This is a genomic window from Hoeflea sp. BAL378 (assembly GCF_000759435.1).
GTDB lineage: Bacteria > Pseudomonadota > Alphaproteobacteria > Rhizobiales > Rhizobiaceae > Hoeflea.
In genome coordinates, this window is record NZ_JRJG01000030.1 from 1 (window position 1) to 57,671 (window position 57,671).

General features: G+C 61.8%; 48 protein-coding genes and 2 pseudogenes (1 of these 50 running past the window's edge). 35 read left to right on the top strand and 15 right to left on the bottom strand.

What is annotated here, in order from left to right:
• Positions 1-1,208 precede the first annotated feature (1,208 nt).
• Together LL06_RS08465 and LL06_RS08470 are read right to left on the bottom strand one after the other, a co-directional pair.
• A pseudogene (locus tag LL06_RS08465) lies at positions 1,209-1,400 on the bottom strand (hypothetical protein); the annotation flags it as partial.
• Between the two features lie 8 nt (positions 1,401-1,408).
• Positions 1,409-2,632, bottom strand: coding sequence for a hypothetical protein (locus LL06_RS08470; protein ID WP_035524950.1), 1,224 nt, complete (start codon positions 2,630-2,632; stop codon positions 1,409-1,411).
• A 110-nt stretch (positions 2,633-2,742) separates the two neighbouring features.
• Here LL06_RS08470 and LL06_RS08475 point away from each other — a divergent pair, with 110 nt between their 5' ends.
• From LL06_RS08475 to LL06_RS27255, 6 genes are all read left to right on the top strand, one after another.
• A complete protein-coding gene (locus LL06_RS08475) occupies positions 2,743-2,967 on the top strand; it encodes a hypothetical protein (RefSeq protein WP_035524952.1) in 225 nt (74 codons plus the stop codon).
• A gap of 363 nt (positions 2,968-3,330) precedes the next feature.
• Positions 3,331-7,125, top strand: coding sequence for a DNA/RNA non-specific endonuclease (locus tag LL06_RS26335; protein ID WP_152599541.1), 3,795 nt, complete (start codon positions 3,331-3,333; stop codon positions 7,123-7,125).
• Positions 7,126-7,134: 9 nt separating this feature from the next.
• Entirely contained in the window at positions 7,135-8,295 is a 1,161-nt protein-coding gene (locus LL06_RS08490; protein WP_035524955.1) for a serine protease, read from the top strand.
• A 12-nt stretch (positions 8,296-8,307) separates the two neighbouring features.
• On the top strand, positions 8,308-10,455 hold the full coding sequence (locus LL06_RS08495; protein WP_035524957.1) for a serine protease: 2,148 nt from the start codon (positions 8,308-8,310) through the stop codon (positions 10,453-10,455).
• Positions 10,452-13,742 (top strand): hypothetical protein, encoded by a 3,291-nt coding sequence (locus LL06_RS08500; RefSeq protein ID WP_035524960.1) that lies wholly within the window; start codon positions 10,452-10,454, stop codon positions 13,740-13,742. Before LL06_RS08495 ends, LL06_RS08500 begins: the two co-directional genes overlap by 4 nt.
• A gap of 171 nt (positions 13,743-13,913) precedes the next feature.
• The gene (locus tag LL06_RS27255; protein WP_152599542.1) at positions 13,914-14,612 is read left to right on the top strand and encodes a hypothetical protein; all 699 of its coding nucleotides are present in this window, start codon (positions 13,914-13,916) and stop codon (positions 14,610-14,612) included.
• Here the strand turns inward: LL06_RS27255 and LL06_RS26835 are convergent.
• The 3 genes from LL06_RS26835 to LL06_RS08515 all read right to left on the bottom strand — a co-directional run bounded on the left by LL06_RS26835 (position 14,598) and on the right by LL06_RS08515 (position 18,055).
• On the bottom strand, positions 14,598-15,773 hold the full coding sequence (locus LL06_RS26835; RefSeq protein ID WP_081963802.1) for a glycosyltransferase family 4 protein: 1,176 nt from the start codon (positions 15,771-15,773) through the stop codon (positions 14,598-14,600). The genes LL06_RS27255 and LL06_RS26835 overlap by 15 nt on opposite strands.
• Before the next feature lie 9 nt (positions 15,774-15,782).
• Positions 15,783-16,745 carry a tyrosine-type recombinase/integrase gene (locus LL06_RS26340; protein WP_052161322.1) on the bottom strand — a complete coding sequence of 321 codons (963 nt, stop codon included), beginning with the start codon at positions 16,743-16,745 and terminating at the stop codon, positions 15,783-15,785.
• A gap of 120 nt (positions 16,746-16,865) precedes the next feature.
• Positions 16,866-18,055 (bottom strand): IS3 family transposase gene (locus LL06_RS08515; protein WP_152599543.1). Its coding sequence is split into 2 segments (ribosomal slippage): positions 16,866-17,806 and positions 17,806-18,055, totalling 1,191 coding nucleotides; the frame shifts between segments, so codons are not numbered across the junction.
• Between the two features lie 850 nt (positions 18,056-18,905).
• On the opposite strand from LL06_RS08515, the gene LL06_RS26345 reads away from it, so the two are divergent.
• The 8 genes from LL06_RS26345 to LL06_RS08565 all read left to right on the top strand — a co-directional run bounded on the left by LL06_RS26345 (position 18,906) and on the right by LL06_RS08565 (position 25,649).
• Positions 18,906-19,577, top strand: a complete 672-nt coding sequence (locus LL06_RS26345) for an EthD family reductase (protein WP_052161323.1) — start codon at positions 18,906-18,908, stop codon at positions 19,575-19,577.
• 25 nt (positions 19,578-19,602) lie between these two features.
• Complete coding sequence (locus LL06_RS08535; RefSeq protein ID WP_035525082.1) at positions 19,603-20,661, top strand: SDR family oxidoreductase; 1,059 nt, start codon at positions 19,603-19,605, stop codon at positions 20,659-20,661.
• 17 nt (positions 20,662-20,678) lie between these two features.
• Positions 20,679-21,059, top strand: a complete 381-nt coding sequence (locus tag LL06_RS08540; RefSeq protein WP_035524974.1) for a hypothetical protein — start codon at positions 20,679-20,681, stop codon at positions 21,057-21,059.
• Positions 21,060-21,110: 51 nt separating this feature from the next.
• A complete protein-coding gene (locus LL06_RS08545; RefSeq protein ID WP_081963807.1) occupies positions 21,111-22,112 on the top strand; it encodes a TRAP transporter substrate-binding protein in 1,002 nt (333 codons plus the stop codon).
• 69 nt (positions 22,113-22,181) lie between these two features.
• Positions 22,182-22,940, top strand: a complete 759-nt coding sequence (locus tag LL06_RS08550; protein ID WP_052161324.1) for an SDR family NAD(P)-dependent oxidoreductase — start codon at positions 22,182-22,184, stop codon at positions 22,938-22,940.
• A 4-nt stretch (positions 22,941-22,944) separates the two neighbouring features.
• Positions 22,945-23,424 (top strand): TRAP transporter small permease, encoded by a 480-nt coding sequence (locus LL06_RS26350; RefSeq protein ID WP_052161325.1) that lies wholly within the window; start codon positions 22,945-22,947, stop codon positions 23,422-23,424.
• Complete coding sequence (locus LL06_RS08560; RefSeq protein ID WP_161784952.1) at positions 23,424-24,707, top strand: TRAP transporter large permease; 1,284 nt, start codon at positions 23,424-23,426, stop codon at positions 24,705-24,707. Before LL06_RS26350 ends, LL06_RS08560 begins: the two co-directional genes overlap by 1 nt.
• A 3-nt stretch (positions 24,708-24,710) precedes the next feature.
• Entirely contained in the window at positions 24,711-25,649 is a 939-nt protein-coding gene (locus tag LL06_RS08565) for a LysR family transcriptional regulator (RefSeq protein ID WP_081963813.1), read from the top strand.
• Positions 25,650-25,872: 223 nt separating this feature from the next.
• Here LL06_RS08565 and LL06_RS08570 read toward each other — a convergent pair whose 3' ends face one another.
• From LL06_RS08570 to LL06_RS08600, 7 genes are all read right to left on the bottom strand, one after another.
• A complete protein-coding gene (locus tag LL06_RS08570; RefSeq protein ID WP_035524984.1) occupies positions 25,873-26,646 on the bottom strand; it encodes an aspartate/glutamate racemase family protein in 774 nt (257 codons plus the stop codon).
• A 4-nt stretch (positions 26,647-26,650) separates the two neighbouring features.
• Complete coding sequence (locus LL06_RS08575) at positions 26,651-27,967, bottom strand: TRAP transporter large permease (RefSeq protein ID WP_035525091.1); 1,317 nt, start codon at positions 27,965-27,967, stop codon at positions 26,651-26,653.
• Between the two features lie 34 nt (positions 27,968-28,001).
• On the bottom strand, positions 28,002-28,496 hold the full coding sequence (locus tag LL06_RS08580; RefSeq protein WP_035524987.1) for a TRAP transporter small permease: 495 nt from the start codon (positions 28,494-28,496) through the stop codon (positions 28,002-28,004).
• A gap of 62 nt (positions 28,497-28,558) precedes the next feature.
• A complete protein-coding gene (gene dctP, locus LL06_RS08585) occupies positions 28,559-29,569 on the bottom strand; it encodes a TRAP transporter substrate-binding protein DctP (RefSeq protein WP_052161326.1) in 1,011 nt (336 codons plus the stop codon).
• 50 nt (positions 29,570-29,619) lie between these two features.
• Positions 29,620-30,612 carry a 3-hydroxybutyryl-CoA dehydrogenase gene (locus LL06_RS08590; RefSeq protein ID WP_035524989.1) on the bottom strand — a complete coding sequence of 331 codons (993 nt, stop codon included), beginning with the start codon at positions 30,610-30,612 and terminating at the stop codon, positions 29,620-29,622.
• Complete coding sequence (locus tag LL06_RS08595) at positions 30,612-31,688, bottom strand: NAD/NADP-dependent octopine/nopaline dehydrogenase family protein (RefSeq protein WP_035524992.1); 1,077 nt, start codon at positions 31,686-31,688, stop codon at positions 30,612-30,614. The genes LL06_RS08590 and LL06_RS08595 overlap by 1 nt, the downstream gene beginning before the upstream one ends.
• Position 31,689: 1 nt before the next feature.
• A complete protein-coding gene (locus tag LL06_RS08600) occupies positions 31,690-32,157 on the bottom strand; it encodes a RidA family protein (RefSeq protein WP_035524995.1) in 468 nt (155 codons plus the stop codon).
• 491 nt (positions 32,158-32,648) lie between these two features.
• Between LL06_RS08600 and LL06_RS08605 the strand changes: the two genes are divergently transcribed.
• The 8 genes from LL06_RS08605 to LL06_RS08640 all read left to right on the top strand — a co-directional run bounded on the left by LL06_RS08605 (position 32,649) and on the right by LL06_RS08640 (position 42,377).
• Complete coding sequence (locus LL06_RS08605; RefSeq protein WP_035524998.1) at positions 32,649-33,572, top strand: NADP-dependent oxidoreductase; 924 nt, start codon at positions 32,649-32,651, stop codon at positions 33,570-33,572.
• Positions 33,573-34,256: 684 nt separating this feature from the next.
• Positions 34,257-35,849 (top strand): ABC transporter substrate-binding protein, encoded by a 1,593-nt coding sequence (locus LL06_RS08610; RefSeq protein WP_035525003.1) that lies wholly within the window; start codon positions 34,257-34,259, stop codon positions 35,847-35,849.
• Positions 35,850-35,891: 42 nt separating this feature from the next.
• Positions 35,892-36,887 (top strand): ABC transporter permease, encoded by a 996-nt coding sequence (locus LL06_RS08615; RefSeq protein WP_035525006.1) that lies wholly within the window; start codon positions 35,892-35,894, stop codon positions 36,885-36,887.
• Positions 36,884-37,801, top strand: a complete 918-nt coding sequence (locus LL06_RS08620; RefSeq protein WP_052161327.1) for an ABC transporter permease — start codon at positions 36,884-36,886, stop codon at positions 37,799-37,801. The genes LL06_RS08615 and LL06_RS08620 overlap by 4 nt, the downstream gene beginning before the upstream one ends.
• An 80-nt stretch (positions 37,802-37,881) precedes the next feature.
• Positions 37,882-39,660, top strand: coding sequence for an ABC transporter ATP-binding protein (locus tag LL06_RS08625; RefSeq protein WP_161784953.1), 1,779 nt, complete (start codon positions 37,882-37,884; stop codon positions 39,658-39,660).
• A 101-nt stretch (positions 39,661-39,761) separates the two neighbouring features.
• Positions 39,762-40,088: an antibiotic biosynthesis monooxygenase family protein gene (locus tag LL06_RS08630; RefSeq protein WP_035525009.1), complete on the top strand. Its 327-nt coding sequence runs from the start codon at positions 39,762-39,764 to the stop codon at positions 40,086-40,088.
• 91 nt (positions 40,089-40,179) lie between these two features.
• Positions 40,180-41,190 (top strand): NAD(P)-dependent oxidoreductase, encoded by a 1,011-nt coding sequence (locus LL06_RS08635; RefSeq protein WP_081963814.1) that lies wholly within the window; start codon positions 40,180-40,182, stop codon positions 41,188-41,190.
• The gene (locus LL06_RS08640; protein WP_035525012.1) at positions 41,169-42,377 is read left to right on the top strand and encodes a M24 family metallopeptidase; all 1,209 of its coding nucleotides are present in this window, start codon (positions 41,169-41,171) and stop codon (positions 42,375-42,377) included. Before LL06_RS08635 ends, LL06_RS08640 begins: the two co-directional genes overlap by 22 nt.
• 69 nt (positions 42,378-42,446) lie before the next feature.
• Here the strand turns inward: LL06_RS08640 and LL06_RS08645 are convergent, their stop codons facing one another.
• Both LL06_RS08645 and LL06_RS08650 read right to left on the bottom strand, forming a co-directional pair.
• On the bottom strand, positions 42,447-42,920 hold the full coding sequence (locus LL06_RS08645) for a MarR family transcriptional regulator (RefSeq protein ID WP_210165716.1): 474 nt from the start codon (positions 42,918-42,920) through the stop codon (positions 42,447-42,449).
• Between the two features lie 279 nt (positions 42,921-43,199).
• Positions 43,200-44,093, bottom strand: a complete 894-nt coding sequence (locus tag LL06_RS08650; RefSeq protein WP_052161335.1) for a LysR substrate-binding domain-containing protein — start codon at positions 44,091-44,093, stop codon at positions 43,200-43,202.
• A 132-nt stretch (positions 44,094-44,225) separates the two neighbouring features.
• Between LL06_RS08650 and LL06_RS08655 the strand changes: the two genes are divergently transcribed.
• From LL06_RS08655 to LL06_RS08685, 7 genes are read left to right on the top strand one after another with little or no spacing between them, the layout of a single operon-like run.
• Entirely contained in the window at positions 44,226-45,776 is a 1,551-nt protein-coding gene (locus tag LL06_RS08655; RefSeq protein ID WP_035525016.1) for an ABC transporter substrate-binding protein, read from the top strand.
• 21 nt (positions 45,777-45,797) lie between these two features.
• Positions 45,798-46,679 (top strand): dihydrodipicolinate synthase family protein, encoded by an 882-nt coding sequence (locus LL06_RS08660; RefSeq protein WP_035525018.1) that lies wholly within the window; start codon positions 45,798-45,800, stop codon positions 46,677-46,679.
• 33 nt (positions 46,680-46,712) lie between these two features.
• Complete coding sequence (locus LL06_RS08665; protein WP_035525020.1) at positions 46,713-47,672, top strand: nucleoside hydrolase; 960 nt, start codon at positions 46,713-46,715, stop codon at positions 47,670-47,672.
• On the top strand, positions 47,669-48,637 hold the full coding sequence (locus LL06_RS08670) for a nucleoside hydrolase (protein ID WP_035525023.1): 969 nt from the start codon (positions 47,669-47,671) through the stop codon (positions 48,635-48,637). Before LL06_RS08665 ends, LL06_RS08670 begins: the two co-directional genes overlap by 4 nt.
• A gap of 4 nt (positions 48,638-48,641) precedes the next feature.
• Positions 48,642-49,619 carry an ABC transporter permease gene (locus LL06_RS08675; protein WP_035525026.1) on the top strand — a complete coding sequence of 326 codons (978 nt, stop codon included), beginning with the start codon at positions 48,642-48,644 and terminating at the stop codon, positions 49,617-49,619.
• Positions 49,616-50,554 (top strand): ABC transporter permease, encoded by a 939-nt coding sequence (locus LL06_RS08680; RefSeq protein ID WP_035525030.1) that lies wholly within the window; start codon positions 49,616-49,618, stop codon positions 50,552-50,554. The genes LL06_RS08675 and LL06_RS08680 overlap by 4 nt, the downstream gene beginning before the upstream one ends.
• A gap of 3 nt (positions 50,555-50,557) precedes the next feature.
• A complete protein-coding gene (locus LL06_RS08685; protein ID WP_035525033.1) occupies positions 50,558-52,363 on the top strand; it encodes an ABC transporter ATP-binding protein in 1,806 nt (601 codons plus the stop codon).
• 14 nt (positions 52,364-52,377) lie between these two features.
• Here the strand turns inward: LL06_RS08685 and LL06_RS28200 are convergent.
• Positions 52,378-52,485, bottom strand: a pseudogene (locus LL06_RS28200) (IS6 family transposase); the annotation flags it as partial.
• On the opposite strand from LL06_RS28200, the gene LL06_RS08690 reads away from it, so the two are divergent.
• The 6 genes from LL06_RS08690 to LL06_RS08715 all read left to right on the top strand — a co-directional run.
• Positions 52,465-52,749 (top strand): hypothetical protein, encoded by a 285-nt coding sequence (locus LL06_RS08690; protein ID WP_035525036.1) that lies wholly within the window; start codon positions 52,465-52,467, stop codon positions 52,747-52,749. The pseudogene LL06_RS28200 and the gene LL06_RS08690 overlap by 21 nt on opposite strands.
• A 59-nt stretch (positions 52,750-52,808) precedes the next feature.
• Positions 52,809-54,725, top strand: a complete 1,917-nt coding sequence (locus tag LL06_RS08695; protein WP_035525039.1) for an AMP-binding protein — start codon at positions 52,809-52,811, stop codon at positions 54,723-54,725.
• A gap of 163 nt (positions 54,726-54,888) precedes the next feature.
• A complete protein-coding gene (locus tag LL06_RS08700; protein ID WP_035525042.1) occupies positions 54,889-56,100 on the top strand; it encodes a mandelate racemase/muconate lactonizing enzyme family protein in 1,212 nt (403 codons plus the stop codon).
• Between the two features lie 42 nt (positions 56,101-56,142).
• Positions 56,143-56,481, top strand: a complete 339-nt coding sequence (locus tag LL06_RS08705; RefSeq protein WP_035525045.1) for a carboxymuconolactone decarboxylase family protein — start codon at positions 56,143-56,145, stop codon at positions 56,479-56,481.
• Between the two features lie 114 nt (positions 56,482-56,595).
• Entirely contained in the window at positions 56,596-57,540 is a 945-nt protein-coding gene (locus LL06_RS08710) for a tripartite tricarboxylate transporter substrate binding protein (protein ID WP_081963818.1), read from the top strand.
• A 60-nt stretch (positions 57,541-57,600) separates the two neighbouring features.
• Positions 57,601-57,671: the start of a tripartite tricarboxylate transporter TctB family protein gene (locus LL06_RS08715; protein WP_161784954.1), read on the top strand. The gene runs 415 nt beyond the window's last position; only the first 71 of its 486 coding nucleotides appear in the window; it begins with the start codon at positions 57,601-57,603; its stop codon lies off the right edge, out of view.

Genomic DNA, 57,671 nt, shown 5'->3' on the forward strand with positions numbered 1-57,671 from the left:
ATAACCTGAAGGTCGCAGGTTCAAATCCTGCCCCCGCAACCAAAATACGCCGTTAATCCAATGGGTTGTCGGCTTCTCACTTCCTCGATTTCCTCTCATAAAACTCTTTCCGGAATCATATCCGAATCATCTTCGACGAAGTCATAGCGTTCTATGGCGAAGGATTTTTGGCTACGCAGGGGCGCGTTCCCTGAAATCCACTACTTCGACATCGAGATGGATGACATAACGCTCAGCGCGCGCGGCGAGAAGGCTTAGCGCTAGGCGTGCGGTACATGCGGGGGCTCGACGTCACGACGGCTATTGCTTTGCACTAAGCGTGTCTCCTGCGTGCAATTCGAACAAGTAACCATACGCCGCTCAGCACGAAGGGCGCTGCGATCGAAAGCGACATGGTCTTCTCCCATTGCAGTTTATTGAATGGGCCCGCCAAAGCGTAACTGAGTATGCCGAGCAGGTAGTACGTGAGCGCGATCGTTGATAGCCCTTCCACCGTCCGTTGGAGTAAGAATTGACTGCGTGCAGTCCGAGCAGTGCTGTCCAATAAGGCGGCATTCTGCAATTGCACATCAACTCCAATTCTGACGTGCAATAGCTCGATTGCTCGTTCGAGCTTGGTCGCAAGGACGGCCAGACGCTTCTCCATTGCTGAGCACGTGGCGAGCGCAGGATCTACGCGACTGCCAATACAATGGGTAAGATTTGAGCCGCGCGTTGTCGCGCTTTCGCGCAATCAGCCGAGCCGCATCCGCAGGATTTCGCCATAGGCATAACCTGCTGCAAACCGGTAGCTTATGCGCTCGGCGAGTTGACCAGATCGTACCGAAAGTCCATGCAGGGCAGCTAGTGCCTGTTGCGCCCCAGCGTGCGTTTCGGTTGCGGAGAGGCCTTCGACGAGACGACCTAGCTCCACCTCAAGCGGCCCGCGGCACTCGTGGACCCGAAAGTCCAGCCTTACCTGGCGAAGGCCGCGGCGCATTTCGCCATTCTGGAATTGGCGTATAAGAGTGACCTCGAAAATGACTGAGCGGTTCGCCCAATATGTCTACCCAGAGAAACTAGACGGCGTGATCGAGTTGGAGGTTCAGCGGCTCACAGATCGTATTGATCATCTCTTAACTCATAGCGACCATCGCAACGGAAGACTGGCGCCACTGAAGATACCCACCGAACTCGCCATTTAGGATGTTGTCGCGGCATCACTCCTCGTCGGCATCCGCCGCCTTGTTGGCTGCATCGGTATCGAGAAGCGCGGACGCCTCATTGGTCATCACCTCCTCGAGGATGGCGGCGATCGACTTGCGTTTGGCGAACCATTGCCGGCGGATGCGGGTCAGCAGGCGAGTGGCATCGACCTTGTCGAGCAGGATCGCACGGGTTGACCAACGATAGGGGTATGCGCCGCGGATCAACCCCAAATGGGCGACCGCACCGATGCGGCAAGATCGCGCGTGGCCACGCGACGCCAGGCGTCGACGTGGGCGGGCAATTTGTAGAGATCGAAGCGCACATTCTGCAGTTCACGCTGGGCGACCCAGTCGGGGTCGATGTCACCCAGCTCGAAGGCCCGGAGCGTCGGATTATAGAGCTTCAGGTCGAAGTACGCGACCGGCCGGCGGGCATCCTCGCCCCCGCCCTGGGGCATCGCGTAGACAAGCACCTTGCCGTCGAAATAGGTGTAGCGGTCGAGTGCGGCGAGAAGTTTCAGCATCATTGCCCGCTGATGCTTGCGCGGGCGACCCGCCCGCCAGAAGCTCTCATTGGCGTCCGGAACCACGCCCAGCTTGCGCAGGCGGCCTTCACGGCGCGAGATCAGGCCAATCTGCAACAACTCGACCAACACCGCGATGCCGATCGCCAGCAGCGCCGGCCTGCTGGGCGGCGCTTCGCCGCGCAGCAGGGACTTGAGCGACTCGACCAGCAGCGCGCTCGAATCGGCAGTAGAGGGCGCGGCGGCGCGGGGCAGATCGGTCGCCAGGGGGGTGATCGCGAGCGCGGACAGCGCCACGTCGACCACCACCTGGAATTGGGGCGTCGGGCAGGTATATGGATTGCCGTTGTCGACCCACCCGTCGCTCAGCTCGATGCCGACCTGCGTCAGCGTGGTACGCAGGGCGCTGATGCGGGGATCCATCGACAGACGGACGGCGCGACCGAAGACCTCGGGCAACTCTTCTTTAGTTGCGCGCTGCAGCGCGAAATCGACGTCCAGCGCCTCGGCCGCCAGGGCGTCGGCAATGGTCGACGCACCGGCCATGGCTTGAGCGTGGCGGTCGCGCATGCGCTGGCGCGGCCCCTCGCCCGCCTCGGTGTTACCCGGACAGGTGCCGCCCACCGTGTCCTCGCGCAGTTTCAACGCAGCCGCGTCACGCGCCGCCGTCTGCATGGCCGACGAGGCGGTCCTCAGGCTGGCCGAGAAATTGCCGAGCGCGGTGCGGGCCGGGGCAATCGCCGCCGAACGCGAATTTTGCTGCAGCGTGGCATCCTCGATCGCCAGCACCACGAACACGGCCGATATCCAGGCCGAGCTGAGCGACAGCGCGACTGCCATGATCATGACGATCAGGCCCCCCTCGCGCCACCACAGAGACCAGAGGAGGGTGATGGCCATCTGCAGGATGCCTGCGATCATGAAGGCGATGGCCAGGTGCCACTGTCACTCTGATCTCGGGCGTTACGGTTTACTTCTTCGAACGTAAGAAGGAGCAACGGTCGGACCTGAAGCTGGCCGTTCTTGCGCCAATGCTCAGCGCCCTCGTGCTTGGCGCGGCCTTCGGCGCGCATCAGGCGTCGTACCTTCGGGTGCTGTCCCTGATGCGGGAACAGGCGACCGAGCGGCAGGCGGAAATCGACAAGGCCGACCACTCTGAAATCAAGGTGGTGTTGGATCGAGCGCGGCTCTGCCGACAGGTCTTTGCCGAGGATGCTGAAATGAAATTGGCCTGTGTCGGGCTTCTCAAGAAATAGATTCAAAGCGATACGATCGCCATCTGTTGATTCCCATGGAGAGCAGGCTCTGACTCAAATCTGCTGCTGTTTCAGTGCGCTTTGCTGAAATTGCCTGAAGCGGTTCTCATCCGGGAGAAGCTTTCCAGTTCGACTGGACGATCATTGGCAACGAGCTCCGGCTCCCGCTGGACATGCTGGTAGCAAGACCATCACGGGGCGTCCGTTCGACTATGTTTGTCTCAAAAAACAATTTACCAAATTTTGAGCGGAGAATGAACAGTTACAAGCGTGACATTCGAGCGTAGGTTGCAAGCGGAAAAATTGCGTGCATAATGGAGTATCAGTTGTGCGCAGTTTAGAACGCAGACTGGAGGTCGCAACGTGAATACAAACTTGGTTGACCTAACGTTGAAGACGTATCTATGCGGCACGACCAACTCGGGCGAGTTGGATGAAATTCTTGAGGAATCTTCTGGACCTGAGGCAGCTGGCGGTCCGGATATCCTTGGCCAGAAGACGCTTGAAAAGCTTGTTATGGGAGAAACGCTTTCCCCCGGAGAGCGTTTCCATCTTGAAGCGATTATCATTCCGGAGCGCCGGCCGGCAATCGACATTGTCGATGGAGACTATCAAACCCGCCATCAAGACTGGCTTCATCTGAACAGCGATCCGATCCGGAAACGGCTTCACACTGCCCTTCCCAAGATTGGCCGGGTCGAACTCCCTGACCACCCAACACTGCCCTATGGCGGCACCGCTTTCATTGTTGGTGACGGTTTGCTTATGACAAACCGTCACGTTGCCGAATTGTTTTCGACGGGCCTTGGATTGAGAAACCTCAGTTTCATACTTGGCATGTCAGGCGGCGTTGATTTCCTCAGGGAGCGGCGCTCGATCAGAACATTCTATCTTGAATTCTCCAAGGTCGTGATGATCCATCCCTATTGGGACATGGCTTTGGTCAAGGTCGAGGGGCTGCCGGGAAATCTTTCTTCGCTCGTCCTCTCGACAGAACCAGCCGGTTCTCTCATCGGCCGTGATGTCGCAGTCATAGGATATCCCGGCTTCGATCCGCGCAATCCGGCCGATGTCCAGAACTTTGTGTTCGATGGGATCTACGGCGTCAAACGGCTCCAACCGGGACGTATGAAAGCGATCGCCACGGTCAGGAGTTACAACCACGCAGTTGAGGCTCAGACCCACGATGCATCCACACTCGGAGGAGACTCAGGCGCATGTGTCCTCGACGTGACGACTGGCGAGGTGATCGGACTGCATTTCGGCGGCCGCTATGCTGTGGCAAATTTCTGCGTTCCGACGGGCGCGCTCGCCACAGATGGCCGGGTCATAGATGCCGGCGTCCGGTTCGCGGGCACGGCGTCGCGGGCGCGGTCGGACTGGGAGCCATTCTGGCGGAGCGCAGAGGCCTCAGCCGCCGAACCGTCAGCAATTACTCTCAACACTGATTCCGCGGGGAGGAGCAGCATGACCAAGGAAACTGGAGAAGTGACAGTCACGGTTCCACTCGAGATAACGGTCCGGCTTGGCGCGGTGCAGACCCACAGCGTCGCATCCGTTGCCCCGCCCGCCATCGACGACATCGAACGTGCAGAGGAGCCCGTTCGCGACCCCGACTATTCCACACGGAGGGGCTACGATCCTGACTTTCTCGGTATGCGCGTTTCGTTGCCGACGCCGCGCAATCCGCAAAACCTGGCAAGGGTGGAGGATGGAAGCCATCTGCTACATTACCATCATTTTTCCCTCGCCATGCATCGACAGCGACGGCTTGCATTCTTCACCGCAGCCAATGTCGATGCCAGCAAAGCCGTCAAGCGTCCGGAAAACCGTCCTCAATCAGACTACTCGCGCAAAGGCCTCGCCAACCTGGGCCCAAATGACCAGGAAAAATGGTTTTCCGATCCGCGCATCCTGGCGACCGAACAGCTGCCCGACAAGTTTTTCACCAAGGATCGAGGGTCCTTCGACAAGGGGCACATTGTTCGGCGGGACGATGTTGCCTGGGGGATGACCTATGATGAAATGCGCAATGCAAATGGCGATACTTTTCATGTGACCAATTGTTCGCCGCAAGTGGCAGGTTTCAACAGATCAAATCTCGGCGAGGATAATTGGGGCGATCTTGAAAACCTGATCCTGTCGCAAGCTGATACGGAGAAGCTGGTGGTCTTCAGCGGCCCGGTGCTCGAGCCAAATGATCCGGTTTTCCTTGGAGTTGACCTTGAGGGATCGGTCGCGGTTCGTATTCCACAACGCTACTGGAAAGTGATCGTTGCAGAAAAAAATGGTGCGCTGGAAAGTTTTGCATTCCTGCTGGAGCAAGACCTTTCCTCCGTCGAGCTTGAATTCCTGGTCCCCACCACATGGAAACGGTACATGGTTGCCGTGTCCAGGATTGAAGATCTGGCAGATCTCGACTTTGATCCGGCAACCCGGGCCGCCGATCAGGTGGAAACGACAGAAGGGGTTAGCCTGGCTGCAGCTTCCGGATTTGAAGCGTCTGGCACGGCGTTCCCGCCAGCAGCATTCAGCGCCATATCCCCAAGTGTCCAAGACATAGTATCCCTATGGCGTGAGCAACAAACGTCCGGCAAGAAACCCGACGATATGGACGAGGTTCGCTTCGTTGTTTTGTTGGGTACACCGCTATCCGACGCAACGATCAAGTCAGAGATCGAGACTGCATTCAACCTGGAGGTCAACGTTTCGCCGCTCTTTGCCAGCGACAGGGACCTTGATCGTTATCGTGCCATCGACATCCCTGGCGCCACATCGGATGACCGGGCGGACCTGTTTGACGTTGCCCGAGCGATCAACACGCTTCTGGCAGCCGAGACGGTCGAACCGGATCTTGCGACGCACTATTATGATTCCGATACGCTTCGCCCAAGCGAGGGTAGCGCGGAGAGCGCCAATTGGGCCTTTTGGTGCTGGGTCAACGAGGACGATCCTGCAAATCAACCGACTGACAAGGACTGGGCCATCAACAAGACCCGTGTTCCGAATGCCTGGGCCTTTTCAGAGAGCCAAGGCAAACCGTCCAAGGGAAAAGGCATCAAGATATTTCAACCGGATACGGGCGTCGTCCCTACGCACAAGGAAATGCCGCCTAAAGTTGCCAAAAATCCGCTTTCGGCTAACTTCGTCGAAGGTGGCAAGTCACCTGTCGATCCGATGACTGGCAGCGGCAATCTCGGCCATGGAACATCAACCGGCAGCGTCGCCGCCAGTCCGGTAGCGGGTCTGGTTCGGGGCTCCGCGCCCGAAGCCATGTTGGTGCCTATCCGCTGCATCCGATCCGTGGCGGTCTTCAATCAAAGCCGTGTCGCGCAAGCGATCGATCACGCCAGGATCAAGGGGGCCCATGTGATTACCATGAGCCTCGGCGGGGTCGTGAGTTCGGCGCTGCACGACGCCGTGCGCAAGGCAGTCAAAGCCAATATCATCGTGCTTGCGGCCGCAGGAAATTGCGTGGGTACCGTGGTCTGGCCAGCGCGCTATGACGAGGTGATCGCGGTTGGCGGCGTCAACGAGAAAGACAAACCCTGGAAGGGGTCCAGTTCGGGCCGAAGCGTCGATGTGTCCGGTCCGGCCGAGATGGTGCTGAAGGCTGACGCGCGCGATGCGTCCAACCCGGCGAAAGCCAGTGCCGGGCAGGGCACGTCTTATGCGACCGCGCATCTTGCAGGAGTGGCGGCCTGCTGGCTGGCCCACCACGGGCGCGACGCGCTGATTGCACGGCTTTCTCCGGGCATGACGCTGCAGGGCCTTTTCCGTGGTGTGTTGGCAAAGTCTTCGCGGGTGCCTGCGGGCTTTGACACAGAAAGATATGGTGTCGGGATCGTCAACGCCGAGGCTCTGATCAAAGCCGATCCGGCGGTGGTCGCTGGCCTCGAATCTGCTCCCGGCCACGTCCGCGACATTGAGGCCCAGGTGAGGGAACTGCTTGCTGAGGTTGCCGGGGTCGGCCAGGCTGAGGCCGCCGCTCCAGTGCTTCGCGATCGTCAAAGCCTGCTTGAGCTGGCTTGCTCCGGCCTCGACATGGCGCGCTTTAGCCAGTCGGCTGCAGGCCAGCTTGAAGCCCGGCCGCCGATGCGACTGTCGAGCGGTTTGAAGAAATTGTTGGGCGACGATGCCCTTAAAATCATTCGGTAGGGGGCCGCAATGAGCACCATTGATGATTTTCATCTCGACCAGACCGCCAAACGCATCCGCCGTCTTTTCCCCACGCTCGGGCATATGAGCGCACCAGAGCTTGGACGCGCCGGCAGTTCAGAAGCCAGTTTTGAGAGCAGCCAGGGCGGTGTGGGCGCGCTTCCCGGCATGCGCGATGTTCAGGCGATTTCTGAGCGGCTGCTTGCTGCGAACAGAGGTCACAGACAATTGGGCGCGACGGAAGCCGAAGCCATGGCAACGAACATTGTGCGCAAGGCGCAAAATGGCTTGATGAAGCTCGATGGTGCTCCGGACTGGGTTCTCGACACAGAGGAAACGATGGCTCTGGAAGCCGTTGTTCAAGGGCGCGGACAACTCGTTGCAGTGCGGGTGATGGGAGATACGCTGGATGATATCCGTCAATATCCGGGCGCAGATATGTGGGCGATGTTGGCCGACGCCCATATCACCAGGATTCTGGCGAGCGTGTCGGCCGCAGCGGCGGTTCGCGTCACGGACAATCTTCTCCCGAGCCTGAGCTGGGTCCAGGGAACGGCGTTTCTCATTTCCCGAAATCTGGCCTTGACCAATCGCCATGTCCTCTTCCCACCGGCCTATGGAACACGGCTGGCGCGGCGGGTGCCCGGGACAACGACAGCGCGGCTGAAGGGCGAGTATGAAATTTGTCTCGACTTTGCTTTCGACAGCGGAGAGCCGCGAGACTCAACCTATCGGATTGTCGACATTCCCTTTGTGTCCGAGGATGCCGATCCGGTGGATGCCGCTCTTCTCAAGGTCGAGCATCGCGCCGGAGCCGAGCCCGACGCGTTGACAATCTCCCGCGACAGCGTCTTCGATATCGATCGGCTTTATGTGGTCGGGCATCCGGGCCGGTTGGCCAGCGTACCGGACGATATCCAGATGGTGTTCGATAATCCGGACGAACGAAAACGGGTCAGTTTCGGCAAGCTGATGGACCCGGTTATGTCTGGCCAGGCACATATTGTTCACGATGCACCCACCATTGGCGGCTATTCCGGCGCAGCGGTTCATGGTTTTGCTGACACATCAGTGCATGCGCTTCATTATTGGGGGGATGCAAGAGAAGGCAATCGGGCGATAGCGGCAACAGCGCTTCGAAATCATCCAACGCTTGGTTCAATGTTGTAGGCAGGCCATGCGATGAAACTCACTGCAAACGAACTGGACACATTCGCTGCCAGTTGCGCCAGGCATCTCAACCCCGGAAGGCTGGAGTCCTTCGCACGCCAGCACAAGCTCATCGACGATATCGAGGAATTCATCAAGTTGCATTCAGTCGGTCAGAGCAATTCCGCCTATTCCGTCGCAAGGGCAATTCTCGACAAGGCCAATCAGCGCGAGCTTGCGTGCGATATAGCCGAAATATTCTTCAGCGAGATGCTGTGGTCTGATGAATTCAAATCAGCTGTGGGTCCGCTGACCCGCTCCGCCAAATCCGACGTTCAGGCACATCAGGCCCTTATGGCCCGCCGCGATCATTTCCTGAGCGATAGTAACCTTAAGTCGCTTGCCAACACGATCGGCGCACGTGTCTGCTGCATTGTCGGCGAACTTTTGATCGGCGTCGAAACCAGGGTGACGACGGGTACAGGTTTCCTGGTCGGACCGGACCTGGTCCTGACATCGATGCATGTCCTGGATACTTTGGTGCAGGCAGGCCGGGCAGGGGAAGTTCCCGATTGTTTCAAGGTCATCTTCAACTACGAGGCCGGCTCGGGAATAACCGGCCTCGCAAATATCGATCAGCTGGCAGGCATTCGGGTGGTCGGCCTTTCCCCGGACTGGCTCGTTTACTCGCGCGACAAGGTCGACTGGGACGGAAACCGCGCCCACCCGACACCGGCCGATATCACGGAGTTGAAATCAAAACTGGATTTTGCACTCATCCGGCTTGCCGAACCGGTGGGCCTGCAACCGATCAGGCCCGGCAATTTGAAGCCGCGGGGCTGGTTGCCGATCGCACGGCTGACATCTGCAAACTTCCAGAACCAGACCCGAATTATCATTCCCCAGCATCCCGAGGGCTGGCCGCGCCAGTTCGATTTTGGCCGGCTCGATAAGCTGCTTCCCTGCGGCACACGCATGGTGTCCATCATCGAGACCGCCGCCGGCACATCGGGCGCGCCCTGTCTTGACAAGGAAATGCGCATCGTCGGAATACACAATGCTGCCTATCGACCGAACGGTCCTGTCGAAGGAAACCAGGCGATCCGGTTCGATGTTGTCGAGCCTTTGATCGCGGCCCATTTGGCAAATGTTTCAGTGGATCCGCCCAAAGCGATGGGAGCCTGGCGGGTGGAACGCACCGACAGCACTCTGTCGCCGATTCTCGGACGCACGAGGCTGCTGAACTGGATCAATGCCACCCTCTCGCCGGCGGACGGGGCGATGAGCCGCGCCGACCGCGTCTATGCGGCTGATGCATCGAAGGCTGGTTCGGGAAAAACCTTCAGTACGCACATTCTGAGATCGGCGCTGTCGGCCGACCGGTCGCATATCGTCATTGTGCTGGGCGGGTCGACGGAGTTGTTGCCGGAAAAGCTCGAGGACTTCGTCACCATCCTTGCCGAAGCCTTCGGTGTTTCCAAAGACATCCTTGCGACGATGCCGGAACGGCCGAGCGCCGACCTGCCTCCGCATGCGCAGGATGGCGACAAGGTTGACCGCTGGGCTTCCAACAAGATGGTGAACTGGTTCACCGATATTCTCGAAAAGCACCGCAAGATTGAGGTCAACAAGTCCGAGCGGGCACGAATCGTCCTTGCAGAACTCGGCGCTGATACGCCCCAACATATGGTGGATATTGCCAATGAGGCGCCCGACATCATTGTCGAGGAAAAGCGGTGGTCGGTTGGCTGGATCGCAATCGACGATCTCAACGTCGTTTCAATGTCGGCACATGTGAAAAGCTTCGTCTCGGCTCTTCTGGGCGCGGATGTCGCGGAGAGCTCCGTGACCGGCGTTCGGCAGGACCTGCGCTGGCTCTTTCTCGGCTATGTCCCGGATTTCCTGTTGAGCGAAGAAGTAACCATCGAGCATCTTGATACTGGCGTTCCGGAGCTCCAGCTTATCGAAGCGGTGATAAGATCTGCGGTCGAGGAAGCCAACATTGACGCGGAAGACGATGAGATTGTGACTCAGGCGATGGTGATCCGCGGCTTGGTTCCCCCGCTTCTCACCAAATTCCTGGCTGCCGGCATCGATCAGGAGACGGGCCTCTCGCTGGGGCAGCAATTGGTTGCCGACCACATCCAGGCGATTTACAAAGAGAACGGACGCCAGCTATGAAGGAGAACTCGCGAAACCTGTTGTCCAGGCTGATGCAGGATGAGAGCATCCGGAGCGAAGCTCTCAGGATCGGCGGAGAAATGGCGCTCCATGCGGTCACCAGACTTGCCGGAGCGACGGCAGGCACGCGCCCGGTACGACTGGATTCCGAGGTGCCCGCGATCTCGCCGCCCCAGGTTGAGGCCGCGCTCAGCTACAATATGGACCCTTCGTCCCTGAATCTCAGTCCGGAGGAGTACGACTGGGTGGTGGCGCGATCCGCCCTGGTGTCGATCGGTAGCACAAAGCTGCTGCGTCTGTCATCCGAGGAGCGGCGGCGGGTACTTAATCACCCCGACGCCGCAACGCTTGTCGAAAAACTGCTTTCTGACCAGGAAGCGGAAGACGAAAGAACCATAGGCCCGGGTGGCGGTGACTCTGTTGCACTAACTGGTGCGTATATGCGCGAGCTGTTGCGCGGAAACAGGATCATGGACTTTGCGACACTCTCCTTACGCCGTCTGCGTGCGATTACCGCAGCTCGCGGGGCGCTCGACGGAGTAACCCTCCTGTCCCCATCGCTGCCGGACGCAGCGGAATACCAGCGGCGGACGGATCTCGCCGAACTGCTTGATCCGCTCGGCATCATCATCGGGCTCGATCTTGATAAATCTGACGATTACAATGACCGGTTTGTCGGTCGCACCGCGGAGCTTCGTGCCCTGCGCAGTTTTGTCGATGTGCTCGGCTCACAATCTTTGAGCGAGACATTGAGCCGAGGATTTGCGCGCAGCAAAAGCGCATTGACCCACCAGATCTTTGACCGGCCTCCCCGGCTACTGACAATTGCAGCGCCTGGCGGCCTCGGCAAGTCGACACTGATCGCCAAGTTCGTTTATGATCACGCACTCTCGTCGCAGACCCGCTTTCCGTTCGCCTTTCTGGATTTTGACCGGGCAGCGCTGCAACCACGCAGTCCGGGTCAGATGCTGGTGGAGATTGCCCGGCAGGTTTCGCTGCAGTTTCCGGATTCTTCCAAGCCGCTCAATGTGCTCAGGCGCGACATTCGTTCTTCATTGTCCGGCAATGAAGGCGTCCCTCTGAGGGCCTACTTTGAAACATTCCAGGACCTAATTCGCAGTGTCCTTGAGAGCTGCCGCGCAAGCACTTTTTTGCTGACACTTGATACAATGGAGATTGTCCAAGCCGATCCGCTGGCGATGAATGGTGTCGCTGCAATGGTTAAGGCGCTGACTGAAAGACCGTTCCCCGAACTCTGCATTGTGGCCGCTGGGCGCTCCGGACTTAACGAGTTGCTTGATGTCAACGAAAACAACTTTCGGGTGGAAAGGCTTCAGTTGCAGGCGTTGTCGGTCGGCGAGGCCCAGACAATGGTCGACCGACTTGGCAAAAACCTGATGGGTGCCGAATGGAACTCGGCTTGGGCGAGCAAAATTGCTGGCAGCAGGTCGCATTCGGAGATCCGGCGCGAGCCGCTGACATTAAGGCTTGCCGTGGAAATCGTCCGCGAGACAGTTCCTTCGAAGCGCAAGGCGCTCATCGACGACATTCATCGGCTGGGAGAGAATGCTGATGACGGTTTCGTCGGGGCGCTCTATGAGAGGCGCATTCTCGACCATATCCGCAACCCGCATGCGCGCAAGCTCGCCTGGCCGGGCCTGGTAGCTCGGACCGTCGACATGAAGCTGGTGAGGAATGTCCTTGCCGGGATCTGCGGCCTTTCGGATGAGGAAGCCGGCGAAGCTTTCGAAACACTTTCCCTCGAAGGCTGGATCGTTGAGGCAAGCAATGGAGCGTTGCGTCATCGGCGCGATCTCCGCGCCCGCACTCTGCCGATGATGCGGCGCCATGACCCGAAACGCTTTCACCAGGTGCTGGATGCGCTCATCGACTACCATTCGAATCCGAAGGTTTCCGATCCATTGGAGGAAGTCTACTATCGGCTGCTGCGTGGCTCGCCAGAGGATGTAAGATCTGTCACTGGCGCAAGCTCCTTGATTGATAGTCTTGCGGCAGCCCGCGGGGATATGGAGGAAGGATCGCCGGGCTGGTGCGTCCTCGAAGCGCACTTTGCCGACAGGCCGATGGCGCTCGAACACATGAGAAAACTGCCTGCCGATCTGCTTTGGGAACATGTAGCACGCACTGGCAGCAGCCTTCGGGGTATGGACGACCGGCAAATCGAACCTCGCGTCCAGTTGCTGATGGGCATTGATCCGTTTGAAACGGCGGGCTTGCCGCCCAGTAAAGCGGCGATGACTGCCTGGCAGCACCTACAGATCAAATGTGGACGCTGGGACAGGCTTGAAGAGCAAGATCTGTTGATGCCTATCGAGCAATGCGACGTCACCTCGTTTGCATTTTATGCTTCCCGGTTGTCGCTGGCCAATGTCGAGTCCGCGAAGTTCTGGGGGGAGCGCTATCCATCCCTGCTGGCGCGTATATTTGAGACCCGTGGACGGAAAAACTGGCAGGCGCTTGCCCAGGCGCTTGTGGTTGCCCGGCTCTATGACCGCGAGCTCGCTGAAGATATCGACCGCCAGATAGTCGAAAACTATGCGTCGAGGGCAACCTTCAGCCGATCGTCCGAATTCGCCATGCGCACGATCCTGATTCACGGACTGACGAGCAGCCGTTCGGTGATCCAGAATTGGTGCGCCCTCGAAGCCTCCCGAATCCTGGAGGGGATTTCGGTTGCCGAGTTCTGTGTTGTCGCCCCAATCTTTGCAGAGCGTGGATGGCTTCAGAAAGAAGGCAACATTATCGAGTTGCTGGTACTGGCTCGGGAACTGGCATTTTCGATTGAGCAAGGCAATATCCCTCCAATTGCGCGGCGCATAATCTCCGACAAACTCGCGCTTTCACTGCTGGTCCGCGCGTTCGAGCGATGTGCATCAGAGATGGACGAGGATCCCGAAATCAAGCAAGCTTTCGGACTCTACTGCACACTGCGACAGCCAGAATGGATCGTGCCATTCGGTTATCTGTTTGCTGACGGTATCCATTCAGAGTGGTGTGATGTTGCGTCCCAGCAAGTCAAAGAGGGCCACTATAGCCACGAGCCGAGCAGCTGGTGGCCTTTGTCCTCATCCAGACGGAAGCCATCGCTTCAGAACGATGTAATCAAATATCTCACATGGGCAGACCGGGCCTGTGATTTGGATGGTGCGTTGAGCATGCTGCTGCGCTTTTCCCCGGCTGGAGAATCCAAGAATTTCGAGGGGCTGGAAATGGTGCGCAGGCAGGTCAGAGAAAACCATTTTCACAACGCCGTGACGTCAACATGAAAAGAATGACCGGACGATTGACGAGACAGGACACCGTCACTTTCGGATGATCGGTAAGGCCGACTTCGAGCTGCGCTTCTTGGTCCTACGCAAAGTCTTTTTAGTTGCAAGTTTCTCCGAAGCTCGTAATTATTGCGAAAGTTGAAATTCACATAACTCGGAATTATCCGTATGATTTTCCCGTTCGACGAGGTGACGAAAACCTTAATCAGCTTAATGATCGGAGGTCTCTTAGGACGGGAAATCTATCGGATTGTCGACAAACCGCGCGTAACGATTCAGTATAGGAAGCCGATAACTTTCACTCAGGAGGATGGCCAATTTCTTTCTATTCGAGTGGGCAACGTTGGTCGAAATGCGGCCACTAAATGCTTCTGCACGTTAACCATTCTTGACCTGGATCATTCGCTTATTCTTGATCCGTCTGAGGCAGAAGCCTTTGAGAACTTACATGAATACAAGGAAGAAAAGCCCTCTTTCGACGTCCCTCGCTATCAGATTATTCACCCAAAATCACAACGCGGTGTTGCAAATGATCTCTTATGCTGGTCGGCGCTCGGCAATCCGGCACACGTTGAGATAAATCCCGGAACGACAAGCAGTATTGACGTTTGCAAACTTCTGCGGTCAGCGGAAAAAGAGTATTTCATTTTTCCATCCGAATTCGGATGGCGCCGGGTCCGAGTTCGTATCAAGGCGACAACGCCGCTGAGATGCAGGGTGCTGGTTTGTCCTGCAAATGACTATCCGACACCGCTAGACTTTGAGATTTTTGCGGAAGAAGGCGAAATTAAACTTCGTATCGTTCGGCTTAGTTTTTTTGTAAAGATGAGGCGCCTGATCTCTCGAAATTCTTTATATACGAAGTAGCTGCAGATATGCATTCGCATATCTTTTTGCACAATCTCTGAAATCGTTTTTAAGCCGAAATCTAATCATATCGAGTTGATGATTTTCTCTGGTAGCTGAACAACGAAGGATCGCGTTCGCGAGGCCTTCCGCGTCGTCTACGGCAACAAAGGTAGCGTGTTGAAAGGTAGATGCTATCTCCAAATAGGTCGGAATTTCGGAGAGAACTAAAGCCTTTCCTGACGCGAGCGCTTCCGAGACGGACAGCCCGTATGAGCAGTATCTTTCTGGTGAAATGACGATATCTGCCTCCTCGAATGCGTCCTGCATCCTGGAGAAATTTTTAATTCGGATCGCGTCAGCGATGCCAAGTTCGCGGGCTTCTTGTCGAAACGACTCGACCATATCTCCGTAATAATCTCGGACGCCCGTGAAAAGGAACGAAAAATTGCTGTGGCCTTTATCGCGTAAAATCCTGCAAGCCCGCAGAGCGACATCTTGCCCTTTCTGAGCCGGGAAAAAGCGTGACGGAAGAAGGACTGTGTATTGGCGTTCCGATTTTGGGCGCACTTTGACTGGAGCGAAATTTTCTAAGTTTACCCCAAGATGATTTGCCCGAACTTGTCGGGAAAACGCGTTTGAATACTCTTCCGAATAGAAGCGGCTGGGTGTGAACAAAAGGGGAGACGATGGAAACGCGTCAGGGTCACTACGAACAAGCTGCCCCATTGTTTCGAAGGCGCCATGATGCCAGAACCCTTCGAGTTCGCGGGCATTTTCGTGGTTGGTAACAACCTGCGGCACTTCTGTCTTAACGTAAAGGGCCGCGGAAAACGCGTTGAAGTGAAAAAGATCGGCCTCGACGTCTTCTATCTGTTTCTGGACGTAAGTTGAAATATGCCGAAAAGCTCCTTTCGAGGCCTCTTGATTATAGACGGCGTCTTTCATGAACGCTGCTATATTTGGGTCAGTTTTGCGATAGTGCGTTTGAAATTCAGCGGGTATCCGGCCGCGCACCTCGACGCCTTCAATATCCAATTCACGCTGCAAATTGGAACAAACGACGAAGGGGTCGAAGCCCAGAACTTTTAACTCTTTAGCAAGCTCTATTAGAAAACGTTCTGTCCCTCCAATAAAATTGGCCGGAACGCTCCATGCGGTATGTAAGCAAATGCGTATCATAATTCCGAGTTATGTGAACTCGGCGAGTATTTTTCCCAGCGTATCGGCTGTATTCATGGCCTGCATGAGGGCCGTATCCGAGACGCGGGTATAGATTTCAGTGGTCGCAATACTTGAATGCCCGAGAAGTCGCTGGACGAAGCGGATATCGACCCCTTCTTCGATCAAGAATGTAGCGGCGGAATGACGAAAGCGGTGAGGGGTCACGCGCGTGTCCAGATTGCAGGCTTGCGCAAGAAGGCGGAGCCTTCGCCTAAGCGCTTGTTCGGTGAGACGCCGGCGGGCGCTGTTGAGAAGCAGGTAATCGCCGTGATGCGCGGCTTGGCTGGCTTGCCATTTTATATACTGCAGCTCGACACGCAGCTTGGAATTGCCGATATAGACATTGCGTTCTTTGCTGCCCTTGCCATGAATGCGTATTCGAAAGCCGTCATTGGATATGTTGGATAGTTTGATCTGCGTCAGCTCGCCGACGCGTACCCCCGTGGCCACCATCAGCTTGATCGCTAGCGCAGTCGTTTTCGATATCGTATGAAGTTCACTCGAAAGCGCAGGAATGCTGGATGACGCCTTGGAGCGCTCTCCGTCAGTTTCTTTTAACATTGTTCGCACATCGACCCATTCGACAGGACGCGGCAAGCGTTTGGGTGGTCGGAGGTCAATTTCCAGTCCGGCAAAGGGATCTTCTTCAATATGACCGGCTTTGCGCAGCCAAGTCGAAAAAGCTCGCAGTGTCACTAGCCGCCGACGGATGGTCGCGTGCCTGTAGTTACGTTCTCTTTTCAAATGGTTGAGATAGTCGAGCACCACTCGACCATTTAGTTCATCCCCATAATCATTCAGTTGGGCGAACTTTAGGTAGCCGGCGATGTCCTGCTCATAGGCGTCGACGCTGTGTTGGCTCAGTCCCTTGGTGTGTTGGCAGTGAGTCAGGAAGGCCTGCTTTTCGGAAATCAAAATATCTGGAAGCATACAATTCATTCCCCATCTGGATTGATGGGGTTTGCTATCGGTTTGATATTAATGGGTGATGTTCAAGGCTGAGGCGCAAGTGGTTTGGAAGGCTATTGGTTCTGACCTTGCCCCCAGGTTTTATCCAGCATTGAGTTCGTTTCCGGCGTTGGTTTTGCCCTGATAGGCGGTTGATGCGACGGGCGGTGGCGCGGTGCTTTCCATGTTGCGAAGCGCCAATGCCCGTCGTGGTGCGAAGGTTGATGCAAACTCGTTTGGTGTCTGCCAGTCGAGTTGCGAGTGCGGCCGGCTGCCATTGTAATCGAGCCGCCATTTGATCAGGCTTGTTCGGGCAGCGGTCAAGGATGAAAACAGTGTCTCATTGAGCAGTTCGTCCCGGAGGCGACCGTTGAAGCTCTCGATGAATCCGTTTTGCATTGGCTTTCCGGGGGCGATGTAGTGCCATTCGACCCTTGCCCGGTCGGCCCAGCCGAGGATCGCATTGCTGGTAAACTCGCTCCCATTGTCGCTGACAATCATCTTCGGCTTGCCACGCTCGGCGATGAGGCAATCCAACTCACGGGCTACACGCAGCCCTGACAGTGATGTGTCCGCGACAAGCGCCAGGTTCTCACGCGTGCAATCATCGACGATGGCCAGAATCCGAAAGCGGCGACCGTCCGTGAACTGATCGGAGACGAAGTCCAGTGACCAGCGCTGGTTCGGGCGCTGCGGGATCAACATGGGTGCTCGTGTCCCAATCGCCCGCTTTCGTCCGCCGCGACGGCGAACGGCAAGCTTCTCCTCCCGGTAGAGCCGAAACAGCTTCTTGTGGTTGACGACATGCCCCTCACGCTTGAGCATGACATGCAGTCGTCGGTCGCCGAAACGTCGGCGTTCTCTGGCAATCGCAATCATGCGCGCCCGAAGGTCGGCATCATCGCCTCGTCTGGTGCTGTATCTGACAGTCATGCGGCAGCAGCCGATGGCTTTACACGCCCGCCGTTCGCTCATCCCATGGTGCTCCATGAGATGGGCGACGGCTTTCCGCTCGGCAGCGGGCGTCACCATTTCTTTCCCAGCAAGTCCTTCAGCGCCACATTATCGAGCATCGCATCGGCGAGCATCCGCTTGAGCTTGCCGTTCTCCTCCTCAAGAGCCCGGAGCCGCTTGGCCTCGGACACTTCCATTCCGCCAAACTTCGCTTTCCATTTGTAAATGCTGGCGTCGCTGACACCATGTTTGCGGCAGAGCTCCGAAACCGCAATCCCGGCCTCATGCTCCTTCAATATCCCGATAATCTGCTCTTCTGAAAAACGGCTACGCTTCATGTCCTGGTCCTCTGATTAGGCCAGAACGAACTTCAAACTGGATTAGAGCGCGGGGGCAAGGTCACTTTCCTGGAAAGGGCAGATGAAGCCCGAGCAGCTTGAGATCGAGCGGCTCCGTCGCGAAGTCACAAGGCTGAAGGCGGAGCGCGACTCCTTAGCTGGGACGCCAGGAACTCCTGTTTGCGCTTCGGTAGCAAAAACCGAATCTTCATACAAGTCTCTGTGCAATCAGGCCCCCGCAACCAAATCATACACACCAGCAAATACCTGCAGCCAGCGTCGCGGGCGCGAAAGCTGCGCTTCCGCCGGCGAGGCAGCTCCTCGTCCTCACCGACCATAACCTGAAGGTCGCAGCTTAAAATCCTGCCCCCGAAACCAAAATCAATCCAAGCCCACTCAGCCCCCTTCGCGGGGCTTTTTGCGTTTCCAAGCCCCGGAAACCGCAACTTCGCAAAGTCTGCGAGTTCCGCCGGTTGATCAATGAAGGCCGCGTTCCTCATGCCGCAGGAAAACGTCAGGATCGCCGCTAGATTGCCGCTAAGCACGATCGCCTGTGTATCCCGGCACAGCGAGGATGTGCTGTTGTCGAACGTGACCTGAATGAAGCCCTGCCAGATGACCCCCTACAGATAATCGCCCACCCCAGAGCGTGACCGGCGCCGGCAGCCAGACTGTTCGTCCGGTTCGTCGCGGGGTTGAACACCAGACATGCGCATCTCCCGACAGTGCAGGATATGCATTGATGGCGTGCAGTCTGGCGACTTGTTGCTGTTCTTGCACGTGTTAACGTTCCCGAAATGGACAGGCTGGCGGTCTTGGAGGAGATCTTGATCGCAGATGCCAGCTCTCCATGGAGGACCTGATGAAGCTTGTCACATTCCTGAAGCGCCGCCCGGATATGACCCGCGACGCCTTTGTCGAGCGTTGGCTGACCAAGCACGCGCCGATGGCGGCGGTCTTCCCGGGCCTGCGAAAATACACGCTTTCGGGCTCCTGCGGGCCGGAAAGCGAAGCGGATGCGTTTGCCGAATTGTGGTTCGACGACAGGCAAGCCTGCCAGGCCGCATACAGCTCGGAAGTGGGTCGCTCGGGGTCGGGAGACGCCAATGCCTATACCTCGCGCCGCGCCCAGGCCCTTCTCGACGAAGTCTGGCTGACGCCGGATGTCGGGCGGGTCGGCGAGAAAGTCGTCCTCGCGGTCAAGCGGCCGGAGCAGACCGCGCGACAGGATTTTGTCGCCTGGTGGCAGGGTGAGGTCGGCAGGCAGGTGGCGCCGCTGATCGGCGAGCGCCAGGCGCGTCTGTGCTTCGATCGCGTGGGGCTGGTTCTCAACTCCGACCCGCAAAGCAGCGACGGGCTGAGGCGGGCCGAAGGAGAAGTCGACGGGCTTCTGGAAATCTGGACGTCGCCAAATGAGAGCCCCGAGAGTGTCGCCACCCGGCTCGAGCCATTCCTGGCATCAATCCGGTCCCTCGGAATCAGGGCCGAACTGCTCATGCTCCGTGAAAACCGGATCGTTTGAACATCTGTAAAGGGTAATGAAGACAATGCCGCAAAAGACCGCCCTCATTCTCGGCGCCACCGGCGTCTCCGGACGATCGCTGCTCACGCATCTGACATCCAAAGATGACTGGAAGGTCATCGGCGCCTCCCGCCGCGCTCCGGACTTCAGGACATCGGCCGAGCATGTGGCCGTCGATCTTTCGGACCCGGCGGATGCAAAGCGCGCCTTCGCGGGTCTCAAGGACGTCACCCATGTCTTCTCGACCGCCTATGTCAGCCGGCCGGACTGGAACTGGGCCGATCACAGGCTTCCCAACATCACGATCCTGAAGAACGCGATCGACGCGATCGAGCCGGTTGCCAAGGGCCTCGAGCACGTCTGCCTTCTGCAGGGCACCAAATATTACGGCCAGCATCTGGGCCCCTTCAAGAACCCGGCCCGCGAAGACGATCCCCGTCACATGCCGCCGAACTTTTACTTCGATCAGCAGGATCTGCTGATCGAGCGCAGCGAAGGCAAGGCCTGGAGCTGGTCATGCGCCCGGCCGCATGTGATTTGCGGGCTGGCGCTCGGAAACCCGCTGAACCTGATCTCGGTCCTGGGCGTCTATGCGACGATATCAAAGGAACTGGGCGTTCCGCTCAGGTTTCCGGGAAAGCCGGGCGCGTTCGAGACGATCTACCAGGCGACGGATGCGGGGCTTTTGGCCCGCGCCATGGAATGGATGGCGATCACACCGTCCTGCGCAGGCGAGGCCTTCAACATCACCAATGGCGACTTCTTCCGCTACAAGCACCTCTGGCCGAAGATCGCCGACTATTTCGGCATCGAAGCCGGGCCGCCACAGCAGATCGACCTCGTCACGTTCATGAGCGACAAGACCGAACTGTGGGACCGCATCGTCAAGAAACACGGGCTGCAGGACAATCCCTACGCCCGCGTGGCGGATTGGAACTTCGCCAACTACGCGTTTTCCAATGACTGGGACGTGATGTCGGATACCACCAAATGCCGGAAGCACGGCTTTCTCGAGTTCATCGACACGCACCAGATGTTCCTGGATCAGTTCGATCAGTTCCGTGCCGCCAAGATCATCCCCTGAGCTTTCGAGGTTGTGACATGAGCCCTGACCAGCATCCAGACCCCATTCGGCGCGAGTTCGAAGACAATCACTTAAACGGCAATGTCGGATCCACCCTTGTCTCGGAGACGGACAGGCTTCGCGTCTGGCACATCGCCCTGCCGCCCGGCGAGAGGCTTCCGGTGCACAAGCATGTGCTCGACTACTTCTGGACAGCCCTCAGCGAGGGGAAGAGCCGGTCTCACTACATGGACGGCCAGGTGACCGAACACGAATACGCCGTCGGCGAAACCAAACATTTCGAGTTCGGCCGCGGCGAATTCATGATGCATGACCTTGAGAACATCGGAGATACGGAACTCCGCTTCGTCACGGTCGAAATGAAGAACGGAGAAAACGAGCCGCTTGAAGTCAACTGAGGCAGAGACCCATGGAGGAGTGGGCCTGCAACACAACGGGAGGAAGCTATCATGATTACTCGGAAATTATTCTGCCTGTGCCTGGCGGCGACCATGGCGATGCCCTTTGGCGTCGCTGTGGCCCAGGAGACGTTCGAATTCCGGCTGGCGAGTTTCGCCAATGACGGAGACTCGTTCGGCCAGGCGCAGACCAAGTTTGCGGAAGAACTCGCAACACGCAGTGGCGGGCGGATACGGGTCTCGATCTTCAACAACAATTCGCTCGGGTCGAACCGCGAGGCGATCGAGATGGCGACCATGAACAGCGTCGACTTCGTCGTCACCGGCGTCTCCCATGCCACGCGCTATGCGCCCGCTTTGGACGCGGTCATGCTGCCCTATCTCTGGGAGAGCCGTGAAGACATGTTCGAGGCCCTCGATGGTGAAACCGGCGACAGGCTGGACGGCACCCTGGAAAGCCAAGGCCTCTCCATCATCGGCTGGTGGGACAACGGTTTCCGGCACGTCTCCAACAACCGGCAGCCGATCACCCAGCCGGGCGACATCGCGGGGCTCAAGCTGCGCACCCTGCCGTCGGCCGTCCAGGTCGAATTCTTCCGGCAACTGGGCGCCATCCCCACGCCGATGGATTTCTCCGAACTGCTTCCGGCGCTCCGCCAGGGCATTATCGACGGCCAGGAGAACCCGCCCGCGGTCGTCTATCCCTACCAGATCTACGAAGCGCAGAAATACTACTCGCTGACCGGGCACGTGAATGAGCCCATGCTGCTGCTGGCCAGCGATGCCGCGATCGGCCGGCTCCCGGACGATCTGAAGACGGTGGTCGACGAAGCCGCTGCTTCGGCCAGCGAATTCCAGCGCCAGCTCAATGACGAGCGGACCGAGGAACTCATGGCCGGCATCCGCGCCGAAATGGAGGTCAACGAGGTTCCCGAAGAAACCCTGGCGGCGTTCCGCAAGGTTGCGGTCTCCGTCTACGAAAAGGCCTATGAAGGCATGGGTCCCGAAGGCGAAGCCATCGTACGTGCGATCCTGGAAAAGCGGTCGCAGTAAGCGGTAGGAAGACGATAGTGAGCAGCGCCACCTTTCGGCGCTGCTCCACTTTTGCCAGGGAGTATTCAAGTGTCGGCAGATTTCAAGGTTGCAGTGGTTTCCGGCGCCGGCCGCGGCATAGCCAAGAACGTGGCGCTTGCCCTGGTCCGGTCAGGCTACGCGGTTGCGGTGCTGGACATCGACGAACAGAGCGCGCGCGAAACCGTCGCGGAAGCGATCGCGCTCGGCGGCCAGGCGATCGCCTGCCCTGCCGACATCTCGAACGAGACCCATGTGGAGCAGGCGATCGCAGCCGTGCTGGATCGCTGGGATCGGATCGACCTCCTGGTCAATGCCGCCGGCTCGCACGGGATGGGCTTCCGGAAAACCCACGAGACGCCCCTGGACGAGTGGCAACACGTCCTGGCGTCCAATCTGACCGGCTATTTCCTGTGCGCAAAGCACTGCCTGGCCACAATGATGCGCCAGAAATCCGGCCGCATCATCAACTTCTCCTCCAATGCGGGACGGAGTGTCAGCCCGTTGCTCGGCGCGTCCTACACGGCGGCGAAGGCGGGCGTGATCGGCCTGACGCGGCATCTGGCCCATGAGTATGCGTCCCATGGCATTCTGGTGAACACAATCGCTCCGGGTCCTGTCGATGGCGAACGGGTCGACAAGCTGCTTCAGGAGCGCGGGGGAAGCAAGGAACTCGCGCGCAGTATCCCCCTGGGAAGGCTGGCGACGGAAGACGATGTCAGGGACGTCGTGCTGTTTCTGGCCTCCGATGCCTCGCGTTTCATGACGGGCGCGATCCTGGATGTGAACGGCGGATATGTATTGGCATGACCCGATGATGCGGCGCCTCGAAAAACTCATTGAAATCGTCGTCATCGCGATGATGGCCATCGTCGCCCTCACGATCATGTCGGAGGTCGCCGCCCGCACCTTTTTCGCGACCTCGCTGATCGTTTCGGAAGAACTGAGCCGCTATCTCATGATCTGGACCGCCATGCTGTCTGTCGCATTGGTCGCCAGGGAGAACGGCCATATCCGCATCAGCATGGTCACCGACACGTTGGGCCCGAAAGCCAGGCTGTTTGTCGCCACCGTCTCGGATCTGGCTGTCATCGGCTTTCTGCTGGTTCTGATGATCTACTCGGTCCTGCAGATGCCGCGCCTGGCAAACCAGGGCACCGTGACGCTGGGTCTCAACATGGCCTGGGTCTACGCCGCCATGCCGGTCGGCGCCGCTCTGACGATCCTGTTCGTCGCGCGCCGATGCTGGGTTCGCCTCACGGGCGCGCCGGATACCGAGGATTCGCCGCTATGATGGCCATCTGGCTCACCGTCTTCTTCGTTGTCCTGGCCCTCGGCGTGCCTGTCGCCTTCACGCTCGGCCTCGTCGGCATCGGGATGCTTCTGAGCAGCGACCGCATGTCGCTCGATGTCCTGCCCACCGTCATTTTCGGCGGCATGGACTCGTTTCCGCTGCTTGCGATCCCTCTCTTCATCATGGCCGGGGATCTGCTGGCGCGATCCCAGATGCTCGATCAGATGATCGGGTTCGCTAAAGCGCTGGTGGGACCGCTTCCCGGCGGCCTTGCCCATGTGAACATCGGCTCGAGCATGCTGTTCGGCGGGGTCACCGGGGTCGCCGTGGCCGATACGGCGGCCGTCGGCTCGACGCTCGTGCCGGCAATGGTGAAAGAGGGCTACAAGCCGGGCTTCGCCGCAGCCATTACGGCGGCCTCGTCGGTGATGGGGGCGATCATTCCGCCAAGCGTTGCGATGCTGATCATCGTCTATATCTACGGGGGCGGGCTATCGGTCGGAAAGCTCTTCCTTGCGGGCGCGGTTCCCGGCATTCTGATCGGTCTGGCGCTGATGCTGACCGTTGCCATCATGGCGCCGCTGCGCGGCTTCCCGCGCGGGCAGGGCTCCTGGTCGCTGAGCGAGATCCTCCGCGAGTTCAGGGGCGCGGCCCTCGGCCTGATGGTTCCCGTCATTGTCATCGGGGGGATCATCGGCGGCTGGTTCACGGCAACCGAAGCCGGAGCCATCGCCGTCGCCTATTCGCTGCTCGTCGGCACCCTCATTCTGAGGAAGCTCACCCTGTCGGACATCGGCGCGGCGCTGCTCACGAGCGCAAAGATGAGCGGCGTGGTCTTCATCCTTCTGGCAACCGCGAAACTGATTGCCTGGCTGCTGGTCCTCAACGGCATTCCGCAGTCCCTGGCCGCGGCTCTCGAACCTCTGGTCTCCTCTCCCCAGGCCTTCCTGGTCGGTACGGTGGTTCTGCTGCTGCTGCTGGGCATGGTCATGGAGGGCGTGGCCGCGATGATCATGGTCGTCCCCATTCTGGCCCCCATGGCGGTGCGTTTCGGGGTCGACCCGCATCATCTTGCCCTTGTGGTTGTCATGACCGTCCAGGTCGCGCTGATCACCCCGCCCGTTGCGCTCGGCCTCTTCATCGTCGCTCCCTTCGCGGGCTGCAGCCTGAAGGAGGCCTCGATCGAGGTGGTGCCATTGATTGCCGCGATCGCGTCCATTATCCTGCTCGTCGTGTTCGTGCCTGACGTGGCCATGTGGCTTCCCGAGGCGCTTGGGTATTGACCGTTGGAGAGCCCGTGGTTGATTGAGGAACGGTCCAACGGTGCGACGCGGTCTCCTATCGTTGATCTTGATATCGCGCTTTTCGTCGCCGTGGTCGAGCGTGACGGCATTCAGAATGCGGCGAGGGCCCTGGACCTTCCGCGTTCGACTGTCTCAAAGCGCCTGAGCCGGCTGGAGAAACGCCTGGGCGTGGTCTTGCTCAATCGCAACTCGCGGACGCTCAGCCTGACGCCCGTCGGCCGCATTTACTACGAACACGGCAAGCGGGCCCTGTCCTGCCTGAACGAAGCGGAAAACGCCGTCCAGGCGCTCAAGAACGAACCCAGCGGCACGTTGCGCGTCTCCTGCGCGGTGATGATCGGCATCAATGCGATCGTTCCCCGGTTGCCGGCGTTCCACCGGGCCTACCCGAAGATACGGCTTGACCTCAGCCTGTCGGACAAGTTCGAGGACCTGGTGGCTTCGGGCTTCGACATGGCCATCCGGTTCGGCACCATGTCCGATTCCTCCCTGATCGCAAGAAAGGTCATGTCGGCCCGGCGCATCGTGTGCGCCAGCCCGAAATATCTGGAATTGTACGGCGCGCCGGAGAAGCCTGACGATCTCCATCGGCACAATTGCCTCAATCTGTCGACGCTCGGGCAGATGACTAATGTCTGGACGTTCCAGGACGGGGACCGTGTCCGTCATCTTGAGGTGCGCGGCAATTTCACGACCGACAGCGGTGCGGCACATTATGCGGCCATTCTCGCGGGTGTCGGCATCGGCCGGGTGACGCAACTGCGTGCGATGCCGGATCTCGAAGAAGGGCGGCTGGTTCGGCTGCTGGAGGCGCATGATCTCGCGTCTCCGACGCCCATCTACGCCGTCATGCCGGGCAACCGCAACGTCATCCCCGCCGTCCGGGCCTTCATGGATTTCGTGTCCCAGATCGAAAGCTAGAGAGCCGTGCGGGACCTGGTCACGCAGGGCGGCCTTTGCACCGGGGCCTGAAGCGGCGGAGGTTGCCGTTCGGGCAACGCGGTTTCCGCCGGAAGGCATCCAAGGTGTGTCCGGATCCGCAAGGGCCGGCCGCTGTGGCACGGCGTCGGATTACCTGACACGCGTGAACGGACCGATCTGCGTCCTCGTCCGTTGTTGCATCGCTGCAAGCCGTCGTCGCGCGTCACAATCCCTTGGGATGGGCCATGAATTCCTCGATGATCTCGACGGGCGGCTTGACGTAATCGGAGGTCCGGCTGATGCCGAGCCCGGTCATCTGCCGCAGGCGCACCGCCATTTCCGCCATCTTCATGACGATGGGGATGCCGTTGATCACCGGCGCTCCCTCGACACGGTGATCGTTGAGCTGGGAAAACAGCAGCATGGGAATGCCGCCGCCGGGAATGAGCACGTCGACGCCCTGTTTGACCAGGGGTTTCGCCTGCTCCTCGAAAAGCCTGCGGACCTCTTCAAGCCGCTCGTCCGAACCGAAGGCCGAGAGGATCTGCCCCGGTTCGAAGTCCATGGCGTGAACACCCGTGACACGGTCCTTCAGCCCGTACTTGCCGATCTGGTGATGGAACCACGGAATGAAGCGGCGGTTGATGGTGACGATGCCGGACCGCTGGCCAAGCTGGCAGGAATACAGCATCGACGCCTCGCCCATGCCAAGCACCGGAATGTCCACCACAGAGCGCGCCTCGTAGAGGCCCGCGTCCTGGAAATGGCCGATGATGAAGGCGTCATAGCCCTCGCGCTCGGCCTTCACCGCGTTGCAGATCACCTCGCGGGCACAGCGGAACTCGACAATGGCATGGGCGTAATTGTCATGCGGCGTGATGCCCTTGATGTCCACCTGGGTGCCGGGGTCGACGATGGCATCGAGATGCTTGCGCAGTTCATCCCAGTACTGCGCGCCATTTTCATAGTCCACATAGCTCTGGTACCAGATCTTCATCGCTCTAGCTCCTCATCAGCCCCGGCAGCCAAAGCGCCAGTTGCGGGAATATAACAAGAATGACCACAAGCAGCAGCGTGCAGGCGATATAGGGCGCGGCGGCCCATGCCACCTGACCGATGGTCGTGCCGGGCGGGCTGACGCCGACCATGACGAACAGCAGCAATCCGAAGGGCGGGGTCGCCAGGCTGAGCTCCAGCGCCAGCAGCATGATGACGCCGAACCACACCGGTTCGAACCCATAGGTCGCCGCCAGCGGCATGAAGATCGGCAAGGTCAGCATCATGATCGAGAGCTGGTCCATGAACATGCCGAGAAGGATGAGCACCAGGAACATCAGCGCCAGGATGGCGTAGAAGCCGAAATCGAAGCTCATGGCGTAGGAAATCAGACCCGTCGACGCGCCGGAGAAGGCAAGAATCTGGGAAAACGTGGTCGAGCCGACAATGATCATCAGCATCATGGCGGACACCATCAGCGTGCCCTTCATGGCGGCGACGACCGCGGTCCATGTCAGCTTGCCGTAGACGGCGGCCAGAATGGCGACCGCAAGCGTTCCAAAGGCCGCCGATTCCGTTGGTGTCGCCCAGCCGAGCAGGATGAGGCCGACGACGGCGAAGATGACGAGGCCCATCGGCAGGATGTCGGTGGCGATGGCGTAGAGGATCTGTCCGAAACTGGCGCGCTCGGCGGCATAGCCGGGCGCTGCATCGGGATCGAGCGCGATCTGGATCCGGATGGTGGCGACGAACAGAAGCGCCAGAACGAGCCCGGGCACCAGCCCGGCGATCAGCAGGGCGCCGACATCGATCCGCGCCAGCGATCCGAGCAGCACGGCGAGCGAGGATGGCGGAATGATCATCGCCAGGCCGCCGGTGGCCAGGATCGGCCCCATGATCATCTTGGGCTTGTAGCCGCGCTTGATCATGTCGGGCATCAGGGTGGTGCCGAGCATGGCGGTGTTGGCCATCGAGGAGCCGGAAAGCGTGGCGAAGATGGTGCCGCCGCCGACGGTGAGGTAGGACAGCCGTCCCTTGATGCCGCCGAAGCACTTGTCCAGCGCGTCGAACACCCTGACGGCAAGGCCGGTGTGGAACAGCAGCTCGCCCATGATCAGGAACAGCGGCACCGGCACCAGCGCGAAGCTTGTCACCGCCGTGGTGGCGTTGGCCACAAGCTGGTCGATCCCGATCATGCCGCCCATGAACAGATAGACGCCGATGACATTGATCGTCAGGAAGGCGATGGCCACCGGCATGCCGACGAACATCAGGAACAACAGTCCGCCCACCATCAGGCTGGCCGCTTCGTACCATTCCATCATGGCAGTCTCGCTCCGCAAATGTTGCTGCAGGTCAATGGGTGGCCTCGCTGCCGGTGTAGATGTGGCCCTTAAACAGCATGCGCAGGAATTCCAGCGTCATCAGCCCGAAGCCGCCTGACAGCATGGCGTAGAGGACCCAGGACGGAATGTTGATCGAGCGCATGTCGACGGAGGCCGTCGCCAGCATCTGCAGACCGACCGCGCCCGAGCGCCAGGACAGCAGTCCCAGCATGACGATGCACAGGATCAGCACCGCACGGCCGACGAAAAGGCGGGAGCTTCCCGGCAGGCGCTCGACGAAGGAGGTGATGGCGATATGGCCGTTGTTTCGCACCAGCCAGGGAGCGGCCGCCATGGTCGAGTAGAGCATCACGTATTCGACCAGCGCGCTGGTCGATTGCGACGGCCGGAAGCCGGTGTTGCGCAGCACCACGTCGATGATGATGGCGATGGTGATGATGACCAGGCTGATCCCGCCGGTGATCGCCAGGCCGGTGATCATCCTGTCATAGAAACGCACAAGCATGGGGGGCTCCCTTGTGGCGAAAGGGGCTGCGGGCGCCGGAAGGCGCCCGCAGCCGGGTGCGGTCAGCGGTCGTAATAGGCTTCGCGGAGCGCGTCGTAGTGTTCCGACCCGGCTTCCTTCATCCGTTTCCAGGCGCTGTCATAGGCGCCGTCGAGATACTTGGCTGCGGCCTCGCCTTCGAGCGTGATGACCTGCATGCCTTCGTCCCGGACGGTCTTGTCGGTTTCCGAGATCATCGCCTGGAAATTGTCATACGATGTCTGCTCGTACTCGGCTGCCGCCTCGTTGATGATGGTCTTGGCCTCTTCGCTGAGCCCGTCCCACTTCGCCGGGTTCACGACAACCGCCAGGTCTGTCTGGAAGAAGCCGGGATCGATCCGGAAGCGCAGGAACTTGTCCCAGGAGAGGTCCTTGATGGCGACGATCGGCCAGCCGGAACCGTCGAAGGTGTGGCGCTCGAGGCCGGTGTAGACGTCGGGAACCGGCACCGAGACGGGGATCGCGCCGAGCGACTCGAAGAAGGAGTTGTAGATCGGCTGCGAGCGGATGCGCAGGCCGTCGAGATCGACACCGCCGTCTTCCGTGCGCTTGGGCTCGTCAATGGTGTAGATGTGGAACTCCACGCCGGTGTCGAGGTGCGCAACCAGGTTGACGCCGAGCTTTTCGGAGAAGGCTTTCTGCATGGTCGCAAAACCGCCATTGGCGCGGGCTTCCGCGGCTGACACGGTGGACCCGACCCAGGCGTCGGCTTCCGGCATGGTGCCGAGATAGTACGACGCCGGGCCGTACTGCATGTCGATCACGCCGCGGCGGACAGCATCGACCTGCTGGTTGGGCGGGAACATTTCCGGCCCGCCGATATATTCGATCTTGACGACGCCCTTGCCCTTCTCGTTGACGAGATCGACAAAGCCCTGGAAGCTCTGCGAAAAGGCCAGCGGCTTCGGGAAGGCGGAAACCGCGCGCAGGGTTTCCTCGGCATTGGCCGCCCCGGTCATGAAGACCAGCGCGAGCGCCGTGCCGGACACGGCCATTCCGGCGATGCGCCGGGCGAGATGATGGGTATGGTTCATTATTCATTCTCCTCTGGTTGCACGGATTTGACCATCCGCTTGGGCTGCCGTCATTGATCGTCGAGTACTGGTCCCCTTGTCATACCGGCACCGTCGAGCGCTCTGAGAAAATCCGCCATGCGTCGCTGGCGGTAGGCTTCGACATCGATTTTCGAGTAGTCGAAGAATCCGGACCCTGTCTTGAGGCCGATGCGGCCTTCCTTCATGTTCTGCGAAATCACCTCGGGCGCCTTGAAGCGGTCATCATCGAAGGCATCGCGCAGATAGTTGCTGGCGTAGTAAAGAATGTCGCCGCCGCCCCAGTCAATGAACTCGAGAAGTCCCAGAACGCCGAAGCGGAGGCCGAAGCCGTAGGTGACCGCCTTGTCGATGTCCTCGGCGCTGGCCACGCCCTCTTCGACCAGGCGCGCCGCCTCGTTCATGGCGAGCGCCTGAATGCGCGGCACGATGTAGCCGGGCGAGGCCTTGCAGACGATCGGCACCTTGCCCATGGCTTCAAGGAGGCCGCGCAACCGTGCGAGCGTCCGCGGGTCGGTCGCATCGGTCGGGCTGAGTTCGATCAGCGGCATCAGGAACGCCGGATTGAGCCAATGGGCATTGAGAAAGTTCTGCGGCCGAGTGGTGAAGCCCGAGAGATCGGTCGACAGGATGGTCGAGGTGGTCGACGCCAGGATCGCGCCATCATCGGCATGCGCGTCAAACAGGGCGAAGGCGTCGCGCTTGGCGTCGAGCACCTCGGGCACCGCCTCGAACACGATCTCGCAGCCGGCCAGTCCGCGCGCCGCATCGGTGAGGCTGCAGACGCTGATGCGCGCCATGATCGCGGGAATGGCGGACGCGTCGAAGGCCCCGAGGGCAGCCACCGAGGCGAGGCCGCCGCTGATTTCGGCCAGCGCTTCGCGGCTCAGCCGTGCGAACTCGTCCTCGCTGCGGCTCTTGGCGTCGACCAGCACGGCGCGATGCCCCGCATAGGCGACGCTGTGGGCGATGCCGCGGCCCATGCGCCCCGCACCGATGCAGGCGATCGCCGGCCGGGCGTCCATCACAGGCCCTCGCGCAGCATGGCCTGCACCGATGCCGGATCCTGCCCGGCGAGCCCGACCGTTCCCATGGTGCGGCCATCCTTGCGGAAGTCGCATTCCGACACCGTCTCGCCGAGCGCCAGCAGGCCCTGCGCCACCGGGCAGGGCACGCCGGCCCATTCGCCGACGGAGACCAGGAACGCCAGGCCGAGCCCGATGTCTTCCTGCATGTAGCGATGGGTCTTGAGTTCCAGATGCTCGTGCCAGTCGCCGGACCCGACCAGCTTGTCATGCGCCAGGTTGCCGTACATCCAGTTCGAGGTCTCGTAATGGTCCGCGAGCGGGAAGTGCGGCGCGCCATAGCCGAGCGCCTCGCGGATGGCGATGCGTTCATTGTCGAGCGCGGTGTGTACCCGGCGGATGGCCGGCTGGGTGCCCTCGTTGTGGATGTCCCAGCGCTCGAAATGCTCGATCGGGCCGGCATTCATCAGGATCAGCGGCGGATGGATGATCGGGCCGGCGTTCATCAGCGCGCCCGACAGCGCGTCCTCGATGGTCTCGATCGCCTCCGGGAACGCCTGCGCGATGACGGCGATGGCTTGCCCGGTCTTGCGCGCAGGCATCACGCCGGTTGGCAGCCGCGAGGCGCGGGTCGAGATCCGCACCTCGGTCTGGCTCTGCTTGCGCGTGAGCCACGGCAGCGTGCCGGTTTCGGCGATGGCGAAATCGGCGGTGCAGCCGGCATCGCGCATCCGCTTCATCATGATGTAGGAGCCGAAGGTGCCCGGCGGCAGGAAGATCACCTGCCCGTCGGCCATATGCGGCGCCAGCCGGTCGGCGATATCGGCCTGGGCATTCGCCGGCGTTGGCGCGACGATCAGTTCGGCGCCTGCCATGGCCGCGGCCAGATCGTCGGTCGGCACCAGCCTGACCGGCCGGCTGCCCTTGTAGTCCGTGACCGTGATGCCGCCGGCCTCGGCCACTGCGGCAAAGTCGCCGGCGTTGCGCCGCCACCAGCGCACCTCATGGCCCGCCTCGACAAAGTCGGCCACCGCCGCATAGGATCCGTTACCACCACCGATGACCACAATTTTCATTCTATAACTCCCCAGGGATTGCGGTTGAGGCCTTGCCGGGCAGGACGGCCGTCGCCTCGATTTCGACCATCGCCTCGCGCTCGACCAGGCGGACCACCTCGACGGTGGCCATCGCCGGGAAGCAGCGGCCGAACACGTCCCGGTAGGCCGCGCCAAGACCCTTGGGGTCGGCCATGTAGGCGTCGATGCTGGTGACGTACCAGGTCAGCCGTGTGAGGTGCTGCGGACCTGCGCCGGCGGCGGCCAGCACATCGCGGATGTTGCGGAAGGTCTGGTGCGCCTGGGCGACGAAGCCTTCCGGGAAATTGCCCTCGACATCCCAGCCGACCAGGCCGCCGGTGTAGATCGTGCCGCCATCGGTCACCACGCCATTGGCGTAGCCCTTCGGGATCGGCCAGCCCTCCGGCTGCAGCACCCTGTGAAGCAGCGTGGCGTTCGGGGCGGTTTTTGCGGGTCCACTCGTTGTCATGACCATCTTCCCGATGCTGCAGCTCGGGCGAGGGGCCGGCAGCCTTGCCGCTGGCCCGCGGGCCGCGTCTGGACGCGCATGGAGGCAACGGGTTTCGCCTCAGCCGTGGCCGACCGGCTGCCTGCCGCTGACTGTGCAGGCGAAGCGATAGATCGAAATGCATGTAGTTTCACTGCACCATCCACAGCCTTCCTCCTCCCACAAACATCCAAAACCTGAGGAAAGCTCACACAGCTTCGATCTTTCTTCAAGCTTAAAATATGAAAACGCACTATTTTAAGGTTGAAGCTTGAGAGAGGGAGATATGAAATTTCATAGATTTTCACCTTGACATATTCCCGCCGCTCATGGGCTTGTGGCAGGCCTCGGGGCGCGGGCGCCAGGGACGCAAATCCAGCTCAGGCTGCCGGCGGTTCCGATCCACTCAAGGCTGATCCGGCCGGACCGATCCCCGGCGGCCGTCCCATCCGGCAACACCGAAAGGCCATCCCATGAAAGCGGTTGTCATCCATTCTCACGGCGGTCCCGACGCACTCGTCCTCGAGGATGTGCCCGATCCCATGCCGGGCAGAGGCGAGGCGCTCGTCGCCATCAAGGCGGCAAGCGTCAACGCCGCCGACTGGAAGGTGCGCAGCGGCAACCTGCCGGTCCCCATCGCCTTTCCGCACATTCTCGGGCGCGATTTTTCCGGCGTTGTCGAAGTCGCCGCCCCCGGTTCGGATCTGCAACCCGGAACCGAAGTCTATGCGGTCTGCCCGCCAGGACAGGAAGGCGGCTATGCCGAAAAGATCGCGATTGACGCGCGCTACCTTGCCCGCAAGCCGAAGAACCTGTCGCATGTGGAGGCGGCATCGATCGGACTTGCCGCCCTCACCGCCCTCGTCTCCCTGGAAGACACGCTGGACTTGAAGCGCAGCGAGAAAATCCTGATACAGGGTGGGGCCGGTGGCGTCGCCGGCATTGCGATCCAGCTTGCGCACCATCTTGGCGCTGAGGTCGTGACGACAGCGCGGGCCGGGAACCACGCTTATGTGCGCAGCCTCGGCGCGGACCACGTCATCGACTACACGCAAGAGGATCCATCAACGCTTCTCGGCGATTGCGACGCCGCCTTCGACACGGTCGGCGGCGCCTGCGTGGCTCAGTGTTTTGCGGCGTTGAAGCCGGGCGGACGCGCGGCCTTCATTGCCGGCGGGGCGCAAGCGCCGGAATCGCCGCGCGACGACGTTGTTGCCCTGCGACCGGCCGTCGGCCGCAGCCGCGCGCTGATGGATCGCGTCACCGCCTATATTGAGGCAGGCGTCATCAGGGTCCCCGAAATAACCATCATGGCCCTGTCCGAAGCTGCACGCGCTCACGAACTCAGCGAAGCCAAACATGTTCGCGGCAAGCTGGTCTTCGAGATCGGCAGGTGAGCAAAGCCGCCGCGTAAAATAGGGCCAGCCATCGCGTTCGAAGCTCGACCCGCACGGCGATTATATTCTTGGCCTCCTTGAAGCGACGCCGGACATCGCGCGTGCCGAGATCGGTGAACGCCTTGTTTGGAGCGCTGTGTGTGGGCGGCTCCCCTGACGGTCTGGCTGTTTCTCGACCGCTGCGGCATCACGTTGAAAAAAGATGGCGCATGCCACCTCATTGACGAGACCGCGGCATAGGCGAAGATGGCGCGGCTGCACGGACGCAGCCTGCGCGGCGAGGGAGGCCGGGCGGCGCTGCCTTCCTGGCCCATATAGACCAGATTCTTGCGCCTGAGCTTCGTCTCGAAGCTCAAGGCCCTTCGGCGAAAATCGGCAACCCGAAAAGCCCACGACCTCCGATCCATCGTGGTCGGTTCCCTCGCAGCATTTACGCCCTCCGAATGCAGCCAGTCTCTCGAAGCGGCCGGATATGGATCCGTAGCAAGTCGAACCTGCTCGAGATCTTTGCTTCTTTTCCTGTCCGTTCTGTCTCGGTCCGGACTCTGATCGGCTGTTGGGGCATTTCGCAGCGGCACGTCTACGGCTCTCAAAAAAAGCGCTTGCGGAGTCGGAAAAATGCATTATGGTTCGATTACAAGAATATTCCATGGAATTGGACCATAACACAGAGGGGTAAATGTCATGTCCGATTGCGTTTCGACCACCAAGACCGACGCCATGCAGTCCGCATTCGGTCTGCATCGCCGCGACCTGCTCAAGGCAAGCGTGGCAGCAGGGGCGCTTGGCCTTTTTCTTTCTCCCATGGCGTCCTCCCTTGCCCGCGCTGCCGAGCCGAAGCGGGGCGGAACGCTGCGTCTGGCCTATACCAGCGGCACGGTCCGGGAATCGCTTGACCCGGCCCGCGCCAGCATGGGCAACGACACCATGTACTGCGCCAACATCTATGACCGCCTAGTCCGCATCGAGAACGATTTCACCGTCAGCGCCGAGCTGGCGGAGAGCTGGGAGGCCAGCGCCGAGGGTTCTGTCTGGACATTCTCCCTGCGCGATGGCCTCAAGTTCTCCGACGGCACCGATCTGACCACGGAAGACGTCGCCTATTCCTTCACGCGGATCCTCGACAAGGAGACCGGTTCGCCTGGCTTCGGCGTCCTGTCGCAGACGCTGGACGCCGCCGGCATCGAGGTGATCGATCCGCGCACGATCGCCTTCAAGCTCAAGGCGACCAACAGCCAGTTCCCGCTGCAGATCGCGACGCGGAATTTCGCCATCGTCAAGAAGGGCACCACCGAGTTCACCGTCGAGACCGCGATCGGGTCCGGCCCCTTCCGGCTGGTGAGCTTCGTGCCCGGCGAGAGCTGGGAGCTGGTGCGCAACGACCACTACTGGCGCTCGGGCCTGCCGCTTCTGGACGGCATCCGTCAGGTCAATATCGTCGAGCCCGCGACGCTCATTCAATCGCTGGTCTCGGGCCAGATGGATGTGATCGGCCAGGTCGGTCCCGCACAGGCCAAGCAGGTGGAGACCGCTCAGGACGCCAAGCTGGTGACCAGCGCGAATTCCGGCTTCATGTATGTGGTGATGGATCTCACCCAGGCGCCGTTCAACGATCCCCGGGTCGTCAAGGCGGTCAAGCTCGCCGTCGATCGGCAGGTGTTGCTGAACCTCGTTTTCCAGGGCTACGGCACGCTCACCAGCGACGTCAACATCTGGCCGGACCATGCGTCCTATCCGCCGGCGCTCGGCTTGCGCGCACAGGACATCGACCAGTCGAAGGCCCTGCTGGCCGAGGCCGGCTATCCCGACGGCCTGGACCTTCAGCTTTTCACCTCGCCAAGCCTCGCCGGAATGGTCGAGATGGCCACGGCGTTCGGCGAAGTGGTCAAGCCGGCCGGCATCCGCGTCGCCATCCAGCAGGAGAATGCCGGCACCTACTGGAGCCAGGTCTGGCAGACCAAGCCGATGTATGTCAGCTACAGCGGCACCCGTCCGCCGGTCGCCACCATCTCCAATCTCTATTCGACGACGCCGGCCTATGCCGAGACCAAGCTCAACAACCCGGAGATCGACAGGCTGTTGGCTGAGGTTCGCCAATCGCTGGATGTGAAGGAGCAGAACGAGCTGCTGCAAAACGCCTGGCAGATTGTCGCCGATGAATCGGGGGCAAGCATCTCCTTCGCGCTCAATGTCCTCTGGGGCATGCGGAACACGGTCGAAGGGGTGCGGACGCACACCGAAGACAATCTGCAGTTCCACGAGGCCTATCTGGCCTGATCGGAAACTTAGGCGTCACCGCAGCATAACGGACCCCTCTCCATGGCCTTGCAGGATACAGCAACAGAGACGCGTGGCGCCGCCGGGGCCCGTATCCTGTCGGTCGTGGCGGGGCGGCTCTGCTTCGCGGCGATCACCATTCTGGTGATGTCCATTGTCACGTTTGCCTCGACCAACCTCCCGCCCGAGGACATTGCCCGCAATGCGCTGGGGCGGGAGGTGAGCCAGGAGCAACTGGAGAGCTACATCAGCGCCAATGGCTTGGACCGGTCGATGCCCGTGCGCTACGTGGAATGGCTGTCCGCGCTGGTGACCGGCGATTTCGGCGTCTCGACCGTGACGGGTCGCAACGTCAGCGCCGATATAATGCCGAAACTCGGCAACACGCTCATCCTGGCATTGTTCACCCTGGCCATAAGCCTGCCCCTGGCCCTTGGCCTGGCCGTCTACATGGCTCTGCGCACCGGGGCGTGGCAGGATGTCACCCTGCTCATGGTGACGACCGTCTTCACGGCAGTTCCTGAATTCGTGACGGGACTGGCGCTGATCCTGCTCTTCGGCGTGCTTCTCAACTGGCTGCCGATCGACAGCACCGGGCTCATCTTCGGCACCGGGATGCAGCGCGTCAGCGCCTATGTGCTTCCCATCGTGACGATGGTGCTGGTCACCGCTCCCTACACGATCCGGATTGCGCGATCCGCAATCCGCGAGTCGCTGGCCTCCGAGCACACGCGGTCTGCAATCCTCAATGGTCTGTCCCGCAGACGCATACTGTCGGCCTATGTGGTGCTTCCCGCCGCCGTGCCGATCATCAACACGCTCGCGCTCAACCTCGTCTATCTCATCAGCGGCGTCGTGGTGATCGAGAACGTGTTCAACTTCCCCGGCATCGGCCGCCGCCTCGTGGAGGCCATCACCACCGGGGATACGGTGACCGTTCAGGCGATTGCGGTCCTGATGGGCGCAATGTTCATCTTCATCAATTTTTGCGCCGATCTGCTTGCGGCCTACGTCAATCCGAAGTTGCGTGCGAAATGAGTGCCATCGATGAAATCGGAACCGTCGCCGAGACGCCTGTCCCCGGCGGCCAACAGCAGCGCCTGTGGACCTCGCTGACCGCCAGCACCAGCGGAACCGTCGGCCTGACGCTCTCGGTGCTCATGCTGGCGATCATTGTGCTCGGACCGTTCCTTGCGCCATACTCTCCGACCCAGATCGGCCTCGGCATGCCCAACGATGCGCCGTCCTGGAGCCATGTGTTCGGAACCGATGAACTCGGGCGCGACATCCTGAGCCGCTTCCTGTCCGGAGGCGGATCGGTGTTGCTGGTGCCCCTTCTTGCGGTGACCCTGGCCACGCTTGTCGGCGGCGGCCTGGGCGTCCTCGGCGGCTATGCCTCCGTACAGTCGCGCCTGCGATGGCTGGACCAGTTGATCAGCAGCGTCTTTGACCTCACGCTGGCGCTGCCGCCCTTGTTGCTGGCGCTTGTGCTGATCGCAGGATTCGGCACGTCGCATATGACCATGATCTTCGCGGTGGCGCTGATCTTCGCTCCGCGCACGGGGCGCATCCTGCGCGGGGCAACGCAGGCCGTGGTCACCAGCGATTATATAACGGCCGCCCAGGCGCGCGGCGAAGGCCTTCCCTACATCCTGGTTCGCGAACTGCTTCCCAACATCGCAACCACCGTCATCGCCGAGTTCACGCTGCGCATGACATGGGCCGTGATCTTCGTGGCGGCCTTGAGCTTCCTCGGCCTCGGCGCCCAGCCTCCCTCATCCGACTGGGGCCTGATGGTGGCGCAGGCGCGCTCCTTCATCACGGTGTCGCCGCTGGCGGTGCTGGCGCCGGCCACCGGAATCGCTGTGTTGTCGGTGTCGCTCAACCTGGTCGCGGATGCCCTGTCGCAGCATCTGGATCCCGCTTCGCGCCGAAAAGGGGCGACAGTGTAATGGGCGCCTGGACGACGATGGACGAGCAGAGAACGGAGGCCACGGATTTGCCGAACCCCCTGGGACAGGATGCGGACGCCTTGCGCATAAGCGGACTGACGCTCGCCTACAGAACGCCGGACAACCGGCTGAACGAGGTGGTGCGCGGCGTCGACCTGACCTTGCGCCGGGGCGAGATTCTCGGCCTGGTCGGCGAGTCGGGCTGTGGCAAGTCGACCACCGCTCTCGCGGCCATCGGCTTTCGCAGCGCCGACATCCGGGTGCTGGGCGGCGAGGCTCTGCTGGGCGCGGATGACCTTCTGTCGATGCCGCGCGAGGCCTTGCGCGCCATCTGGGGCAAGCGCGTCGCATTCGTGGCGCAACAGGCCGGCCTGGCGCTGAACGCCTCCCTGCCCATCGGCCGGCTGCTCGCCGACCCGATCCAGAAGCACCTCGGTCTCACGGGCGAGGTGCTGCGCCGCTACCAGATCGAGCTTCTCCGACGCGTCGAGATCAGGGATCCGGAGCAGGCGCTGGCGAAATTTGTGTTTCAGTTCAGCGGCGGCCAGCAGCAGCGTCTGGCGATCGCGATCGCGCTGTCATGCCGGCCCGAGATTCTCGTCCTGGACGAGCCGACGACCGGCCTGGACGCCACCACCCAGGCCCATATCTCGGCGCTGCTGGTGACGCTCGTGCGCGAGGGCGGCGTCAGCGTGATCTATGTCAGCCACGACCTGGCCCTGCTGCACGACATCGCCGACCGCATCGCGGTGATGTATGCGGGCGAGATCGTCGAGATCGGCGATGCCGACGACATCGTCACGGCGCCGCGTCATCCCTATACGCGCGCGCTGATGATGGCTGCCCCCAGCATCAGGACGCCGGGCATGGTCGCCGGGATCCCGGGCCGTCCGCCCCTGTCGACGGTTCGCGGCGGCTGCGGCTTTGCGCCCAGATGCCGCTACGTTCTCGACGCCTGCACGCGCCAGGACGTGGCCCTGCTCGCCCGCGGCGGCCACCCGGTGCGCTGCCTGCGCGCCACCGAACTGCCACCCGGCGCGCCGGGCCTTGCCCCGCTCGAATCCGTCCCGGTGGGCGATGTCGTGCTGAAGGTGAGCGATCTGGTCTGCCAGTACTCCAAATGGATGACGCCGACCGTGCGCGGCGTCAGTCTCGAGGTAAGGCACGGCGAAACGATCGGCATCATTGGCGAGAGCGGGAGCGGCAAGTCCACGTTTCTGAGGGGCATTGCGGGTCTTCTGCCGCCGACGTCCGGGAGGGTCGAATTCCGCGGCAAGCCGCTGGCAGGCTCGGTCGCGGACCGGCATCGCGCCGAGCGCAGGGACCTGCAACTGATCTTCCAGAACCCCGATTCCTCGCTCAATCCGCGCCAGACGGTCGGCGCGATCCTCAAGCGCCCCATTCGGCTGTTCCGTGGCCGCCTCGACCACGCGCAGGAACATGCCCTGCTCGAGCGCCTGCTCGACGATGTGCAATTGCCGCGCGCCGTTCTGCATCGCTACCCGGCTGAACTCTCCGGCGGCCAGAAACAGCGCATTGCGATCGCGCGGGCATTTGCCGCCGACCCGGCCGTGCTCCTGTGCGACGAGATCACCTCTGCCCTGGATGTTTCGGTGCAGGCCTCCATCCTGGAAATCCTGGTCAGGCTTTCGCACGAGCGTGGCGTCGCCACGATCTTCGTGAGCCACGACCTGGCCGTCGTCAGGATGCTGGCGGCGACGACACTGGTGATGCGCAATGGCGCCCTCGTCGAGGCCGGGCCGACCGCCGAGCTGTTCCGGTCTCCGCACCATGACTACACGAGGACCCTCCTGGCCGCCGTCCACGACCTTCCGCGCGGCGCGTTGCCGCAACCTTAGCCACGGCCGCAGGCGAAGCAGGCGCGACTGCGGGCCCACCGGCCCCGAACGCAAGCCTTCGCCCTGCCAATCAACCCATCAACACCCCAAAGGAGACCATCATGGCCACAATCGATCCATCCAAGAAACTGCTCACCCTGATCAACGTCGTCGAGGTGGACCCCTCCAAATGCGACGAGGTGGTCAAGATGTTCGTCGATGCGACGACCGCGGTGATGTCGGGCCTCGACGGCTTCGTCTCGTCGAGCATCCATCGCAGCCTCGACGGCAAGCAGGTCATCAACTACGCGCAGTGGGAAAGCGAAGCCGCCCTGGAGGCCGCCCGCAACAATCCCGACACCCACATCTACTACCAGCAGATGGACGCCTACGCCAAGAGCTACAATCCCATGCTCACCACCGTGATCGACAGCCAGGGCCACAAATAGGCCGGACGAACGGCTGCGACACACCGCTTCCCGCACTTCGCGGGGGCGGACCCAACCGACCCGTTTCAAACAGACATGTAGGACGAACTCGATGCCAATTCCCACGAGCACGATTGATTTTCTCGGAATGGAGGATTTCGACGGTATCTTCGATCACGCCGTTCAGGCGCTGCGCGCGCAGGGCCACGACGTCGGACGGTACACGGACGGAAGCGCCTATCTCGCTTCGGGCCGCCTGAACCGGGCGGACGTCATCGTCGATGTCGACGTCCTGCAGATCGGCGCCCGGGAAATGGACGCGGCGACGCGCCTTCGCGCCCTGATCTCGCCGGTGATCGGCACCGAGGAATTCGATCACGAGGCAGCCACCGCGCGGAGCATCCTGATCGCCAACGGACAGACCGTCGAGAACTACACCAGCATGGCCGAAGCAGGCATCATGCTCATCCTCGCGTCGCTCTACGAGTTCGACCGGGCTCTCACCTTCATCACCAATCCGTCGGCCCGCCCCGGATATCCGCGCGCCCGCACGCTGCGCGGACGCACCGTCGGCATCATCGGACTGGGCAAGATCGGCCTGGCGATGGTCGAGCGGCTCAAGGGCTTCGAGTGCGCCGTGCAGGCCCATGTCCGCACCCCGCGCTCCTTGCCCGATGGCGTGGCGGCTGCATCGCTCGACGATCTGCTGCGCACCAGTGACGTGGTGGTGGTCGCCACCGAACTCAACGATCAGACGCGCGGCATGCTCGGCGCCGACAAGCTCGCGCTGATGAAACCCGACGCCGTGTTCGTGAACATCGCACGCGGGGCGATAACCAACGACCTGGCGCTGGCCAACCTCGCCACCGAGCGGCCCGAGATGCGGCTGGCGCTCGACGTGTTCGATCCCGAACCGCTCAGCCCGGGTAGCCCGCTGCGCGACCTTCCGAACGCCATCCTCACCCCGCACATGGTCGGCCACACCAAGGACACCTTCGATCGCATGCCGCTGATCCTGCTCGAGAACGTCGAGCGGGTCCTGACCGGCCGCGTGCCGCAATTCGTCTGCAATCCCGCCGTGATCGAGGCTTGGAGCGCCAAGTGGCGGGGAGCGTCGAACTGATGGAGCCGTCGCGCTTCGCCCGCATGAGCGGGGCCGAGATCGAGCGGCGGCACGCGCGTCTCACCGCCGCCGCCGATGCGCTGCGGCTGGACGCGATCGTGGCCGTCGGCGACGAAGACGACATGTCGGGCTATGTGCGCTGGTTTACCGACGAGCCGGTGAGTTCGTACCGGACGGTGGTGATGTTCGTGCCCGGCGAGGGCGTCACCGTGATCGAACACGGCAATGCGGACGGCTTCCGGACCCACGACCGCGCTGCGGCGGATTATCCGGGCGTTGTCGGCATCGCCACCGTCGCGTCGTTCCAGTCGGTCGCCTACACGGCCGGCCTCGAAGCGGCGACCTTGATCGGGATGGTCCGCAAACGCGGATTCACCCGCATCGGGCTGGCCGGCATGGACAACATGCCGAACCGCTTCGTGCGCATGATCCATGACGGCCTTGCCGGCGCGGTCACGCTCGAGGACGTCACAGACGACGTCGACGCGATGATGGTGGTCAAGAGCCCCGAGGAGCTCGAGCACATACGCGCCGCCGCGGCGCTGCAGGACGCCGTATTTGCGGACATCCTGCCGCAGTTGCGGCCGGGCATGCGCGAGATCGACATCACGGCGCTCGCCCGATCCGCCTCGCTCGGCCTGGGCGGCGCCGGCGGCGTCATCCTGGCGGGATCGGCCCCGCAGGGACAGTTCGCACCGTTCAAGCTGCCCAACAGCCAGACGCGCGTCGTCGAGGCGGGGGACTATGTCTCCCTGCTGATCGAGAACGCCGGTCCGTCGGGGCATTTCACCGAGATCGCGCGCAACATCGTCTTCGGCAAGGCGCTGCCTGTGCTGCTCGAGCCGAGCTCCGAGGCGCATGCGCTGCAGACCAGTATTCTGCGCTCGATGCGGCCCGGCGCCGCCTGCGCAGATGTGTATGCCGAGCACAACCGTCAGAGGCTTGCGGCCGGCCATCCCGCCGAGACGCGGATCTTCGCCCATGGGCAGGGCTACAATCTGGTCGAGCGGCCGCTCATCCGGCAGGACGAGCCGATGGCGCTGCTGGCCGGAATGAATCTCGCCGTTCACCCGACGCTGGCCGATTGCCGTAGCTGCTTCGCCGTGATGTGCGACAATTTCGTGCTCGGCGAAGACGGTTCGATGACGCGGCTTCACCGGACGGAGCAGAAAGTCTTCGAGATCTGACGGACCGATGCGGCCTGGGCCGCACTCCGCCGCAGGCGACGACGGCCGCGCCGCGCCGCCCGCCCGCTCTCAGTGCTCCAGTTGCTCGTACATCTGCTTGGTGAGCTTGTTCATCAGGTCGATGTCGTCTTCGGCGATGCCCATGAACGCCCGCGCGGCAACGGTGTCGACCTTTCGCAGGGCGATATCCAGGGTCTGGCGCCCGTGCGGCGTCAGCGAGACTTCGATGGACCGCGCATCCTTCTGCGACACGCTTGTCGAGACCAGTTCCTGAGCGACCATTCTCCGGATGATCTTGGCTGTGGTCGAGATCATGGTCGCGGCTTCATCCGAGATCTGCGTGACGGTCGCGGTCCCGCGCTTTCCCAGAATGCTCAGCACGCGCCAGCGCGGCGTGTCGATGCCAATCGGCTTCAAGACGGCGTCGAGCCGGCGGTGATAGATCGAGATGAGCCGAGACATATTGTAGAACGGCCATTCATCGAAAACAAAATTGTCGTGCGCGAGCTCGAATTTGCTGCGCGGGCGCTGGTACTGATTCATCATAAAACTCCGTTTGTCGAATATTCCACGATTTCCGCGACTAAGTCCAGCGTTCACACGGCAGGCATGTGCGTGTTGGTCGAGTGTCCCGAGGGCCGGCATGTTGGCCATGCCCCCGCGCTCTCATCCAGTTTGAGGTTCAAACTGGCCCACTCAGCGGACCAGGACATGAAGCGAGGCCGTTTTTTGAAGAGCAGATCATCGGGAGAGTGAAGGAGGATGCGGCCGGGATTGCGGCTTTGGAGCTCTGCCGCAACGTGGCTTCAGCGACGCCCGCATCTACAGGTCACGCGGTTGCTTCATCAGGCTCTGCACCAGCCCTATCAGCTCGTCGAGAACGGCAATCCGTTGGGCGCCGGCGGGACGGATTGCGAAATAGGAGACGTCGATCCGGGGCTCGAAGGGGATGGCCACGATGTCGGCCTTTGCGGCATTCAGGCTGGTTTCGTCGACAATCCCCACACCCATGCCCGCTGCGGCAAAATGGCAGCAGTTCAGCATCGAGGTTTCCATCGTGCTGACAGGCTGGTGATCTTCATGGGAGAAGGCGCGATCGAGCGCCAGCCTCAAGGGGGAATTGCGGCCGGGGATCAGCACGCGCTCATCGAGCAGGTCGGCCGGGACGATGACATTCCGGTCCGCCAGCCGGTGCCCCTTCGCCATCGCCGCCACGGCGTGGGAGCTGTGCAGCAGCACCGCATTCTTGTCCGCCATCCGCGGCGAGCCGTAGACGAGACCGAGATCGTAGCGGTTCTGCTCGACCATGTTCCAGATGTGGCGGCTGTTCTCGACGTCGATCACCAGGGGAATGTCCAGGCGATGACCGAGGCTCTGCCTGAGCGCCTGGTGCAGATACGGCCGGACCAGCGAGGTGACGCTGGCCACGCGGATGACGGTATTCTTGTGCAGGCGGATGTCATCGGCGGCCTGGGCGATCTGGTCGAGCCCCAGATACAGACGCTCCACTTCCCGGTAGAGCTGCGCGGCTTCGGAGGTCGGCACCAGACGCACGCCCACCCGTTCGAACAGGGGGATCCGGACAGCGATCTCGAGGTCGCGAATGAGCCGGCTGACCGCGGGCTGGGTGACGTTCATGGCGTCCGCCGCGGCCGTGATGCCGCCGGTCATCATCACGCTCCTGAAGGCTTCGACCTGCCGGGGTTTCAATCGCACGCCACGCCATCCCATAATATTTGAACATGAAGTGTGCACCAAATACAATTTTTATCGCACAGGAGAAAGGGATAACTGAAACGTCGACCCCGCAAAGGAGAGTGCGGGCCGGATAACCTGGAGGAGTCCACCATGAAAATTTCCGCACGCGCGGCCATTCTTGCTGCGTCCGTCGTCTTCGCGCCGCTGGCCGGTCACGCCCAGGACCTGACGATCGGCCTTGCCGCGTCGACCACATCCATGGATCCGCAATTCTATGTCGTCGGCCCCAACAGCGCCATGGCGCGCAACATCTTCGACGGCCTGGTCAACCAGGACGACAAGCAGCAGTTGCAGCCGGCGCTGGCGGTGTCATGGACCGCCGTCGACGAGACGACCTGGGAATTCAAGCTGCGCGAAGGCGTCAAGTTCCACGATGGCAGCGATTTTACCGCTGAGGATGTGGTGGCCAGCATCAAGCGGGTGCCGCTCGCCTCGGCCAACAGCCCGAGCTCGTTCGCGCCCTATGTGAAGGCGATCACCGATGTGGTCGCGGTCGATCCGCTGACCGTCCGCGTCACCACGGCCGAACCGACGCCGCTTCTGCCCAACAATCTCAGCCGCATCGCCATCCTGCCGGCGGAGATGGAGAACACGACGACGGAAGAGATGAACTCCGGCACCGGCGTCATCGGCACCGGTCCGTTCAAATTCGTCTCCTGGTCCCCGGACGAGAACGTCGTTGTCGCGCGCAACGAGGATTACTGGGGCGAGAAGGCCGTGTGGGACACGGTCACCTTCCGCATCTTCAAGAATTCGAGCGCACGCGTTGCCGCCATCCTTTCCGGCGATGTCGACATGATCGAGAGCATTCCGACCGCCGACACCCGCAGGCTCCAGTCGTCCGACGATCTGACGGTGACCAATGTCGCGGGCAACCGTGTGATGTATCTGCACATGGACCAGGATCGCGAGGTTTCGCCCTTCGCCAAGGGGCCGGATGGCAAGAACCCGCTCCTGAAGCCTGAAGTCCGCCGCGCATTGTCGCTGTCGCTCAACCGTCAGGCGATCGTCGACCGGATCATGGACGGGCAGGGCGTCCCTGCCGGCCAGTTGGTCCCGGAAGGCTATTTCGGCTACGATCCGTCGATCGCGGTTGATCCCTACGATGCGGAAAAGGCGACCCAGTTGCTCGCCGACGCGGGCTATCCGGACGGCTTCTCTCTCACCTTCCATGCCTCCAATGATCGCTATCCGAACGATTCCAAGGTCGCCCAGGCGATCGGCCAGTTCTTCAACCGGATCGGCGTCAAGACAGAGGTCGAGACGCTTCCGGCCAGCGTCTATTTCAGCCGCGCCTCCAATCTGGAATTCAGCTTCATCATGGGCGGCGCCGCCGTCGAGACCGGGGAAGCCTCCGGCGTTCTCGGGCCGCTCTTGGAAACCTACGGAGAGAAGTCGGGCCAGGGCAATCGCGGCCGGTATTCCAACCCGGACTTCGACAAGGCGCTCAACGAGGCCCGCGTCACGCTCGACGATGAAAAGCGGGAAGGACTGCTTCAAAAGGCCATGGACATCGCCATGAGCGACCTCGGTGTCATCCCGGTCTTCTATCTCGCCAATACTTGGGCCATGAAGGACGAGTTCTCCTATCCGGGGCGTTCGGACGGCTACACGCTGCCCTATTACGTGACGCCCAACTAGGCCGGGAAAGGGGCATACACCATGGCTTTCAGCGGCGTATTTCCCTATCTCGTCTCTCCGGTCGATGCCTCCGGCGAGGTCTTGACCGGCGTTCTCGCCGATCTGGTGGACCATCTCGTCGAAGCCGGGGTCCATGGTCTGACCCCGCTCGGCAGCACCGGTGAATTTCCCTATCTCTCCCAAGAGAAGAAGCGCAACGTCGTCGACACGGTGATCTCGGCCAATCGCGGCCGGGTTCCCGTTGTCGCCGGCGTTGCGTCGACGTCGATCATCGATGCCGTTGCCCAGACCGAATCGATGGTCGAGGCCGGGGCCGACGGCATTCTTGCGGTGCTCGAGGCCTATTTCCCGGTGAGCGAGGCGGGTGTCGAGGAGTATTTCAAGGCCATCGCCCGGGCGGCCAGGGGCCGTCCCGTGGTGCTCTACACCAATCCGCAGTTTCAACGGTCGGATCTCAGCCTGCCCGTCATCGAGCGGCTGAGCCATGTCGACAACATCGGCTACATCAAGGATGCATCGACCAATACGGGGCGCCTTCTCTCCATCATCGAGAGGACGCGCGGCCGCATGGAGGTGTTTTCAGCGTCCGCGCATATTCCGGCCTGTGTGATGATGATTGGCGGAGTGGGCTGGATGGCCGGTCCCGCCTGCATCATCCCAAAGCAGAGCATCGCGCTCTACGACGCCGCCAAGGCCGGAGACTGGACTCGGGCGATGGAGCTCCAGCGCCCGCTCTGGCGGGTCAACGAGATCTTCGCAAAATATTCGATCGCCGCCTGCGTCAAGACGGCCCTCGATCTCCAGGGCTTTGCGGTGGGAGCGCCGATCGCCCCGCAGCAGCCGCTGGGCGAGGCGGCCCGCTACGAAATCGCCGCGGTCCTTCGCGACGTCGGCGCACTCTGAGCGTCTTCCTCCGGCAATTTAGGGCATTTCAGCATGAAGACGATTCCGATTATTGTCGACTGCGATCCGGGTATCGACGATACCATCGCGCTTCTGACGGCCTTCGTGTCGCCGGAACTCGACATTCTCGGCATCACCCCCGTGTGCGGCAACCAGCCGCTCGGACGCACCGTCCTCAACGCGCTGCAGGTCTGCGAACTGGGCGGGCGCCCCGACATTCCGGTCTATCCCGGCTGCTTCCGGCCGATGCTCCGCGAGCCCATTCATGGCCAGTTCCACGGCAAGACCGGACTTGGCAACACGACGCTGCCCGATCCCGTCAAGACGGCGGAAGAGATGTCGGCCGTCGACTTTCTGATCGAGGCGTTGAGCCTGGCCAGCGCCAAGGGGGAGCCCGTCACCCTTTGCTGCCTCGGTCCGATGACCAATCTCGCCGTCGCCCTGCGCATCAAGCCGCAGATCGCCGACGGCATCGGCCGCGTCGTGATGATGGGCGGCGCCTATCGCGAGCCCGGCAATCGCACGATGACGTCGGAGTTCAACGTTCTGGCCGATCCGCATGCCGCCCATGTGGTGTTTTCGAGCGGGATCCCGATTGTTGCGCTTGCCCTGGATGCGACCCATCAGGTCATGCTGAAGCCCGAGCATGTCACCGCATTTTCCCGGGTCGGCGGACGCATTTCGCACGCGCTCGGAGAACTGATGGCCTTCTGGGACCGCAATGACGTCGCCCGCTACGGCTCGCGCGGCGGCCCGCTGCACGATCCGCTGGTCATCGCCTATATTCTGGCGCCGCACCTGTTCGGGACCACGCGGGCGCGCATCTTCGTCGAATACGAGAGCGAGCTGTGCATGGGCCAGACGATCGCCGACTGGTACGGCAAGAGCGGGCTGGAGCCCAATGCCGAGATCGTCACCCGGGTGGATGCGCAAGGGGTGATCGATTTCTTCCTCGACCGCCTGTCGCGATATGCCGAGAAGGTCCCGGCATGAGCGTTCACAGGATCATCATCGACACAGATCCCGGCCTGGACGACGCCGCGGCCATCCTGATGGCTCTTGCCTCGCCGGAGATCGAGGTGCTCGGCCTGTCCGTCGTGGCCGGGAATGTGCCGTTGCAGGATGCGCTGATCAACGCCTGCAAGATCGTGGGGCTGAGCGGCCGGACCGATGTGCCGGTGCATGGCGGCGCCGCCGGTCCGCTTGTGCGCGACCGGGTGCTGGGGAAATACGCCGGGATCGGCGCCTTCGACGATCGCCTCGTGCCCGCGGGGCAGATCCGCCCGGCGGAGGAAAACGCCGTGCGGTTCATCGTCCGGCTCGCGCGCGAAGCCGCAAGGACCGGCGATCCCGTCACCATCTGCGCCATCGGCCCGATGACGAACATCGCCCTGGCGCTGGTCCAGCATCCCGACGTCGCCAGGGGCATCGGCCGCATCGTCCTCATGGGCGGAGCCTTTGCCGCCATGGGGCACCGCACGCCCTGGGCGGAATTCAACGTCTATGCCGATCCGCATGCCGCTGATGTCGTTTTGCGCTCCGGCGTGCCGATCGTCATGATGCCGCTCGACGTGACGTTCAAGACTTTGTTCACCCGGGAGCATTTCGAGGCGTTCCGCCGCGGCGGCGCTGCGGGTCAGGCCCTGAGCAACCTGTTCACGACCTTCGACCGCTCCGACACGGCGCGATTCGGACGTCCGGGAGGGCCGATCCACGATGCGACGACGATTGCCTGGCTGCTTCGTCCCGACCTGTTCAAGGGCGAGGACGTCCATGTCGGCGTCGAGCTCATGGGCGTGACGATGGGACATACCTATGCCGATTTCCACAACAAGCTCGGCCGGCAGAGCAATGCCACCGTCATCACCGATGTGGACCAGGCCGGATTTACCAAACTGCTGATTGAGCGTATCGGCCGTCACGGCGGCGCGCGTTCACAGCCGATGCCGGAGGCATGACACCATGAGCGGATATCTCTTCAGCCGGCTGGTCCAGACCGCGCTCACGCTCCTGGTCATGTCGATCCTGGTCTTCGCCGGCCTCTATCTTGTCGGCAATCCGGTCGACGTGCTGTTGAGCCCGACCGCGACGCCGGCCGAAAGGCTGCAGGTGATCCAGTCCTTCGGCCTCGACAAGCCGGTATGGGAGCAATACTGGCTCTTCCTCAGCCGCGCCTTGTCGGGCGACCTGGGCAATTCCTTTGTCTTCAACCAGCCGGCGCTGACGCTGATCCTCAAGCGGATGCCGGCGACGCTGGAACTGGCCTTCGTCGCCCTGATGATGGCTTTGGTGATCGGCATCCCGCTGGGCATCTATGCCGGATTGAAGCCCAAGAGCCTGGTCTCCAAATCCATCATGACCTTCTCGATCCTGGGCTTCAGCCTGCCGACCTTCTGGATCGGTCTCATGATGATCATGCTCTTCAGCGTCTATCTCGGATGGCTGCCGGCATCGGGCCGCGGCGAGACGGTCCCGGTCCTGGGGGTCCCGCTCAGCCTGTTGACGATCGACGGGTGGTCGCATCTGCTCCTGCCCGCCCTCAATCTCGCGCTGTTCAAGATATCGCTGGTCATCCGGCTGACCCGCGCCGGCGTGATGGAGACCATGCAGCTCGATTTCGTCCGCTTCGCCCGGGCCAAGGGGCTCCCCGAGCGTCACATCGTCATTGTCCATGTGCTCAAGAACACGCTCATTCCGCTGATCACCGTCATCGGCCTCGAACTCGGGTCGCTGATTGCCTTTGCGGTGGTGACCGAGACGATCTTTGCCTGGCCGGGCATGGGCAAGCTGATCATCGACGCCATCAGCGTTCTCGATCGGCCTTTGATCCTGGCCTATCTGATGATCACCGTGGTGATGTTCAGTCTCATCAATCTCCTCGTCGACATCCTCTACTCGATCGTGGACCCCCGCGTCCGCCTCGAAGGAAATTCGCAATGAGCAAGACCACTCCCGCGACCGCATCGATCCACTCCGACGAGGCAGAAGCCCCGGACCGGCCCGCGCGCGCGCCGGCCTGGCAGGTGGTGTCGGCGCTGCTGCACGACAGGCTGGCCCTTCTCGGCATCATCCTCGTGACGATCTTCATTCTGGCCGCCGTGCTGGCGCCTCTGATCGCGCCGCAGAATCCCTATGATCTCGGCCAGCTCGACATCATGGACGGCCGCCTGCCGCCCGGATCCGAAAGCATGACCGGCATGATCTATGTGATCGGCACCGACACCCAGGGCCGCGACCTGTTCAGCGCCATTCTTTACGGGCTGCGCACCAGTCTCCTGGTCGGCCTTTCAAGCGCGGCGATTGCGCTGGCGATCGGCGCATCGATCGGGCTTGCCAGCGCCTATGTCGGCGGACGGCTGGACGCGGTGCTGATGCGCATCGTCGACATCCAGTTGAGCTTCCCGGCTATCCTGATCGCGCTGATCTTCCTCGCAATCCTCGGCCAGGGCGTCGACAAGATCATCCTGGCGCTGGTCGTCACCCAATGGGCCTATTACGCGCGCACCATTCGCGGATCGGCGCTGATCGAGCGCAAGCGCGCCTATGTCGATGCCGCGCGCTCGCTGGCCCTGCCCGACAGGCGCATTGTCTTCCGGCACATCCTGCCCAACTGCCTGCCGCCGCTGATCGTGGTCGCCACCATGCGTGTCGCCTACGCCATCATGCTCGAAGCGACGCTCTCCTTCCTCGGCATCGGCCTGCCGGTCACCGAACCGTCGCTCGGCCTGTTGATCTCCAACGGCTTCGATTACCTGCTTTCCGGTGATTACTGGATCAGCCTGTTTCCGGGCATCGCGCTTCTCCTGCTGATCGTCGCCATCAACCTGATCGGCGATTCCCTGCGCGACATCATCAATCCTCGGCGCGAGAGCTAACCCATGATCAAACCGATCCTCTCCATCAAAGATCTCAGCGTCGCGTTCCGCGCCGGCGACCAGTGGCGCAATGTCGTGCGCGACGTGAGCTTTGACATCGGGCCAAGGGAAACGGTCGCGCTGGTCGGCGAATCCGGGTCGGGCAAGAGCGTGACGGCGATGTCCGTCATGCGGCTGCTTTCGCCGAGCAATGCCCGCGTCACTGGCCAGGTCGACTTCGAGGGACAGGACCTGTTGGCCCTGCCGTTGCAGGCGATGCAGTCCATCCGTGGCAACCGCATCGGCATGATCTTCCAGGAACCGATGACCTCGCTCAATCCGGTCCTCAAGATCGGCCAGCAGATTACCGAGGTGCTCGTGCATCACCGTGGCATGTCGAAGACGCAGGCAGAGGCGGAGGCGGTGCGCCTTCTCGAAAAGGTCCGCATTCCCTCGGCAAAATCGCGCCTCAACGAGTATCCGATGAACTTTTCGGGCGGCATGCGCCAGCGCGTGGTGATTGCCATCGCGCTTGCCTGCGATCCGAAGCTTCTGATCGCCGACGAACCGACCACGGCGCTCGACGTGACCATTCAGGCCCAGATCCTCGAGCTCATCAAGACGCTTCAGGACGAAGAGGGCATGTCGGTGCTGTTCATCACCCACGACATGGGCGTGGTGGCCGAAATCTCGGACCGCACCATCGTGATGTATCGCGGCGAGCAGGTGGAAACCGGGACGACGGTGGACATTTTCGCGGGCGCCAAGCATCCCTACACCCGCGCGCTCCTGTCCGCGGTTCCGCAACTGGGCTCGATGACGGGCAAGGACCGCCCGCTGCGCTTCCCGCAGGTGGAAATGGCGACCGGCGAAATCCGGCCGGTGAAGCCGACCAAGGACACGGTCAAGCGCGACGAGCCGTCGATCCTGAAGGTCGACAATCTCGTCACCCGCTTTCCGATCAAGGCCGGTTTCCTGCGCAGGACCATCGGCCGTATTCATGCGGTCGAAGGGGTCTCGCTGGAGCTGAAGCAGGGCGAGACCCTCTCGCTGGTCGGGGAATCGGGCTGCGGCAAGTCGACCACAGGACAATCGATCATCCGCCTGACCGAGCCTGTCTCCGGGGATGTGCGCATTGACGGCAAGAATGTCATCACGGCCGGCCGGTCCGAACTCGCCGGCATCCGCCGCGAAGCACAGATGATCTTTCAGGACCCGTTCGAGAGCCTCAATCCGCGCATGCGCATCGGCGAAGCGATTGCCGAGCCGATTGTCGCCCACGACCTGGCCGGTCAGGCCGATGCCCAGAAGCGGGTCGGCGACCTTCTGGAGCGCGTCGGGCTCTCCGCCTCCATGGGCGATCGGTTCCCGCACGAATTCTCCGGCGGCCAGCGCCAGCGGGTCTGTATCGCGCGGGCGCTCGCGCTGGAGCCGAAGCTGCTGATTGCAGACGAGGCGGTGTCCGCGCTGGACGTTTCTGTGAAAGCCCAGGTGATCAACCTGCTGCTGGACCTGCAGGAGGAGTTCGGCCTTGGCTATCTCTTCATCAGTCACGACATGGCCGTCGTCGAGCGCATCAGCCACCGGGTGGCGGTCATGTATCTCGGCGAGATCGTCGAAATCGGGCCGCGGCAGGCGGTGTTCGAAAATCCGCAGCACGACTACACAAAGCGCCTGATGGCCGCCGTGCCGATCGCCGATCCGACGCGCCGGCAAACGCGCCGCATTTCCAGCGACGAGATCAAGAGCCCGTTCCGGCCGGCCGATTTCGTCCCGCCGAAACGCCTCTACACCGAGGCGGGTGAAGGCCATTTTGTCCAGGTTTCATAAGACCTTGTGTTGGGTACCGGGCCGCAGCGCGGCCGGCGCAGCGGGCGCATCCGCGTCCCGATCGCCGGCGCGCAGGCCGGAACCCGGCGGCTGATCGTCTGATGGTCGATCTCCAAACCGCGGCCACGGAACATGACCTCCGGATCGCGACGGCCGGGCCGACAGTGCAGATGCCCGGCAACCGCCTGCACCAAGGCTACTTCCCGGAATACCGTCTCTCGACATCGTCCCGCGACCGGCGCGGCAACGCCGTTTGCAGTGCGCGCCCGACCTTCGACGCCATGCGGTTGAGCGCAGTGATCCTGCGCTTCGATCCACTCCTTGGATCGTTGGAGCTTCGATCTGAATTGGCTCGGCGCGCAGCGGTTCGGTATCAGATGGGGTGAGGCCGCATCGCAAACAGCAGTCCGGCACGCCAGAAGACATCCACGCGGAGCACCGAGCCATGAGCCGTTATCACGACACATACGCCCGCTGGCGTGACGATCCTGAGAGCTTCTGGGCGGAAGCGGCTGCGGAGATCGACTGGTTTCGGCCGGCCGACACGGTATTTGACCCCGAGCAAGGACCGTTCGGCGCCTGGTTTGCCGGTGCGCTCTGCAACACCTGCCACAACTGCGTCGATCGCCACGTCCAGGCCGGCAACGGCGACCGGATTGCCGTCCGCTACGACAGCCCCGTGACCGGCAAGCAGGGCAATTATTCTTTCGACCGTCTGTTGCGCGAAGTCTCGGCGCTTGCTGCCGTCATGCGGCAACGCGGGGTCGGCAAGGGCGATCGTGTCCTGATCTACATGCCGATGGTGCCCGAAGCGCTGGTGGCGATGCTGGCCTCCGCGCGGCTGGGCGCCGTGCATTCGGTCGTCTTCGGCGGATTTGCGGCGGAGGAACTGGCGTTGCGCATCGAAGATGCGACCCCCAAGCTCATTGTCTCCGCGTCGTGCGGGATCGAGACGCTTCGGGTGGTGGCCTACAAGCCGCTGCTGGACGCGGCGATCGCGCAATCGCAGCACAAGCCCGCGACATGCCTGATCCTGCAGCGCAAGGAGCACCCGTGCGCGCTGATCGACGGCCGCGACGAAGACTACGCCGCCTGCCTGGAGGCCGCGCTGGCCGCATCTGAAGGCACCGAATGCGTTCCGGTGGCGGCAACCGATCCGCTCTATATCCTCTATACCTCCGGCACGACCGGCAAGCCCAAGGGCGTCGTTCGCGACAATGGCGGCCACATGGTCGCCTTGAAATGGACAATGGCCCATCACTACGGGCTGGCGCCGGGAGAGACCTTCTGGGCCGCTTCCGACCTCGGCTGGGTCGTGGGGCATTCCTACATCTGCTATGGGCCACTGCTTCATGGCTGCGCCACCGTGCTCTACGAGGGCAAGCCCGTGGGAACTCCGGATGCCGGCGCGTTCTGGCGCGTGATTGCCGAGCATGGCGTCGCCGCCCTGTTCACCGCGCCGACTGCGCTGCGCGCCATCCGCAAGGCCGATCCGGAAGGCAATTGCATCGCTGAGCACGACCTCAGCCGCTTCCGCACCCTGTTCCTGGCCGGCGAGAGATCGGATCCGACGACGGTAAGCTGGGCCGAAGACAAGCTGCAACGACCCGTCGTCGATCACTGGTGGCAGACGGAAACGGGATGGCCCATGAGCGGCAACCCGGTGGGCCTCGGCCTGCTGCCGGTCAAGCCCGGGTCTGCCGGCGTTCCGATGCCGGGCTACGATATCCGGGTGCTTGCCGACGACGGCACCGAAAAGCAGCCCGGCGAACTGGGCAACATCGTCTGCCGCCTGCCGCTGCCGCCGGCCGGTTTCACGGGCCTGTGGAACGCCGAGGGGCGATACCGCGAGACCTATTTCTCGGAATTTCCGGGCCACTACGCCACATCGGATGCCGGTTATCGCGACGCGGACGGATATGTCTTCATCATGGCGCGGACCGACGACGTCATCAACGTGGCGGGCCACCGGTTGTCGACCGGCGCGATGGAAGAGGTGATCGCCAGCCACCCCGACGTCGCCGAATGCGCCGTGATCGGTCGCGCCGATCCCTTGAAGGGACAGCTTCCCCTGGGCTTTCTGGTGCTGACGGACGGCGCGAGCCGCGACGAGGGCGCGCTGGAACGCGAGATTGTCGCCTTGATGCGCAAGCGTATCGGCCCGGTTGCGGCATTCCGCAATGCGCTGATCGTGGCACGGCTGCCCAAGACACGTTCGGGAAAGGTCCTGCGCGGAACCATGCAAAAGATCGCCGATGGCGTCAGCGTGGCGGTTCCGGCCGCCATCGAGGACCCCGAGGTTCTCGAGGAGATCCGCGCCGCGCTGGGGCGGTATGACAGGGCGGCGGGGACCCAAGCATGATGTCCCGCACCGGTCTCGTTCCGAGCCACCGATACAATTTGTGGATCCATCGCAACAGTCTTGGAACTGGAGATTCCGCAAGATTGGATCACAGTCAGTCACAGGCACAGCAGCGCAAGAGGGCGGCGGCATGGCCGCGCACCGAGATCAGAGGCACTTCACGATGACGAAAATCAGCAAGGTCGAGACACTCAGTTGTGACGCCGGCTGGCGCAATTACTATTTCTGCAAGGTGACGCTCGAGAACGGGACCATAGGCTGGAGCGAATACGACGAGGGCTTCGGGTCGCCAGGAGTCTCCGAGGTCATCGCAAAGCTTGGCAATCGTCTTGTCGGCCTGTCGGTGATGGACCATGAACGGTTTTATGCCGAGGCCTACTGCCTGATCCGGCCGGCGGCGGGCGGCATCGCCTCGCAGGGGATCGGCGCCATCGAGAATGCGCTTCTGGACGCCAAGGCCAAGGTGCTGGGCGTGCCCTGTTTCGAACTGCTGGGCGGGCGCATGCGGCCTGCCGTGCCGGTCTACTGGTCCCATTGCGCGTCCTGGAGGATCAACCACCCGCAGGTCTACGGCAACCCGATCAAGACCCTCGACGGAGTCCGCCAGGCCGGCGCCGAGGCGCGCGAGAAAGGCTTCCGCGCAGCGAAAACGAACCTCTTCGCCCTCGACGACAACCATGAAAACCCGAAATCCTGGCGTCCGGGCTTCGCTGCGCCCTTTCACCCCGAGCTCAATCCCACGCCGAAATTGCTGCGCAACCTGCGCCAGCATCTCGAGGCCATGATCGACGGAGCGGGTCCGGACGTCGAAATCCTGCTCGACCTCAATTTCAATTTCCGCACGGAGGGCTTCGTGCGCGCCCTGCAGGAGATCGCCGATCTGCCTCTGTTCTGGGTGGAGATCGACTCCTACAGCCCCGAAGCGCTGGCCTACATCCGCAGCCGCAGCCCGCATCCCATCAGCTCGGGCGAGACCTTGATCGGCATCCGCGACTTCCTGCCGTTCTTTCGCGCCCAGGCCCTGGACGTCGCCATCGTCGACACCGTCTGGAACGGGGTCTGGCAGTCCATGAAGATCGCCAATCTTGCCGAAGCCTTCGAAGTCAACGTCGCGCCGCACAATTTCTACGGCCACCTTTGCACGATGATGAATGCGCATTTCTGCTCGGCCATTCCGAACCTGCGGATCATGGAGCTCGACATCGATCGCACGCCGTGGGACGCGGACCTTTTCTCCGTCGTGCCGCAGGTCAAGGACGGAATGCTGCAGGTGCCGGATACGCCCGGCTGGGGGATCGAGCCGATCGAGGAACGCATCCTTGCCCGGCCGCCGCTCAAGGATGCCGGTCTGTTCCGGCCGCGGACCGCGGCCTGAGAAATCCACCACAAGATCAACGCACTCAAACAGGAGAGAACCATGCTGGACTGGAAAGAATATCGACGCGAAGTCAAAGGCCGCGTCGGCGACCTGGCGAAGGCCGCCCCGGAAGCAATGAAGGGCTATGTCGCGCTTGCGACTTCCGGCGACAAGGCGCAGCACCTCGACGGCAAGACCCGCGAACTGATTGCCTTGGCAGTGGCCGTGACCACCCATTGCGACGGCTGCATCGCCAGCCATGTCGAAGCGGCAATCAAGTACGGCGCGACCAAGGAGGAGCTGTCGGAGGCCCTGGGCGTCGCCATCGCGCTTAATGCCGGCGCGGCGCTGGTCTACTCGGCGCGCACGCTTGACTGTTTCGATCAAATGTCCGCGTAAGCGGTCGATCTTGGCTTGGCGCCGCCGCCGCTGACTGCAAGGAGAGGCAGTCTCGGCAACGCGGCCGCGGCGGCAGCCACGTCTCAAATCAGACTATCACCGGGAGGAAAAATCATGAATCGACTCACTGTCCTGCGTCTCGTGGCGGGCGCGACACTTGCCCTGAATGTAAGCGCGGCGATGGCCGCGGACTGGCCGGACGGACCGGTCCAGGTCGTGGTGCCCTTCGGCGCCGGCGGCGACACCGATTTCAATGCCAGAGTGTTGTCGAAATACCTCGAGCCGATCCTCGGGGTGGCGATGCCGGTGGTCAACGTCACCGGCGCAGGCGGGACCATCGCCGCCCGTCAGGTCATGGGAGCCAAGCCCGACGGCCAAACCGTCCTGTTCTTCAACACGTCCTTTCTGGCAAGCACGGCGTCCGGAATGGCCGATTTCAGCTTCGAGGACTTCGACATGGTCGGCATTGCCGCCCAGGAGCCCGGCGCGGTGATCAGCGTGAACGGCCAAGCGCCCTGGAACACCATGAAAGAGCTCATGGACGCCACCAAGGCTGACCCCGGCGGCATCGACCTGACGACCAATACCGGCGCCACCACCTATCTGATCGGCAGCCAGCTCAATGGCGCGGGAGCCGAATTCAACTTCGTCGATGTCGGCGGCGCATCCGGCCGGCTCACGGCGATCCTTGGCGGCAATGTCGACGTTTCGCAGAACCCGATCGGCCAGGTGCTGCCCTATGCCCAGAACGGGGAGCTGAAAATCCTTGCCTCGCTGTCTTCGGAGCGCACCGACGTTCTGCCGGATGTCCCGACCCTGAAGGAACTGGGCTACGACATCGAGCTGCAGCTCGAATATTTCTACCTTTTCCCCAAGGGCGTTGATCCGGAGGTGATCAAGACCTTTGCCACCGCGATCCAGAAAGTCGTCGAGGAAGACGAGGGCTATGCGGGAGAAATCTACAAGGCCTTCTATCAGAAGCCCCACTGGCTGGACGCCGAGGCCGCCACGGCGCGCCTTCGCGAGGTGCTGGCGACCATGGAGAAGGTCGAGTTCTGATCCGAAGCCGGTGCCCCGTCCCCGGGGCACCGGTTCGATTTCTCCGAAGGAGGACTGCCCGTGACATCATCTGCTAGGGATCTGCTCTCTTCCATCCTGTTGTGCGCGCTGGGTGTCGCGGTCCATCTGGA

Excerpts from the sequence above, each read along its gene's own strand:
- LL06_RS08615 (WP_035525006.1), top strand. The coding sequence starts at position 35,892 with ATGGCCTTGCAGGATACAGCAACAGAGACGCGTGGCGCCGCCGGGGCC.
- LL06_RS26350 (WP_052161325.1), top strand. The coding sequence starts at position 22,945 with ATGATGCGGCGCCTCGAAAAACTCATTGAAATCGTCGTCATCGCGATG.
- LL06_RS08680 (WP_035525030.1), top strand. The coding sequence starts at position 49,616 with ATGAGCAAGACCACTCCCGCGACCGCATCGATCCACTCCGACGAGGCA.
- LL06_RS08705 (WP_035525045.1), top strand. The coding sequence starts at position 56,143 with ATGCTGGACTGGAAAGAATATCGACGCGAAGTCAAAGGCCGCGTCGGC.
- LL06_RS08630 (WP_035525009.1), top strand. The coding sequence starts at position 39,762 with ATGGCCACAATCGATCCATCCAAGAAACTGCTCACCCTGATCAACGTC.
- LL06_RS08590 (WP_035524989.1), bottom strand. The coding sequence starts at position 30,612 with ATGGACGCCCGGCCGGCGATCGCCTGCATCGGTGCGGGGCGCATGGGC.
- LL06_RS08610 (WP_035525003.1), top strand. The coding sequence starts at position 34,257 with ATGTCCGATTGCGTTTCGACCACCAAGACCGACGCCATGCAGTCCGCA.
- LL06_RS08620 (WP_052161327.1), top strand. The coding sequence starts at position 36,884 with ATGAGTGCCATCGATGAAATCGGAACCGTCGCCGAGACGCCTGTCCCC.
- LL06_RS08660 (WP_035525018.1), top strand. The coding sequence starts at position 45,798 with ATGGCTTTCAGCGGCGTATTTCCCTATCTCGTCTCTCCGGTCGATGCC.
- dctP (WP_052161326.1), bottom strand. The coding sequence starts at position 29,569 with ATGAACCATACCCATCATCTCGCCCGGCGCATCGCCGGAATGGCCGTG.
- LL06_RS08545 (WP_081963807.1), top strand. The coding sequence starts at position 21,111 with ATGATTACTCGGAAATTATTCTGCCTGTGCCTGGCGGCGACCATGGCG.
- LL06_RS26340 (WP_052161322.1), bottom strand. The coding sequence starts at position 16,745 with ATGCTTCCAGATATTTTGATTTCCGAAAAGCAGGCCTTCCTGACTCAC.
- LL06_RS08570 (WP_035524984.1), bottom strand. The coding sequence starts at position 26,646 with ATGAAGATCTGGTACCAGAGCTATGTGGACTATGAAAATGGCGCGCAG.
- LL06_RS26345 (WP_052161323.1), top strand. The coding sequence starts at position 18,906 with ATGGAGGACCTGATGAAGCTTGTCACATTCCTGAAGCGCCGCCCGGAT.
- LL06_RS08560 (WP_161784952.1), top strand. The coding sequence starts at position 23,424 with ATGGCCATCTGGCTCACCGTCTTCTTCGTTGTCCTGGCCCTCGGCGTG.
- LL06_RS08490 (WP_035524955.1), top strand. The coding sequence starts at position 7,135 with ATGAGCACCATTGATGATTTTCATCTCGACCAGACCGCCAAACGCATC.
- LL06_RS08645 (WP_210165716.1), bottom strand. The coding sequence starts at position 42,920 with ATGAATCAGTACCAGCGCCCGCGCAGCAAATTCGAGCTCGCGCACGAC.
- LL06_RS08665 (WP_035525020.1), top strand. The coding sequence starts at position 46,713 with ATGAAGACGATTCCGATTATTGTCGACTGCGATCCGGGTATCGACGAT.
- LL06_RS08635 (WP_081963814.1), top strand. The coding sequence starts at position 40,180 with ATGCCAATTCCCACGAGCACGATTGATTTTCTCGGAATGGAGGATTTC.
- LL06_RS27255 (WP_152599542.1), top strand. The coding sequence starts at position 13,914 with ATGATTTTCCCGTTCGACGAGGTGACGAAAACCTTAATCAGCTTAATG.
- LL06_RS08540 (WP_035524974.1), top strand. The coding sequence starts at position 20,679 with ATGAGCCCTGACCAGCATCCAGACCCCATTCGGCGCGAGTTCGAAGAC.
- LL06_RS08655 (WP_035525016.1), top strand. The coding sequence starts at position 44,226 with ATGAAAATTTCCGCACGCGCGGCCATTCTTGCTGCGTCCGTCGTCTTC.
- LL06_RS08500 (WP_035524960.1), top strand. The coding sequence starts at position 10,452 with ATGAAGGAGAACTCGCGAAACCTGTTGTCCAGGCTGATGCAGGATGAG.
- LL06_RS08580 (WP_035524987.1), bottom strand. The coding sequence starts at position 28,496 with ATGCTTGTGCGTTTCTATGACAGGATGATCACCGGCCTGGCGATCACC.
- LL06_RS08475 (WP_035524952.1), top strand. The coding sequence starts at position 2,743 with ATGCTCAGCGCCCTCGTGCTTGGCGCGGCCTTCGGCGCGCATCAGGCG.
- LL06_RS26835 (WP_081963802.1), bottom strand. The coding sequence starts at position 15,773 with ATGATACGCATTTGCTTACATACCGCATGGAGCGTTCCGGCCAATTTT.
- LL06_RS08690 (WP_035525036.1), top strand. The coding sequence starts at position 52,465 with ATGGTCGATCTCCAAACCGCGGCCACGGAACATGACCTCCGGATCGCG.
- LL06_RS08600 (WP_035524995.1), bottom strand. The coding sequence starts at position 32,157 with ATGACAACGAGTGGACCCGCAAAAACCGCCCCGAACGCCACGCTGCTT.
- LL06_RS08675 (WP_035525026.1), top strand. The coding sequence starts at position 48,642 with ATGAGCGGATATCTCTTCAGCCGGCTGGTCCAGACCGCGCTCACGCTC.
- LL06_RS08595 (WP_035524992.1), bottom strand. The coding sequence starts at position 31,688 with ATGAAAATTGTGGTCATCGGTGGTGGTAACGGATCCTATGCGGCGGTG.
- LL06_RS08695 (WP_035525039.1), top strand. The coding sequence starts at position 52,809 with ATGAGCCGTTATCACGACACATACGCCCGCTGGCGTGACGATCCTGAG.
- LL06_RS08710 (WP_081963818.1), top strand. The coding sequence starts at position 56,596 with ATGAATCGACTCACTGTCCTGCGTCTCGTGGCGGGCGCGACACTTGCC.
- LL06_RS08495 (WP_035524957.1), top strand. The coding sequence starts at position 8,308 with ATGAAACTCACTGCAAACGAACTGGACACATTCGCTGCCAGTTGCGCC.
- LL06_RS08700 (WP_035525042.1), top strand. The coding sequence starts at position 54,889 with ATGACGAAAATCAGCAAGGTCGAGACACTCAGTTGTGACGCCGGCTGG.
- LL06_RS08605 (WP_035524998.1), top strand. The coding sequence starts at position 32,649 with ATGAAAGCGGTTGTCATCCATTCTCACGGCGGTCCCGACGCACTCGTC.
- LL06_RS08685 (WP_035525033.1), top strand. The coding sequence starts at position 50,558 with ATGATCAAACCGATCCTCTCCATCAAAGATCTCAGCGTCGCGTTCCGC.
- LL06_RS08575 (WP_035525091.1), bottom strand. The coding sequence starts at position 27,967 with ATGGAATGGTACGAAGCGGCCAGCCTGATGGTGGGCGGACTGTTGTTC.
- LL06_RS08670 (WP_035525023.1), top strand. The coding sequence starts at position 47,669 with ATGAGCGTTCACAGGATCATCATCGACACAGATCCCGGCCTGGACGAC.
- LL06_RS08470 (WP_035524950.1), bottom strand. The coding sequence starts at position 2,632 with ATGATCGCAGGCATCCTGCAGATGGCCATCACCCTCCTCTGGTCTCTG.
- LL06_RS08535 (WP_035525082.1), top strand. The coding sequence starts at position 19,603 with ATGCCGCAAAAGACCGCCCTCATTCTCGGCGCCACCGGCGTCTCCGGA.